General features: G+C 64.9%; 51 protein-coding genes, 1 pseudogene and 1 riboswitch (1 of these 53 cut by a window edge). Of the genes and pseudogenes, 21 read left to right on the top strand and 31 right to left on the bottom strand.

The window, feature by feature from the left end; translation table 11 throughout:
• Both D8Z78_RS19360 and D8Z78_RS19355 read right to left on the bottom strand, forming a co-directional pair.
• Positions 1-554 carry the beginning of a CheR family methyltransferase gene (locus D8Z78_RS19360; RefSeq protein ID WP_121631690.1) on the bottom strand. The gene continues 1,681 nt to the left of window position 1, outside the view, so 554 of the gene's 2,235 nt are visible here — the first part of the coding sequence; its start codon is at positions 552-554; its stop codon lies off the left edge, out of view.
• 21 nt (positions 555-575) lie between these two features.
• On the bottom strand, positions 576-2,345 hold the full coding sequence (locus tag D8Z78_RS19355; RefSeq protein WP_128910866.1) for a putative bifunctional diguanylate cyclase/phosphodiesterase: 1,770 nt from the start codon (positions 2,343-2,345) through the stop codon (positions 576-578).
• A 272-nt stretch (positions 2,346-2,617) separates the two neighbouring features.
• Between D8Z78_RS19355 and D8Z78_RS19350 the strand changes: the two genes are divergently transcribed.
• Together D8Z78_RS19350 and preA are read left to right on the top strand one after the other, a co-directional pair.
• Positions 2,618-3,943, top strand: a complete 1,326-nt coding sequence (locus tag D8Z78_RS19350) for an NAD(P)-dependent oxidoreductase (protein WP_121631692.1) — start codon at positions 2,618-2,620, stop codon at positions 3,941-3,943.
• A gap of 27 nt (positions 3,944-3,970) precedes the next feature.
• Positions 3,971-5,275 (top strand): NAD-dependent dihydropyrimidine dehydrogenase subunit PreA, encoded by a 1,305-nt coding sequence (gene preA, locus D8Z78_RS19345; protein WP_121631693.1) that lies wholly within the window; start codon positions 3,971-3,973, stop codon positions 5,273-5,275.
• 148 nt (positions 5,276-5,423) lie between these two features.
• Here preA and D8Z78_RS19340 read toward each other — a convergent pair whose 3' ends face one another.
• Positions 5,424-6,023 carry a TetR family transcriptional regulator C-terminal domain-containing protein gene (locus D8Z78_RS19340; RefSeq protein ID WP_164933016.1) on the bottom strand — a complete coding sequence of 200 codons (600 nt, stop codon included), beginning with the start codon at positions 6,021-6,023 and terminating at the stop codon, positions 5,424-5,426.
• 219 nt (positions 6,024-6,242) lie between these two features.
• Here D8Z78_RS19340 and D8Z78_RS19335 point away from each other — a divergent pair, with 219 nt between their 5' ends.
• The 10 genes from D8Z78_RS19335 to D8Z78_RS19290 all read left to right on the top strand — a co-directional run bounded on the left by D8Z78_RS19335 (position 6,243) and on the right by D8Z78_RS19290 (position 14,743).
• Positions 6,243-7,493: a Zn-dependent hydrolase gene (locus tag D8Z78_RS19335; protein ID WP_121631695.1), complete on the top strand. Its 1,251-nt coding sequence runs from the start codon at positions 6,243-6,245 to the stop codon at positions 7,491-7,493.
• Between the two features lie 476 nt (positions 7,494-7,969).
• Entirely contained in the window at positions 7,970-8,179 is a 210-nt protein-coding gene (locus D8Z78_RS24895) for a hypothetical protein (RefSeq protein WP_128910865.1), read from the top strand.
• Positions 8,176-9,630, top strand: coding sequence for a dihydropyrimidinase (gene hydA / locus D8Z78_RS19325; RefSeq protein WP_121631697.1), 1,455 nt, complete (start codon positions 8,176-8,178; stop codon positions 9,628-9,630). Before D8Z78_RS24895 ends, hydA begins: the two co-directional genes overlap by 4 nt.
• A 3-nt stretch (positions 9,631-9,633) precedes the next feature.
• Entirely contained in the window at positions 9,634-10,086 is a 453-nt protein-coding gene (locus D8Z78_RS19320) for a DUF4760 domain-containing protein (RefSeq protein WP_121631698.1), read from the top strand.
• 148 nt (positions 10,087-10,234) lie between these two features.
• Entirely contained in the window at positions 10,235-10,651 is a 417-nt protein-coding gene (locus D8Z78_RS19315; protein WP_121631699.1) for a VOC family protein, read from the top strand.
• Complete coding sequence (locus tag D8Z78_RS19310; RefSeq protein WP_121631700.1) at positions 10,648-11,427, top strand: ABC transporter ATP-binding protein; 780 nt, start codon at positions 10,648-10,650, stop codon at positions 11,425-11,427. The genes D8Z78_RS19315 and D8Z78_RS19310 overlap by 4 nt, the downstream gene beginning before the upstream one ends.
• Positions 11,424-11,846, top strand: a complete 423-nt coding sequence (locus D8Z78_RS19305; protein WP_121631701.1) for a GNAT family N-acetyltransferase — start codon at positions 11,424-11,426, stop codon at positions 11,844-11,846. Before D8Z78_RS19310 ends, D8Z78_RS19305 begins: the two co-directional genes overlap by 4 nt.
• Positions 11,843-12,799, top strand: a complete 957-nt coding sequence (locus D8Z78_RS19300) for an ABC transporter permease (RefSeq protein WP_121631702.1) — start codon at positions 11,843-11,845, stop codon at positions 12,797-12,799. Before D8Z78_RS19305 ends, D8Z78_RS19300 begins: the two co-directional genes overlap by 4 nt.
• A gap of 85 nt (positions 12,800-12,884) precedes the next feature.
• A complete protein-coding gene (locus tag D8Z78_RS19295) occupies positions 12,885-13,730 on the top strand; it encodes an ABC transporter permease (protein ID WP_121631703.1) in 846 nt (281 codons plus the stop codon).
• 26 nt (positions 13,731-13,756) lie between these two features.
• A complete protein-coding gene (locus tag D8Z78_RS19290; protein ID WP_121631704.1) occupies positions 13,757-14,743 on the top strand; it encodes an ABC transporter substrate-binding protein in 987 nt (328 codons plus the stop codon).
• Positions 14,744-14,771: 28 nt separating this feature from the next.
• Here D8Z78_RS19290 and tkt read toward each other — a convergent pair whose 3' ends face one another.
• From tkt to D8Z78_RS19255, 7 genes are all read right to left on the bottom strand, one after another.
• Positions 14,772-16,733, bottom strand: a complete 1,962-nt coding sequence (gene tkt, locus D8Z78_RS19285) for a transketolase (protein WP_128910864.1) — start codon at positions 16,731-16,733, stop codon at positions 14,772-14,774.
• An 85-nt stretch (positions 16,734-16,818) separates the two neighbouring features.
• Complete coding sequence (locus D8Z78_RS19280; RefSeq protein WP_121631706.1) at positions 16,819-18,381, bottom strand: zinc-binding metallopeptidase family protein; 1,563 nt, start codon at positions 18,379-18,381, stop codon at positions 16,819-16,821.
• Between the two features lie 61 nt (positions 18,382-18,442).
• The gene (gene mprF, locus D8Z78_RS19275; RefSeq protein ID WP_121631707.1) at positions 18,443-21,037 is read right to left on the bottom strand and encodes a bifunctional lysylphosphatidylglycerol flippase/synthetase MprF; all 2,595 of its coding nucleotides are present in this window, start codon (positions 21,035-21,037) and stop codon (positions 18,443-18,445) included.
• A gap of 151 nt (positions 21,038-21,188) precedes the next feature.
• Positions 21,189-21,986, bottom strand: a complete 798-nt coding sequence (locus D8Z78_RS19270; protein WP_121631708.1) for an SDR family NAD(P)-dependent oxidoreductase — start codon at positions 21,984-21,986, stop codon at positions 21,189-21,191.
• A 10-nt stretch (positions 21,987-21,996) separates the two neighbouring features.
• Positions 21,997-23,361, bottom strand: a complete 1,365-nt coding sequence (locus D8Z78_RS19265) for a TRAP transporter large permease (RefSeq protein WP_121631709.1) — start codon at positions 23,359-23,361, stop codon at positions 21,997-21,999.
• Positions 23,361-23,897, bottom strand: a complete 537-nt coding sequence (locus D8Z78_RS19260) for a TRAP transporter small permease subunit (RefSeq protein WP_121631710.1) — start codon at positions 23,895-23,897, stop codon at positions 23,361-23,363. The genes D8Z78_RS19265 and D8Z78_RS19260 overlap by 1 nt, the downstream gene beginning before the upstream one ends.
• 50 nt (positions 23,898-23,947) lie before the next feature.
• Complete coding sequence (locus tag D8Z78_RS19255) at positions 23,948-24,973, bottom strand: TRAP transporter substrate-binding protein (RefSeq protein ID WP_240672190.1); 1,026 nt, start codon at positions 24,971-24,973, stop codon at positions 23,948-23,950.
• Between the two features lie 235 nt (positions 24,974-25,208).
• Here D8Z78_RS19255 and D8Z78_RS19250 point away from each other — a divergent pair, with 235 nt between their 5' ends.
• Genes D8Z78_RS19250 through D8Z78_RS19235 form a run of 4 tightly spaced genes read left to right on the top strand, consistent with a single transcriptional unit; the run spans position 25,209 to position 29,673 of the window.
• Positions 25,209-25,997 (top strand): IclR family transcriptional regulator, encoded by a 789-nt coding sequence (locus D8Z78_RS19250; RefSeq protein ID WP_121631711.1) that lies wholly within the window; start codon positions 25,209-25,211, stop codon positions 25,995-25,997.
• Positions 25,998-26,008: 11 nt separating this feature from the next.
• Positions 26,009-27,187 carry an acetyl-CoA acetyltransferase gene (locus D8Z78_RS19245; protein WP_121631712.1) on the top strand — a complete coding sequence of 393 codons (1,179 nt, stop codon included), beginning with the start codon at positions 26,009-26,011 and terminating at the stop codon, positions 27,185-27,187.
• Positions 27,184-28,782 carry an acyl-CoA synthetase gene (locus D8Z78_RS19240; protein ID WP_121631713.1) on the top strand — a complete coding sequence of 533 codons (1,599 nt, stop codon included), beginning with the start codon at positions 27,184-27,186 and terminating at the stop codon, positions 28,780-28,782. Before D8Z78_RS19245 ends, D8Z78_RS19240 begins: the two co-directional genes overlap by 4 nt.
• A gap of 3 nt (positions 28,783-28,785) precedes the next feature.
• A complete protein-coding gene (locus tag D8Z78_RS19235) occupies positions 28,786-29,673 on the top strand; it encodes a PPC domain-containing DNA-binding protein (protein WP_128910863.1) in 888 nt (295 codons plus the stop codon).
• A 36-nt stretch (positions 29,674-29,709) separates the two neighbouring features.
• Here the strand turns inward: D8Z78_RS19235 and D8Z78_RS25060 are convergent, their stop codons facing one another.
• A complete protein-coding gene (locus tag D8Z78_RS25060) occupies positions 29,710-30,207 on the bottom strand; it encodes an Lrp/AsnC family transcriptional regulator (RefSeq protein WP_121631715.1) in 498 nt (165 codons plus the stop codon).
• A 594-nt stretch (positions 30,208-30,801) separates the two neighbouring features.
• Here D8Z78_RS25060 and D8Z78_RS19225 point away from each other — a divergent pair.
• Positions 30,802-33,081, top strand: coding sequence for a methyl-accepting chemotaxis protein (locus D8Z78_RS19225; protein WP_121631716.1), 2,280 nt, complete (start codon positions 30,802-30,804; stop codon positions 33,079-33,081).
• A 255-nt stretch (positions 33,082-33,336) separates the two neighbouring features.
• The gene (locus tag D8Z78_RS19220) at positions 33,337-35,775 is read left to right on the top strand and encodes a methyl-accepting chemotaxis protein (RefSeq protein ID WP_164933015.1); all 2,439 of its coding nucleotides are present in this window, start codon (positions 33,337-33,339) and stop codon (positions 35,773-35,775) included.
• Positions 35,776-36,167: 392 nt separating this feature from the next.
• Here D8Z78_RS19220 and D8Z78_RS19215 read toward each other — a convergent pair whose 3' ends face one another.
• From D8Z78_RS19215 to D8Z78_RS19195, 5 genes are read right to left on the bottom strand one after another with little or no spacing between them, the layout of a single operon-like run.
• Entirely contained in the window at positions 36,168-36,791 is a 624-nt protein-coding gene (locus tag D8Z78_RS19215; protein ID WP_121631718.1) for a 3-oxoacid CoA-transferase subunit B, read from the bottom strand.
• Positions 36,792-36,794: 3 nt separating this feature from the next.
• Positions 36,795-37,484: a CoA transferase subunit A gene (locus tag D8Z78_RS19210; protein WP_121631719.1), complete on the bottom strand. Its 690-nt coding sequence runs from the start codon at positions 37,482-37,484 to the stop codon at positions 36,795-36,797.
• Complete coding sequence (locus tag D8Z78_RS19205; RefSeq protein WP_121631720.1) at positions 37,481-38,338, bottom strand: 3-oxoadipate:acetyl-CoA acetyltransferase; 858 nt, start codon at positions 38,336-38,338, stop codon at positions 37,481-37,483. The genes D8Z78_RS19210 and D8Z78_RS19205 overlap by 4 nt, the downstream gene beginning before the upstream one ends.
• A gap of 3 nt (positions 38,339-38,341) precedes the next feature.
• Complete coding sequence (locus D8Z78_RS19200; RefSeq protein WP_121631721.1) at positions 38,342-39,199, bottom strand: alpha/beta fold hydrolase; 858 nt, start codon at positions 39,197-39,199, stop codon at positions 38,342-38,344.
• A complete protein-coding gene (locus D8Z78_RS19195) occupies positions 39,196-39,576 on the bottom strand; it encodes a hypothetical protein (RefSeq protein ID WP_121631722.1) in 381 nt (126 codons plus the stop codon). Before D8Z78_RS19195 ends, D8Z78_RS19200 begins: the two co-directional genes overlap by 4 nt.
• Positions 39,577-39,794: 218 nt before the next feature.
• On the opposite strand from D8Z78_RS19195, the gene D8Z78_RS19190 reads away from it, so the two are divergent.
• Together D8Z78_RS19190 and D8Z78_RS19185 are read left to right on the top strand one after the other, a co-directional pair.
• A complete protein-coding gene (locus D8Z78_RS19190) occupies positions 39,795-40,670 on the top strand; it encodes a dioxygenase family protein (protein WP_121631723.1) in 876 nt (291 codons plus the stop codon).
• Between the two features lie 68 nt (positions 40,671-40,738).
• Complete coding sequence (locus D8Z78_RS19185; RefSeq protein ID WP_240672189.1) at positions 40,739-41,671, top strand: LysR family transcriptional regulator; 933 nt, start codon at positions 40,739-40,741, stop codon at positions 41,669-41,671.
• 27 nt (positions 41,672-41,698) lie between these two features.
• On the opposite strand, the gene D8Z78_RS19180 is transcribed toward D8Z78_RS19185, so the two are convergent.
• From D8Z78_RS19180 to D8Z78_RS19110, 15 genes and pseudogenes are all read right to left on the bottom strand, one after another.
• The gene (locus D8Z78_RS19180) at positions 41,699-42,397 is read right to left on the bottom strand and encodes an ABC transporter ATP-binding protein (protein WP_121631724.1); all 699 of its coding nucleotides are present in this window, start codon (positions 42,395-42,397) and stop codon (positions 41,699-41,701) included.
• Positions 42,390-43,133: an ABC transporter ATP-binding protein gene (locus D8Z78_RS19175; protein WP_121631725.1), complete on the bottom strand. Its 744-nt coding sequence runs from the start codon at positions 43,131-43,133 to the stop codon at positions 42,390-42,392. Before D8Z78_RS19175 ends, D8Z78_RS19180 begins: the two co-directional genes overlap by 8 nt.
• The gene (locus D8Z78_RS19170) at positions 43,126-44,130 is read right to left on the bottom strand and encodes a branched-chain amino acid ABC transporter permease (protein WP_121631726.1); all 1,005 of its coding nucleotides are present in this window, start codon (positions 44,128-44,130) and stop codon (positions 43,126-43,128) included. Before D8Z78_RS19170 ends, D8Z78_RS19175 begins: the two co-directional genes overlap by 8 nt.
• A gap of 4 nt (positions 44,131-44,134) precedes the next feature.
• Positions 44,135-45,004 (bottom strand): branched-chain amino acid ABC transporter permease, encoded by an 870-nt coding sequence (locus D8Z78_RS19165; protein ID WP_121631727.1) that lies wholly within the window; start codon positions 45,002-45,004, stop codon positions 44,135-44,137.
• A gap of 58 nt (positions 45,005-45,062) precedes the next feature.
• Positions 45,063-46,235 carry an ABC transporter substrate-binding protein gene (locus D8Z78_RS19160; protein ID WP_121631728.1) on the bottom strand — a complete coding sequence of 391 codons (1,173 nt, stop codon included), beginning with the start codon at positions 46,233-46,235 and terminating at the stop codon, positions 45,063-45,065.
• A gap of 41 nt (positions 46,236-46,276) precedes the next feature.
• Positions 46,277-47,053 (bottom strand): benzoate diol dehydrogenase BenD, encoded by a 777-nt coding sequence (benD, locus tag D8Z78_RS19155; protein ID WP_121631729.1) that lies wholly within the window; start codon positions 47,051-47,053, stop codon positions 46,277-46,279.
• Entirely contained in the window at positions 47,050-48,066 is a 1,017-nt protein-coding gene (benC, locus tag D8Z78_RS19150) for a benzoate 1,2-dioxygenase electron transfer component BenC (RefSeq protein ID WP_121631730.1), read from the bottom strand. Before benC ends, benD begins: the two co-directional genes overlap by 4 nt.
• A 140-nt stretch (positions 48,067-48,206) precedes the next feature.
• Positions 48,207-48,653 carry an aromatic-ring-hydroxylating dioxygenase subunit beta gene (locus D8Z78_RS19145; protein ID WP_275114980.1) on the bottom strand — a complete coding sequence of 149 codons (447 nt, stop codon included), beginning with the start codon at positions 48,651-48,653 and terminating at the stop codon, positions 48,207-48,209.
• 12 nt (positions 48,654-48,665) lie between these two features.
• On the bottom strand, positions 48,666-50,054 hold the full coding sequence (benA, locus tag D8Z78_RS19140) for a benzoate 1,2-dioxygenase large subunit (RefSeq protein ID WP_121631731.1): 1,389 nt from the start codon (positions 50,052-50,054) through the stop codon (positions 48,666-48,668).
• Positions 50,055-50,093: 39 nt separating this feature from the next.
• Complete coding sequence (locus D8Z78_RS19135) at positions 50,094-51,242, bottom strand: muconate/chloromuconate family cycloisomerase (protein WP_121631774.1); 1,149 nt, start codon at positions 51,240-51,242, stop codon at positions 50,094-50,096.
• A 182-nt stretch (positions 51,243-51,424) separates the two neighbouring features.
• Positions 51,425-52,390, bottom strand: coding sequence for an iminosuccinate reductase BhcD (gene bhcD, locus D8Z78_RS19130; RefSeq protein WP_121631732.1), 966 nt, complete (start codon positions 52,388-52,390; stop codon positions 51,425-51,427).
• A 99-nt stretch (positions 52,391-52,489) separates the two neighbouring features.
• The gene (gene bhcC, locus D8Z78_RS19125; RefSeq protein ID WP_121634596.1) at positions 52,490-53,656 is read right to left on the bottom strand and encodes a 3-hydroxy-D-aspartate aldolase BhcC; all 1,167 of its coding nucleotides are present in this window, start codon (positions 53,654-53,656) and stop codon (positions 52,490-52,492) included.
• A gap of 11 nt (positions 53,657-53,667) precedes the next feature.
• Positions 53,668-54,621 (bottom strand): annotated as a pseudogene (gene bhcB / locus D8Z78_RS19120) (beta-hydroxyaspartate dehydratase BhcB).
• Complete coding sequence (locus D8Z78_RS19115) at positions 54,621-55,892, bottom strand: D-amino acid dehydrogenase (RefSeq protein WP_121634603.1); 1,272 nt, start codon at positions 55,890-55,892, stop codon at positions 54,621-54,623. Before D8Z78_RS19115 ends, bhcB begins: the two are co-directional and overlap by 1 nt.
• A 99-nt stretch (positions 55,893-55,991) precedes the next feature.
• Positions 55,992-56,075, bottom strand: a riboswitch (glycine riboswitch).
• Positions 56,076-56,118: 43 nt separating this feature from the next.
• Positions 56,119-56,613 (bottom strand): MarR family winged helix-turn-helix transcriptional regulator, encoded by a 495-nt coding sequence (locus D8Z78_RS19110; RefSeq protein WP_164933014.1) that lies wholly within the window; start codon positions 56,611-56,613, stop codon positions 56,119-56,121.
• 147 nt (positions 56,614-56,760) lie between these two features.
• Between D8Z78_RS19110 and D8Z78_RS19105 the strand changes: the two genes are divergently transcribed.
• Positions 56,761-57,048: a hypothetical protein gene (locus D8Z78_RS19105; protein ID WP_121634599.1), complete on the top strand. Its 288-nt coding sequence runs from the start codon at positions 56,761-56,763 to the stop codon at positions 57,046-57,048.
• The last annotated feature ends 58 nt before the right edge of the window (positions 57,049-57,106 follow it).

Below are 57,106 nucleotides of genomic sequence, written 5' to 3'. Positions count from 1 at the left end.
GCGATCCGCATCGGCATCTCGGCCACGGGGCATTGCCGGGCAATGCATTCGGGCACGTGGACATCGGGTTTTGGCGGGATCAGGGCCAGTCCGCCCCGGGCCTGCAACTGCTCCAGCCCGACGATGCCCTCGCTGACGGTCGCGCAGAGGCAGACCGCAAAGGTCCGGTCCGCCGGGCGCCCGGCCAGCGATTGCAACAGCGCATCCACGCGGTAGGCCAAGGGCGCGTCTGCGCAGCGCGGGCGCATCGGGTGAAAAGCCTCGTTATGGACTTCCATCCCGCGCGTCAGCGGCAGGACATGGATCACGCCGGGCTGCACCGGGTCCCCCTCGCTGACATCGCGCAAGCGCAGGTGCGGCGCCGCGCGTGCAAGGCGCCGCAGGTTGGCCGGGGTGGCAAGCTCGGGCAGACAGGCCAGCACGAAGCTCCAGTCGCCATGAGGCGGCAGCGCATCGAGGAACTCTTCGACCGGGGCGAGATCGTTGGTGGTCATGCCGATCAGCACCAGCGGCGGCAGCGGCATGCGGATCGTTCTGGGGCGGTGTTCAGGCATGAAGCCCCCTTGCAACGGCTGTCACGAACGCGCCGCGAGGTTGCGGCGCGGTGCCTCGGCGGGCAGCGGAACGATGCAGCCTTGCGGCACCGGCTTGGCCACGGCGTCGGGCTGCTGGAACAGGTAGCCCTGCCCCATCCGGCAGCCGAGTTCCAGCAGCACGTCACGCTGTGCCTCGGATTCGATGCCCTCGGCGATCACCTCGTAGCCCAGCTCGCCCGCCATCTGGAGGATCATCCGGATGATCGCCCGGCTGCGCGGATTGGCGTCCAGCCCGTCGACGAAGTGGCGGTCGATCTTGAGGATGTCGATCGGCCAGACCGCAAGGTGGCTGAGCGCCCCGAACCCGGTGCCGAAATCGTCCAGCGCCACCTTTGCCCCGCGCTGGCGCAGTTCGGTCAGGGTGCGGAAGGACTGGTCGCGCTCGCTGGCGAGCACCGTGTTCTCGGTCACCTCGAAGACCAGCCCCTCCCAGGTCTGGCCATGCGCCCGCAGCATTGCGCAGAAATCGAAGACGAATTCCGGGTTGGCAAGGTCCATCGGCGTCAGGTTGACCGACAGCGCGACCCCTTCGGGCATCTCGCCCGCCCCGCGCATCTCCAGCGCCCGACCCAGCACCTGCCGGGTCAGCCGCTCGGCCATGCGGTAATCGGTCAACACGGCCTGAAAATCCAGCGGGCTGTGGACCGCGCCCTGCGTATCGATCCAGCGCGCCAGCACCTCCAGATGCGTGGTCTCGCGAGTGCGCAGGTCGATGATCGGCTGGAACCACGGCACGATCCGCCCCTCTTCGAGCGCGCGGTCGAAACTGCCCATCACGGCCTGGGAATCAAAGCGTTGATGGATCGCCGGGTCGAACACCGTCGAGGTGCCCCGCCGCAACCGCTTGGACGCATAAAGCGCCGCGTCCGCCAGTTCGAACAGGGTCGCATAATCCTCGCCATGGTCGGGGAACAGGCTCGCGCCCATGCTGACACGCCCCAGACCGGGCTTGCCGAACAGCGAGGCGTTCTGCATCACCGCGTTGCGGCAGCGCGACATCAGATCGCGCACCTCTTGCGGGCCGTCCTCGCGCAGGGTCACGCAGATGGCGAATTCGTCGCCCCCGATCCGGCCCAGAACCGTGTCGGCGGGGACCGTGCGCGCCAGCGCGTCGGCCACGCAGCGCAGGTAGCGGTTGCCGAACTGGTGGCCAAAGACGTCGTTGATCCGCTTGAACCCGTCGAGATCGACGATGATCAGCGCCTGCCGCACCTTGCGCGAGCGCAGGCGCCCCTCGGTCCGTTTTTCAAAGCATAGCGCGTTGCGCAGGCCGGTCAGGTGGTCGGTGTTGGCCTTGGCCTGAAGATCGCGGTTGCGTTCACGCAGCAGGCGCAGGGCCGCCGCCGCGCGCAGATTGGTCAGGGCCCCGTCCAGCAGGCGCGTCGCCAGCGGGACATAGCCCCGGACCGCGTCTGGCGACCCGGCCCCCGCGCCGGCGACGACCAGCGCCCCGAGGATGCCGCCATCGGCCCGGATCAAGGGCAAGGCCATCGCCCCCGGCACATGGACATCCCGACCCTGCAAGGCGGCCTCGGCCAGATCGGACAGGTCCGGCACCGTCTCGCCGCCCGGATCGGTCAGGATCACCGGCTCGGCCCGGCGCACCTGATCGGCGGCCAGCACGAGATTGACCACGATCGGCCCCAGCGCCGCGACCATGGCGTCCCGCAGGCCGCTCAAACCCTCGGCGAGGTCCCGGCGCAATCCGAACAGTCCATCGAGGGGCGCACCGCCCCGCACCGTGCTCATCATCGAACTCCAAGAGGTGCCATACACGCTCAGATTGGCAGAGACACCGCTGTACAACCTAACCCTAGCACCAAAAAAGGTTAACGAAACCTTAAACGCAACACGGTCAAAGCCCGCCTGCGGCGCTTTCGCCACGGCGCTTTTCCCGTGAAATGCACAGGAAACAGGCAACGCCGCGCGGCGCGCAGATTTTCACACGCCTCCTAAAATTTACCGTTTGATAAAAAATCAAACCGTGGCACAGTCTGGCCAGACAAACCCAGGGAGACGCCATGACCAGCCCCCTCACCCCCGGCCTCGCGGCCGGTCGGCTTGATACCGAAACGCTTGCACGCAACTTCGACGACCTGCACGCCCCCTATGACGCGCACGAAGCGCGGGTGGCGGCGGATCGCTGCTATTTCTGCCATGATGCGCCCTGCACCATCGCCTGCCCGACAGAGATCGACATCCCCCTGTTCATCCGGCAGATCGCGACCGGTCAGCCCGAGGCGGCAGGCCGGACGATCTTCGAGCAGAACATCCTTGGCGGCATCTGCGCCCGCGTCTGCCCGACCGAGACCCTGTGCGAAGAGGCCTGCGTGCGCATGACCGCCGAGGAAAAGCCGGTCGAGATCGGCAGGCTTCAACGCTATGCCACCGACAGCGTGATGGCGCGGCAGGACCATCCCTTTGCCCGCGCGGCAGAGACCGGCAAGCGCATCGCCGTCGTGGGCGCGGGCCCTGCGGGCCTGTCCTGCGCGCACCGCCTTGCGATGAAGGGCCACAGCGTCGACCTGTTCGACGCCAAGCCCAAGCCCGGCGGGCTGAACGAATACGGCATCGCCACCTACAAGGCCACGAACGGCTTTGCCGGGCGCGAGGTCGACTGGCTGATGCAGATCGGCGGGATCACCCTGCACACCGGCAAGGCGCTGGGAACGGACCTGTCTCTGGACACGCTGACCGCCGAATATGACGCGGTCTTCCTTGGCATGGGTCTGGGGGCGGTGAACGCGCTGACCTGCGACGGCAATGACCGCGAGGGCGTGGCGGATGCGGTCGACTTCATCGCCGAGTTGCGGCAGGCCTCCGACCTGACCACCCTGCCCATCGGGCGCAACGTGGTGGTGATCGGCGGCGGCATGACCGCCGTGGACGCCGCCGTGCAGGCGAAACTGCTGGGCGCGCAGAATGTAACGCTGGCCTATCGCCGGTCGCGCGCGCGCATGGGCGCCTCGGAATACGAACAGGATCTGGCCGCCTCCAAGGGCGTGACGATCCTGACCAATGTCGTCCCCGTTGCCATCCACGGCAACGGCGCGGTGCGCGAGATCGAGTTGGAATACACCGTCGAGGACGGCGGCACGCTGCAAGGCACCGGCGAAACCGTGCGCCTGCCCGCCGATCAGATCTTTCGGGCCATTGGCCAGACGCTGGTCGCGCCGCAGGGCCCGGAACTGGAGCGCGGCAAGATCAAGGTCACGGAAACCGGCCGCACCTCGATGGAGGGCGTCTGGGCCGGGGGCGACTGCACGCCCGGCGAAGACCTGACCGTGGTCGCCGTCGCCGAAGGCCGCGACGCCGCCGAAGACATTCACGCCGCGCTGATGCGCTGAGCACCGACAAACGACAGGAGCCGCGACATGGCCGATCTCACCACCAATTTCCTCGGGATTTCATCGCCCAACCCGTTCTGGCTGGCCTCCGCGCCGCCCACCGACAAGGAATACAACGTCCGCCGCGCCTTTGACGCGGGCTGGGGCGGTGTCGTCTGGAAGACGCTGGGCGCCGAAGGCCCGCCCGTCGTGAACGTCAACGGCCCGCGCTATGGCGTGATCTACGGCGCCGACCGGCGCGTGCTGGGGATCAACAATATCGAGCTGATCACCGACCGCCCTTTGGAGACGAACCTCGAAGAAATGGCGCGGGTGAAGGCCGACTATCCGGATCGCGCGCTGATCGCCTCGATCATGGTGCCCTGCGACGAGGCGTCGTGGAAGGCGATCCTGCCGCGCGTGGCGGAAACGGGATGTGACGGGATCGAGCTGAACTTCGGCTGCCCGCATGGCATGTCGGAACGCGGCATGGGGGCCGCCGTGGGACAGGTGCCCGAATATATCGAGATGGTCACCCGCTGGTGCAAGCAATACTACGACAAGCCGGTGATCGTGAAGCTGACGCCCAATATCACCGACATCCGCTACCCGGCGCGTGCGGCGAAGAATGGCGGGGCCGATGCGGTCTCCCTCATCAACACGATTTCCTCGATCACCTCGGTCAATCTGGATGATTTCAGCCCCGAGCCGTCCATCGACGGCAAGGGCAGCCATGGCGGCTATTGCGGCCCGGCGGTGAAGCCCATCGCCATGAACATGGTCGCCGAGATCGCCCGCGATCCCGAAACCCACGGCCTGCCGATTTCCGGCATTGGCGGCGTGACGACGTGGCGCGACGCGGCCGAGTTCATCAGCCTTGGTTGTGGCAACGTGCAGGTCTGCACCGCCGCGATGACCTATGGCTTCAAGATCGTCGAAGAGATGAAGCGCGGCCTGTCCGAGTGGATGGACCAGAAAGGCTATGCCTCCATCGACGACTTCAAGGGGCGCGCGGTGCCCAACGTCACCGACTGGCAGTACCTGAACCTCAACTACATCACCAAGGCGCGCATCGATCAGGAGGCCTGCATCAAATGCGGGCGCTGCTATGCCGCCTGCGAGGATACTTCGCACCAAGCGATCTGGATGCATGAGGGGCGGGTCTTCGAGGTCAACGATGCGGAATGCGTGGCCTGCAACTTGTGCATCGATGTCTGCCCGGTCGAGAACTGCATCACGATGGAGCGTCTGGCCCCGGGCACGATCGACCCGCGCACCGGGCGCGAGGTGCCCGCCGAATATGGCAACTGGACGCAGCACCCCAACAACCCGATGGCGAAGGCGGCGGAGTAAGCGACGTGTTTCGCCGCGCCTTGCGCGGCGACCCGCGCGCCCCTGCGGGGCGCGCAAAAGGGGGCTCTGCCCCCGCCCGTACCGGGCTCCCCCGAGATATTTCGGGACCAAAGAAGCCTGGGAACAATGTCTCGAGGACAGGTGCCGCTCAGGCAGTGGTGTCGCCAAGCAATCGGGCGAACAGCGTTTCCAGATGCTGTTCGGCTCCGGGAAACGGGTCATCGTGGCCCAGAACGGCCCGGACCTGCACATCGAAATCGGCGTAGTGCTGGGTCAGCGCCCAGATCGAAAAGATCAGGTGGACCGGGTCACAGGGCGCAATCCGCCCCGCGTGCATCCAGTCCCGGATCACCGCCGCTTTTTCGTGCACAAGCGTCTTCAGGTCGGTTTCCAGCACCGGCCCGAGCGTCGGCGCGCCGCGCACGATCTCATTGGCGAACAGACGGCTTTCGCGGGGGAAATCGCGGCTCATTTCCAGCTTGCGACGGACATAGGCCATGATCTCGGACCTCGGGTCGCCTTTTGGGTCCATCGCCTTGAGCGGGTCGAGCCAAGTGGCCAGAAGCCCGCCCATAAGCTCTTGAAACACCGCCTCTTTCGACGGGTAGTAATATAGCAGGTTGGGTTTGGACAGGCCCGCTTCGGCGGCGATGCGATCCAGCGTGGCGCCCCGGAACCCCTCGGCAGAGAAGACTTCGAGCGCGGCATCGAGGATCGTCTCCCGCTTCTTGCGCTGGATTCGCGTCATGGGACGGTTTTCGACCGTTTCGGGTTGTGCTGCTTTTTCGCTCATTGGCCCGATGTCTCCGCTTATTTTCGCAGCATGCCCCCGCAAGGCCCGCGCGGTTCTTGACTGGTGGCCCGCCTCTGTTACGCTCCGGTTTGACCAAGTGGTCAAAAGCGATGCTCGGATCATCGGATCACAAAATGGCCTTTGTGTATAGGGCTTTGGGACAGGGGACACAACATGGCACAACCGGCAGCGAATATGGTGGTTAACGGCGACCGCCTGTGGGATAGCCTGATGGAGATGGCCAAGATCGGCCCCGGTGTGGCGGGGGGCAACAACCGCCAGACCCTGACCGATGCGGATGGCGAGGGGCGCGCGCTGTTCCAGAAATGGTGTGAGGAGGCGGGCTGTACGATGGGGCTCGACCAGATGGGCAACATGTTCGCCCGGCGCGAGGGCACGGACCCGGACGCCCTGCCCGTCTATGTGGGCAGCCATCTGGATACGCAGCCGACTGGCGGCAAGTATGACGGGGTGTTGGGCGTGCTTGGCGGGCTGGAGATCATCCGGACGCTCAATGACCTTGGCATCAAGACGAAACACCCGATCGTCGTGACCAACTGGACCAACGAGGAAGGCACGCGCTACGCGCCTGCGATGCTGTCCTCGGGCGTGTTTGCCGGGGTGCATACGCAGGATTGGGCCTATGCGCGCGAGGATGCCGAAGGCAAGAAATTCGGCGATGAGCTGGAGCGGATCGGCTGGAAGGGTGACGAGGAAGTCGGCGCGCGCAAGATGCACGCCTTCTTTGAATTGCACATCGAACAGGGGCCCATTCTGGAGGCCGAGGGCGTCGATATCGGCGTCGTGACCCACGGTCAGGGGCTGTCATGGACGCAGGTGACGGTGGTCGGCAAGGACGCGCATACCGGCTCCACCCCCATGCCGATGCGCCGCAATGCGGGCCTTGGCATGGCGCGCATTCTGGAGGCGGTGGACGAGATCGCGCTGAGCCACGCGCCGCATGCGGTGGGCGCTGCGGGCCATATCGACGTCTACCCGAACTCGCGCAACGTGATCCCCGGCAAGGTGGTGTTCACCGTCGATTTTCGCTCGCCCGAGCTGGACGTGATCCGCGACATGGAGGTGCGCCTGCGCGCGGCGGCGAAGGAGATCTGCGATACGCTGGATCTGGATGTGAGCTTCGAGAAGGTCGGGGGCTTTGACCCGGTGGCCTTTGACGCGGGCCGCGTTCAGGCAGTGCGCGGCGCGGCAGAGCGGCTGGGCTATTCGCATCGCGACATCATCTCGGGCGCGGGGCATGACGCCTGCTGGATCAATCAAGTGGCGCCGACGGCGATGGTGATGTGCCCCTGCGTGGACGGACTTTCGCACAACGAGGCCGAGGAGATTTCCAAGGACTGGGCCAAGGCCGGGGCGGACGTGCTGTTCCACGCGGTCGTCGAGACGGCGGAGATTGTGGAGTGAGGGGGCGCTCCCCCACCCCTGCGGGGCTCCCCCGGCGTATTTTCGCACCAGAAAAGCCAATCCGCCGGGTCGGTGGCGATAGGACATCTAAATGAAGACACTTCCATGCTTCAGCTTGGTCCCAACACCAGCAGACGAGGCTGCGCGCGCTTCAAAGGGCTTCGCATGGGCTGATCAATCGGTTGGTCGACGCCATCAATTGGGTGGCACGCCAACGCATATCCAAGGGGAGTACGTGCCCAACTGTGCCGCCTGCGAAACACCGATGACATTTTACGCTCAACTGGACTCGATCGACGATGAGCATTGTGTGGCCGATGTCGGCTTGATCCACGTTTGGCTGTGCTTTGCGTGTTTCGAAGCCAAGGCCGTCGTGGACACATGAACAAAGGTATCAGATGCGCCTGTCACATATGCACTCCGACTTCGCCACCCTTACCGGTTCACACGTCTTGAGCGGTGCACAGGTGACGTGGATGACACTGGACGAAAACGGTGAGCTACAATGTCTATGCGGAGCCGAGGGGCACACTGTCCCAGAGGGGCGCATTATCGGCTTGCAGGAACTTCGCGACCTCGACCCCACCCTTCCCGATCTAGACCTTGCGCCGGGCCAGTCGGCGGCGCTCAATGAAAATGGCCAGTGGCAAATAGAACCGCTAGCGACAACAGGAGGTATGACATGACCACCATCATCAAGAACGGCACCATCGTCACCCATGACCGGACCTACAAGGCCGATGTCGCCATCGACGGCGGCGTGATCACGGAAATCGGCCCGGACCTGAAGGGCGATGAAACCCTCGACGCGACCGGGTGCTATGTCATGCCCGGCGGCATCGACCCGCATACGCATCTGGAAATGCCCTTCATGGGCACCTATTCCAGCGACGATTTCGACTCTGGCACGCAGGCGGCGTTGTCGGGCGGCACCACGATGGTGGTCGATTTCGCCCTGCCCTCCCCCGGTCAAGGGCTGCTGGATGCGCTCAAGATGTGGGACAACAAATCCACCCGCGCGCATTGCGACTATTCCTTCCACATGGCGGTCACGTGGTGGTCTGAGCAGGTCTTCAACGAGATGGAGACCGTGGTGAAGGAACGCGGCATCAACACCTTCAAGCACTTCATGGCCTATAAGGGCGCGCTGATGGTGAATGATGACGAGATGTATGCGTCCTTCCAGCGGCTTGCCGAACTGGGCGCCATCGCCATGGTCCATGCCGAAAACGGCGACGTTGTTGCGGAACTGTCGGCCAAGCTGCTGGCGGCGGGCAATACCGGCCCCGAGGCCCACGCCTATTCCCGCCCCCCGCAGGTCGAGGGCGAGGCAACCAACCGCGCGATCATGATCGCCGACATGGCAGGGGTGCCTTTGTACGTGGTGCATACCTCCTGCGAGGAGTCCCACGAGGCCATCCGCCGCGCCCGCCAGCAGGGCAAGCGCGTCTGGGGCGAGCCGCTGATCCAGCACCTGACGCTGGACGAGAGCGAGTATTTCAACCCCGATTGGGACCACGCCGCGCGCCGGGTCATGTCGCCCCCCTTCCGCAACAAGCAGCATCAGGACAGCCTGTGGGCGGGGCTTCAGGCCGGGTCGCTGAGCGTCGTGGCCACCGATCACTGCGCCTTTACCACCGATCAAAAGCGCTTTGGCGTGGGCGATTTCACCAAGATCCCCAACGGCACGGGCGGGCTTGAGGACCGGATGCCGATGCTTTGGACCTATGGGGTCGGCACGGGCCGCCTGACGCCCGAGGAATTCGTTGCCGTCACCTCGACCAACATCGCCAAGATCCTGAATTGTTACCCGAAAAAGGGCGCGATCCTGCCCGGCGCCGATGCCGATATCGTCGTCTGGGATCCGGAAAAGACCAAGACGATCACCGCGTCGAAACAGGTTTCGGCGATCGACTACAACGTCTTCGAGGGCAAGGAGGTCAAGGGCCTGCCGCGCTTCACCCTGACGCGCGGGCATGTGGCGGTGCATGACGGCGAGTTGCGGTCCAAGGCCGGGCATGGCGAATTCGTCAAGCGCGCGCCGAACACGGCGACGAACAAGGCGCTGTCCACATGGAAGGAACTGACCGCGCCCCGCCCGGTGGAACGCACGGGCATCCCGGCGACGGGGGTGTGACCCTTGCTGGACTGGCTGGCACTTATCATTTCGCTTTGTGCCGCAGCCTTGGCGTTATGGTCGTTGAACATCCAGCGACGCGATAGCTTGACCGAACAGAAAAGGTTCATGCGAGAAACAATCACCATCTTGCATGAGCACCTTCAAGACAGTGCGTTCAGGTCCGCGCGGCAAGCACATGGCAAAGTATTCCAAAAGGCCTATGAAGACATGGATGCTGAGCAAAAGGAGAACGCGCGCAAAATCCTTGCGCAATACGGTGTGCTAGGACGCCTGATCAAGCACGACGCCATCAGCCGAGAGCTTTTTTTGAACTTTTGGGAGTCGACCTTCCGTCGCGATTGGAGTCGGCTAGTGGCGTTCGTTGAGTCAGAGCGGCAAAGCACTGGCAACACGGAACTTTTCAGTGCGGCAGAATGGATCGCAAAGGACATTGATAGGGACGATGCACGATGAGACCGTGCGCCTACCTTTGCATCTGCTTGCAAGGCCTTTCGAAAGGCCTTGTTGGCGCTCCGCTCGGAGCGGGGCAACAAGCGCCTTCGAAGGCGCTTGTCCAAGGCGCTTCGAAGCGCCTTGCCCGCCCAGCCACGAAGGCCGTGCCATGCCCCTGCTGACCGGCATCCTCGAAGCGGCGCTCTATGTCGATGACCTCGACGCGGCGCACCGTTTCTACGGCCAGATGCTGGGCCTCGAACAGATCACCCGTGTCGATGGCCGCCATGCCTTCTACCGCGCGGGCGCAACCATCGTCCTGCTCTTCCTGCCCGACGCCACCGCCATTCCCCCGGCCAAAGATGCCCTGCCCGTGCCCCCGCACGGTGCGCATGGCCCCGGCCATCTGTGCTTTGCCTGCCCCGGAGAGGCGCTTGACCAGATGCGGGCACTTCTGGAAGATCACGGCTTGACCATCGAGTCAGATTTCAACTGGCCCCACGGCCCCCGATCCATCTATGTGCGCGATCCCGCTGGCAACAGCGTCGAATTCGCCGACCCCACGCTCTGGAGCCCCACTGCATGACGACCGACCCGGTCATTACGGCCAAACATCTCGACCTGACCTTCCAGACAAATGACGGGCCGGTGCACGCCCTCAAGGACGTCAATCTCGACATCCCGCAGGGCAGTTTCGTCAGCTTCATCGGGCCATCGGGCTGCGGCAAGACCACCTTCCTGCGCTGCGTCGCCGGGCTGGAAACGCCCACTGGCGGCACCCTGACGGTGAACGGCATGACCCCTGACGAGGCCCGCCGCAAGCGCGCCTATGGCTATGTCTTTCAGGCGGCGGGGCTGTACCCGTGGCGCACGATTGGCCGCAACGTCGCCCTGCCGCTGGAGATCATGGGCTATTCACGCAGCGAACAGGCCGAGCGCGTCGCACGCGTTCTTGAGCTGGTCGAACTGTCCGGGTTCGAAAAGAAATTCCCGTGGCAGCTGTCTGGCGGCATGCAACAGCGCGCCTCCATCGCCCGCGCCCTGTCGTTTGACGCCGATATCCTGCTGATGGACGAACCCTTTGGCGCGTTGGATGAAATCGTCCGCGACCGCCTGAACGAAGAGGTCCTGCGCCTGTGGGACAAGACCGTCAAGACCATCGCCTTCGTCACCCATTCGATCCCCGAGGCTGTCTACCTGTCCACCCATATCGTCGTCATGTCGCCCCGACCGGGCCGTATCACCGATGTGATCGAAAGCCCCCTGCCCAAGGACCGCCCGCTGGATATCCGCGACACGCCGGAATTCATCGAAATCGCCCACCGCGTCCGCGAGGGCCTGCGCGCGGGGTACGAGGAATGATCCGGCGCGCCACCCGCGACGACATCCCCGCCATGGCCCGCATCGTCTGCGACTGGGAGCGGGCGCAACCCTACATTGCCGACCCCGGCCATGAGGCGGATATCATTCCTCTCATCGAACAGGCCTTCGATGCGCGCGAGATTTACGTGACCGGCGCGCCGGTCGATGGCTACATGTCGCTCGACCCCGCACAGGGCAAGATCGGCGCGATCTACCTGACCCGTCCCGGCACCGGCCTTGGCAAGACCCTGATCGACATGGCCAAGGACGGGCGCGATTTCCTCTGGCTGACCGTCTTTCCCGAGAACACCCGCGCCTTTGCCTTTTACCGGCGCGAGGGGTTCCGGCTCGCCTCCTCCATCCCTGCCGCCGCCCCTGCGGTGATGCGCATGGAATGGCAGCGGGAGGGCGCGGCATGACCAAACGCTGGCAATTCCCCCCGGTGCTGGCCATGGTGCTGGCCCTGATCGGCTTGTGGTATCTGGCCGCGATCCCGATGAACATCAAGGAAGTCCTGACCGCCGCCGAGCGCGCGGGCGCGACGGTCCAACCCGCCTCCGCGCAGGAACGGCGCGACATGTCGAACCTGTCGCTGGTGTTCCAGAACCCCGGCCAGATCGGCGACAGCTGGTCGACCCAGCGCCCGATCCTGCCTGCGCCGCATAACGTGCTGGTCGAGCTTTACGATTCCACCATCGACGAGGAACTCAACGGCCGCCGCGGGCTGGTGCGCTCCGGCTCGCTGTCCAATCGCTCGCTGGTCTATCACGGGCTGGTCACGCTCAACGCGACTTTCCTCGGCTTTCTCATCGGGTCCTGCCTCGGCATCGCGCTGGCCGTCGGCATCGTCCACAGCCGCGTCATGGATATGAGCGTCATGCCATGGGCGATCATCAGCCAGACCATTCCCATCGTCGCGCTCGCCCCCATGATCATCGTCGTGCTCTATTCCATCGGGATACAGGGGCTGATCCCCAAGGCGGTGATCTCGGCCTACCTGTCCTTCTTCCCCGTGGTCGTCGGCATGGTCAAAGGGCTGCGCAGCCCCGATCACATGCAGATGGACCTGATGCGCACCTACAATGCGGGGCAAATGACCGTGCTGAGCAAGCTGCGCCTGCCCTCTTCCGTGCCCTATCTGTTCGCCAGCCTGAAAATCGCCATCGCCGCCAGCCTCGTCGGCGCCATCGTGGGCGAGTTGCCGGTGCAGAAAGGCGGGCTTGGCGCGCGGATGCTGGCGGGCAGCTATTACGGCCAGATGGAACAGATCTGGGCCGCGCTCTTCATGGCCGCCGCGCTGGCCGCGATCCTCGTCTGGGCCATCGGGGCCGCCGAGAAGGCCACGCTCAGGAAAATGGGAATGGCGCAATGATCCTTAAAAACGCACCCTGTTTCTTCTTGGTCCAAATACCCTCGCCGAAGGCGTCCAACCGCGCCACAAACCCCGGAGGTGATCGATGACACAGGTCCTCTCCGCCTTCGCCGTCTGGGCTGCGGGCTTTGCCCTGAACCTCTGGCTCGCCAACGGCCCGGCCCGCGACACCGCCGCCACGCGGCTGGCCGTGCCGATGATCTTTGGCGCGACGATCCTGCTGATGTGGGAGCTTCTGGTGCGCGGCCTCGGCGTGCCCACCGTCATCCTGCCGCCACCCTCGATGATCGCGCAGACCTTTGCCGCCAACTTGCCCGTGCTCTGGGCCGACTTCACCCAGACCATCCTCAAGGGCGCGCTGTCCGGTTACATCATCGGCTGCGGCGCGGCCTTCCTGACGGCGCTGCTGGTGGATCGCTACGACTACCTCAAACGCGGGCTTCTGCCGCTGGGCAACTTCATGGCGGCGCTGCCCATCGTGGGCACGGCGCCGATCCTCGTGATGTGGTTCGGCTTTGGCTGGCAGTCCAAGGCCGCCGTGGTCGTGCTGATGGTCTATTTCCCGATGCTGGTGAACACGGTGGCGGGGCTGCAAGACACGACGTCGATGCAGCGCGACCTGATGCACACCTATGCCAGCACATGGGGCCAGACCTTGCGCCTGCTGCGCCTGCCTGCCGCCTTGCCCTTCATCTTCAACGGGTTGAAAATTTCAACCACGCTGGCGCTGATCGGCGCGATCGTTGCCGAGTTCTTCGGCAGCCCGACCCAAGGCTTGGGCTTTCGCATTTCCACCAGCATTGGCGCGCTTGACCTTGGCATGGTCTGGGCCGCCATTCTCGTCTCGGCGCTGGCCGGGACAGCGTTCTACGGGGGCATGACGGCGCTGGAACGCCGTTTGACCTTCTGGCACGCGTCACAACGAAAATAACAAACCACCAACAAGGAGAAAGACACATGAAAAACCTCATCCTCGGCACCACCGCCGCTATGGCGCTGGCCGCACCGGCATGGGCGGCAGACGACGTGACCCTGCAACTGAAATGGGTCACGCAGGCGCAATTCGCGGGCTATTACGTGGCGCTGGAGAACGGCTATTACGACGAGGCCGACCTGAACGTGACCATTCTGCCCGGCGGGCCGGATATCGCACCGACGCAGGTGATCGCGGGCGGCGGGGCCGATGTGATCGTCGAATGGATGCCTGCCGCGCTGGCCGCGCGTGAAAACGGCCTGCCGCTGGTCAACATCGCCCAGCCCTTCAAGTCGTCGGGCATGATGCTGACCTGCTGGAAAGATGCCGGGATCGCCGCGCCGGAGGATCTGGACAACCGCACGCTGGGTGTCTGGTTCTTTGGCAACGAATACCCGTTCCTGTCGTGGATGTCGTCGCTGGGGATCGACACCGATGGCAAGGCCGAAGGGTCTGTCGAGGTGCTGAAACAGGGCTTCAACGTCGATCCGCTGCTGCAGCGGCAGGCGGATTGCATCTCGACCATGACCTATAACGAATACTGGCAGGTCATCGATGCGGGCGTCACCGCCGAGGAACTGGTGACCTTCAAGTATCAGGATCAGGGCGTCGCCACGATGGAAGACGGGCTGTATGTGCTGGAGGAAAACCTGTCCGACGAGGCCTTCAAGGACAAGATGGCGCGGTTTGTCGCGGCGTCGATGCAGGGCTGGAAATGGGCCGAGGAAAACCCCGAGGACGCGGCGATGATCGTGCTCGACTATGACGAGACCGGCGCCCAGACCGAGCAGCACCAGATCCGCATGATGGGAGAGGTTGCCAAGCTGACAGCCGGTTCCAACGGTGCGCTCGACCCGGCGGATTACCAGCGCACGGTCGACACGCTGTTGGCCGGTGGCTCGGATCCGGTGATCACCAAGGCCCCCGAGGGTGCCTATACGCTGGAAATCACGGATGCAGCCCTGAACTGACTTGGTGTAGGGCGGGGTTAACCCCGCCCTACTCTCGGATCATCTGCTTGGCAGCCTCGACCACGGCTTCGACCGTGATCCCGAAATGCGCGTACAGAGCCGGCCCTACGGCAGACGCCCCGAACCCCTCCATCCCGATGAAGCGATCCGTGGGGCGCAGCCAGCGCTCCCACCCGAATTGCAGCGCCGCTTCGATGGCGATGCGCGGCGCCTCGCCCAGAACGTCGGCGCGATAGGCGGCGGGCTGTTCCATGAACAGCTCCCAGCAGGGCATCGACACAACGGTCGCTGAAATCCCCTGTGCGGCCAAGACCTTGCGCGCCTCCATCGCCAGCCCGACCTCGGTCCCCGTGGCCACCAAGGTCACGTCGCGCCGCCCGTTGTCCTCCAGAATATACGCCCCGCGCGCCGTCAAGTTCTGCCCGGACCCGGCCCGCACCTGCACCGCGTCCTGCCGCGACAGCGCCAGCATGGAGGGGCCGTGACGGTGTTCCTGAGCCAGCCGCCATGCCTCGGCGGTCTCAACCGCATCGGCGGGGCGGAACACACGCATGTTCGGCATGGCGCGGAACGCCGCCAATATCTCCACCGGCTGGTGCGTCGGCCCGTTCGACCCGCAGCCGATGCTGTCATGCGAGAACACGAACAGCCCCGGCAGACCCATCAGCGCGCACATGCGCATCGCCGGGCGTTCATAATCCGCAAAGGCCAGATAGGTCACGTTCACCGGGCGCAGACCGCCATGCGCCGCGATCCCGCAGGTCATCGCGCCCATCAGGTGTTCGCGCACGCCGCAATGCACATAGGACCCGCCCCGGTCATGTCGGGTGAACGCCCGCCGCCCGCGCTTGTGGTTGGTCGGGGCCTCCAGATCGGCGCAGAGCACCATCATCTCGGGCACAGCCTCGTGCAGCGCGTCGCAAACATCGCCCGAGGATAGGATCGTCGGGCGCGCGTCGCTTTGCGCTTCGGCCTCGGCCAGAATGCGCTGCATCTCCGGCTGCCAATCGTCAGACAAGCGACCGCTGATCCACCGGTCGAACTCCGCTTGCTCGGGATGCCCGGCCAGTCGTGCGGACCACTCGTGATGCGCCTGCGTGCCGCGCGCCAGCGCGCTTTGCCAGTCGTCATACACCGCTTGCGGCACCTCGAACGGGGGGTGATCCCAGCCCAACGCCGCGCAGGCATCCACCCGGTCCTCCGGGGTCAGGGGCGCGCTGTGGCCACCGCGTTGCCCTTGCAGACGGGGGATGCCCTTGGCGATCACCGTGCGGCAGGCGATCAGCGACGGGCGCGGATCGGCGCGCGCCGCCGCCATCGCCGCGTCCAGCGCCGCGATGTCATGCCCGTCGACCGAAACCACATGCCATCCGGCGGCGGCAAAGCGCGCCGGGACGTCCTCGGAGATCGACAGCGCCGTGTCGCCATCATCGGTGATGTGGTTGTCATCCCAAAGGAATGTCAGCTTGCCCAGACCCAGATGCCCGGCGAGCGAGATCGCCTCTTGCCCCATCCCCTCTTGCAGGCAGCCATCGCCGACAAAGGCCCATGTCCGATGATCCACCAGATCGGCGCCAAAGCGCGCTTGCAGCCGCGCCTCGGCCACGGCCATGCCGACCGCGCAGGCGATGCCCTGCCCCAACAGGCCGGTGGTGATCTCGATCCCGGCATGCTGCTCGATCTCGGGATGGCCCGCGCAGACAGAGCCCAGCGTGCGGAAGGATTTCAGCGCCTCGACCGAGACCGCCTCGACCCCCGACAGGTGCAAGAGCGCATATAGCAGGGTCGAGCCATGCCCGTTCGACAAGACCACCCTGTCCCGATCCGGCCAGAGCGGGTCCTTGGCGTCGTATTTCAGGTGGTTGGCATAGAGCGTCGCCGCGATCTCTGCCATCCCCAAGGGCACGCCCTGATGCCCCTCGCGCGCGTTCAGGATCGTATCGAGCGCGGCAAAGCGGATCGCCTGCGCCATGGTCTGGATATCGCTCATCGAAGTCTCCCCCGGTTTTCCCCTTCCTAACCGGATTTCCGCATGGCCGCCGTGCAGAAATTCTAAAACCGGGGTGAAGCTGAGGTTACGATGGAATCCACCAGTCAAAGCCGCGCGGCGTGGTGACATATTCTGGCCAGCGGAAACCGATGGGCGGGTCGTAGTCACACAATGGCGCGATCCAATCCGGGCCGCCGATGCCCCCCGTCCGGTCGTGGAACTCGTGCCACATCCGGGCGCGCAAGTCGGGATCGGTCAGCACCGCCAGCCCCGACAGGGCCAGCACCCGCGCCGCCGTGTCGATCATCGGGTCGATGGTTTCCGGCATACCACCCAAAGCGTTCAGCACCCAGTTGGGATAGGCACAACCTTCGGGCGCGCGCAGGGCCGGACGCCCGATATACAGCCGCGCGGTGGGCGCGTGCCATGTCATGTCGGTATAATCGTCCGAGGTCGAATGGCGCTGGTTCGGCATCAGGGTCTCGCGCAGCTGACGCTCGGCCTCCTGCGGGTCGATCAGCTGTTCGATGCGCGGCAGGAAGGGGGACTCCATTTCCTCCAACCCGAGGTTTTTCTGGATGTCCCGGGCCTTGGCCCGCGCGGCCTCCCCCCAGTGCGGCGCGCCCACGGTCTGCAACGCGCCCCAGACCGCCTCGGCCAGCGCGTGATTGGCCAGACCGGGGCGCGACTTGCAGACCCAGTGCCGCTCCCACCGGCAGCCGGTCATGTCGGCGGCGGCCTGCGCGTTCCGATCCAGCATGGCGATGATCCGTTCGGCCTGCGCAATGGTCGGCACGCGGGTCATGTACTGGATCTCGGCCAATTCGGCGGGCAGATTGTCGGCGGTGGCCTGACCGGCGGTCAGGATCGCCTCGGAGATCGACCAGCCGCCGTCATGGGGCAAGGCACTGTCGCGCAACGCCTTGGAGCTGAGATACATCAGGTTCAGCGCATCATTTGCGCCGGGCGCGCGCACGTCGCTATGGCTTTGCGGGATCGGCGTGTCGGCGCTGCGCCCCCAGTCCTGAGGGCGGTCGCAGGTGAAACGATAGATCGCGGAATAGGCCGCGCCGCAATGCGTTTCCCACCGGACGGTGTTGCACATCGGGTCCATGTAATAGGGGTGAAAGGACAGGATCGCCGCCAAGCCGTCGTAGTAGCCTTTCGCCGCGTGGATCGGCTTTGACCCGCGCACCTTTTCCGCCGGTTCCCCGGTGAAGCGAATGCCGCCCTTGATGTCATGCGCCTGCATCGCGGCCTTCAGCGCCAAGGCCCCGCCCAAGGACCCCACCCCCAGCCCCGAATGCGGATCGGTATGGCCCCCGGCGGCGCGCGACAGCCCGTCGCGCGGGCGTTCCACCGTGTCTGCGGCCTGACAATTGCCCGGGATGCCGTCATATTCGGCATACATCCCCACCATCGGCCCGTCGCCATTGCGCCATTCGGCGCAAAAGGCGGTGGGCATCCCGGCAGAGCCCTCCTCGACGGTAAAGCCCTGTTCGCGCAGGAAATCCACGTACCACGCGGCAGAGCGGTATTCGCGCCACGCGGTCTCGCCAAAGTCAAAGATCGTCTGCGCCGCCTGTGACAGCGTCTCGCGCAGGGTGTCGACGGCGGTCAGCGCGGTCTGTCGGGCGGCGTTGGTCATGGCGGGCTCCCTTTCGTGGCCGTGGCAGGATGGGGCAAAGCCCCCCGCCCGGCAACCCGCCTCAGCTATCGGCCTGCGCCGCGGTCCTGCGTCGACCGCCGCCGATCAGCGTCACGATATCGGTGGCGATGGCGAGGATATTGGCGCGCGGCGGGATCGCCACGTAGACGGGGCGCCAATCCGGGTCGAACGTCTGCAGAAAGCGGCGCAGCGCGCCCGGATCGTCGAAATGCCGCCCGTGCTTGTAGACCAGCGGCCCCATCCGCGCGGTCAGGCGCGCGCCCCGGCGCGCCTCGGCCCCGGACAGCGGCGCGTTGCCCAGAGAGAAGGCGGCATAGCCTCCGGCGGCGCAGGACAGCAGCACTTCGGTGAAGAGGAAGCCCATGGTTCCGGCAGGTGCGTCGGCCACGTGGCGGTACAGGTCCATAGTCGCAGTCTGCTTCCCGTCCGTCACCCACAGATTGGCGAACCCCACCAACCGATCGCTGTGGCGCACCACGGCGATCGGCGCATGGGCGAGGATGTCGGGGTCGAACGTCCCCACGGCAAACCCCTGTTCGCCGCCGGGTTTGAGTGCCAGCCAGGCGTCCGAGACGGCGCGCAGCTCCTCCATCAGACCGGGCGCATGGGGCGGAAGCAACACCTCGCAGGTCAGCCCCTCGGCCAAGGCTAGCGTGCGCAGCGCCCGCAGCTCGGCCCGGCCCGGTGCGTCGAGGTCGAATCCGTCCAGAGGCACCACCGCCTCTTCGCCCATCTTGATCAGCGCCAGCCCCATATCGATCCAGAGCGGCAGATGCGCTGCCGAGACCGAGTAGAAGATCGGTCGGGCATTGGCGGCATAGGCCGCGTCGTGGAAGGTCCATGCCAGCTGCGGAACCTCCGTCGCGGCGCCAAACGGGTCATGCAGCGCGATCCAGCTGCGCCCCTGCACGCGGTACATCAGCGCCGCATGGCCCTGATCCGAGAACATCAGGCATTTGTCGCCGGTCAGGGCGATATTGGCCTCGGGTTCGGGCTGGGCCATGACCAGCGCGCGGGCGCGCTCCAAAGCCTCTGGACCGGGCAAGTCGGGGCGCAGGCGCCCGGGCCGCAGGGCGAGGATCAGCAGGGCGACCACCAGCACGAGGGTCCCCAGCAGCGCGGCGCGCAGCGCCCGAGGGGCGCTTTGGTCCGAGGCGAATTGCCACCACAGGTCATGCGCATAAGGCGTGGCGCGGTGTGCGAACAGCACCAGCACCAGCAGGCCGCCCACCAGCCCCAGCATCAACAGGCTCCAGCGCAGGCTGAGAATGTCGCGGGTCAGCCGCGTGGGGCGAAAGAACTCGGCCCGGGTCGGCAAGAGGATCAGCAGCGCCGCGACAAGGATCGCCGCGCGTTGGAAGTCGAGCCCGTTGGCGAGGCTCGCGGCGATGCCCGCCGACAAGGCCAGCGCCGCCAGCCACCATGCGCCCTGCACCCGGCGCAACAAGCCATGGGCGATGACCAGCATCGCCACCCCCAGCGCGCTCGACAGCAGCGCGCCGCCCTCCAGAAGGCTGAGCGGCAACAGCCGTTCGAGGTCTTCGGCCAGATCCGAGGTCGGCGGGATCAGGCTCGACAGCATCATGATGGCGCCTGCGGCAAAGACCATCGCGGCGATGGCCAGCGGCACGATGGCGCGCACCGAGGACAAAAGGCCCTGCATCGCGGCGGGCAGCGCGCGGCCTGTGGCCAGTCGCGCTTCGGTCAGGGCCAGCATGATCAGCGCCACGCCGAACGGCACGAGGTAGTAGATCATCCGGAACAGGATCAGCCCCGTCGCCGCCTGTTCGACCGAGACCGAGGGCGGCAGGGCAGCGATGATCACCGTCTCGAACACCCCCACCCCGCCGGGCACGTGGCTGACCACGCCCGCCATGACGCCTGCGGCAAAGACCGCGAGAAAGGTGGCATAGCCGAGTTCCGAGGGCGGCAACAGCAGGTACAGCGTCAGCGACGCCCAGAACAGGTCGAGCCCGGTGAACAGGAACTGCCCCGCCATGATGCCGGGCGACGGGGCGCGCAGGGTGATGCCGCGCACGGTGATTTCCGACTGCCGCAAGGCAATCCAGAACAGGATCGCCACCGACACGGCGACGATGGCCAGTGACAGCCAGCGGATCGCCGGTGGCGACAGCGGGATCAGATGCGCCAAGGCCCCCGGGTGATAGGCCAGCGCGCCAAAGCCGATGATCGTCGCGCCAAAGCCGAAGGCCGACGCGCTGAAGGTGGCGATGGCGGCGATGTCATAGGCCGACAGGCCCAGCGCCGAATAGATGCGATAGCGCACCGCCCCACCGGTGATCGGCCCGGCCCCGATGGTGTTGCCGAAGGCATAGCCCAGAAACGAGCCCAGCGCGATCACCGGCATCGGCAGGCTCTTGCCAAGATAGCGCAGCGCCGACCAGTCATACCCAATGAGCGAGGCATAGCTGGCCGCCGTGGTCAGCAGGGCCAGCCCGAGGATCGGCCATGGCGTGGCCCGCGCCTGCGTCATGACAGAGCGCAGGTCGACCGGTGCCAGCAGGTGATACAGCGCAAAGGCCCCGGCCCCGAACAGGCCCACCGTGATGAAATACGGCAGAAGCGGCGTCAGCCGCTGCCAGACCGTGCTGTCGTCCAGTCTCTGCCCCGGCATCCCGCTCCTCGCCCGTGTTCCGCCAGCCTGCCCGCGGTCAGGACGCCCGGCAGATCGCGGGCAGGCACGGCCTGCCCCGGACATGGCTTACCTCAACAGGACGATTTGGCAAGCTGACATATGGGCCCGCGCGCGGGAACCCTGCCCCGCCTCAGCGCGCGCGGCAGGACAGGCCGCCATCCACGGGCAAGAGCACGCCGTTGATGTATTTCGCCTCGCGCGAGGCGAGGAACACCGCCGCATGGGCCACGTCCCATGCATCGCCCATCTTGCCGGTGGGGCTCATTGCGTCGCGCTCGGCCATCTGTTTCTCGGCGTCGCCGTGATGGCCCTTGAACCCCTCGCCATGGCGCACCAGCGGCGTGTCGATCAGGCCGGGCAGGATCGCGTTGGCGCGGATGCCCTTGGGCGCGTATTGCAGGGCGATGGCGCGCGTCAGGTGGTTCACCGCCGCCTTCGACGTGGCATAGGCCGCCATGTCATAGCCCGAGATACGGATGCCCGCGACCGAGGAGATGTTGGTGATGACGCCATAGCCGCGCTCTTCCATATGCGGCAGGATGTGGCGGGTGGACAGCAGGACGCTTTTGACGTTGACGTCCATCGCGCGGTCCCAGTCCTCCAGCTTCATCGTGACCGGCCCGCCGAAGGGCGTGATGCCAGTATTGTTGTGCAGGATGTCGATCTGGCCAAAGGCGTCGCGCGTGGCGGCGATGGCGGCAGCGATGTCCTCCTCAATGGCGACGTTGCCGGTCAGGGCAATCGCCCGGTTGCCCTCGGCCTCGATGATATGGGCGGTTTCCTCGGCGGCGGCGGTGTTCAGGTCGACGCAGGCCACAGCCGCGCCCGCGCGGGCATAGGCCACGGCGGCGGCCTTGCCATTGCCCCAGCCGGGGCCAGAGGAGCCCGCGCCCAGCACCAAAGCGACGTGATCGGTCAGGTCGAACATCTTTGAACCCTCAATTGCCAAGCAGGACACCGGGCAGCCATGTCACAATCTGCGGCTGCCACAGGAACAGCCCCAACGCGCCAAGCTGCACCAGAACGAATGGAATGATCCCGCGATAGATCTGCGCCATGGTGATATGCGCGCCGCCCGCCCCCTTGAGATAGAACAGCGCAAAGCCGAAAGGCGGCGTCAGGAAGGACGTTTGCAGGTTCACCGCCACGAGGATCGCGAACCAGTAGATCATGTCGGCGCTGGCGACATGGTCGCCGAAATGCATGGTTTTGACGATCGGCGCAAAGATCGGCAGCATGATCAGCGTGATCTCGATCCAGTCGAAGAAGAATCCCATGATGAAGATCATGACCATCATCATCATGAGCAGTCCCCAGTCGCCGAATGACAGGCTGCGCGCGGTGGTGACGATGAAATGCTCGCCCCCGATCAGGCGGAAGACATAGGAAAACGCCGTCGCGCCGACGAAAATGAAGAACAGCATGGAAATCGTGCGCACCGATCCGTCCATGGCACTGCTCAGCGCCGTCCAGTTCAGCCGCCCGCGGACCAGCCCAAGGATCAGCGCCGCGACCGCGCCAACACCGGACGCCTCAGTCGGCGTGGCGATACCACCAAGGATCGAGCCGAGCACCGCAACGATCAGCAGGAAAGGCAGGCCCAGCGACAGGACGATCTCGCCCCAGCCGTCGAATTTTTCGGTCCCGTCGCGGGGGGCTTTGGGGGCCATCTCGGGGCGCAGCGCCGCGATCACGACGATATAGACCAGATACAGCCCCGCCAGCACCAGCCCCGGCAGAAGCGCGGCGACGAACAGCTTGGCAAGGTTCAGCGTCAGAAGATCTCCCATGAAGACCAGCATGACCGAAGGCGGGATCAGGATGCCCAGCGTCCCGGCGCTGGCGATGGTGCCTGCGGCGAGCGAGGGCGAATAGCCCCGCGCGATCATCGTCGGCAGCGCCAGAGCGGTCAGCATGACGACGGATGCGCCGATGATGCCGGTCGCCGCCGCCAGAATCGTACCCACCAAGGTCACCGCCAAGGCCAGACCACCCGGCACCACCCGCAGCAGCTTTTGCAGGGCGATCAGCAAGTCATCGGCGACGCGGGTCTTTTCCAGCACCAGCCCCATGAAGACGAACATGGGTGCCGCGACCAGAACCGGATTCTCGATGATGCCGCCATAGATGCGGTTGGGCAGAAGGGTGATCTGGGCGGCGCGCATTTCCCCAAGGCTCAGCGCGATCACGCCGAAGATCAGCGTCACGCCCATCAGCATGATCCCTACCGGCAGGCTGGAGAACAGGCCAAGGATCAGCGCCAGGAACATGAAGCCCGGCAAAAAGTCGATCAGGTATTCCATCAGTCGGCCTCGAATGGGGTCGGTTGCAGGTCGGGCCGGTAAAGCGTCACGATGCAGCGCAGCGCAACGGACAGGCCGCCAAGGATCGTCAGCAGGGCCGCCAGCGGGATGGTCGACTTGATGATCCAGCGATGCGACAGGCCGACGCCACCATTGGAGGTCTCGCCGCGCAGGAACGACCGCTCGGCAAAGTCATAGCCGTACCACAGCAGCAAGCCCATGAACGGCAGCAGGAAGAGAACAATCGCGACCAGCTCCCACCAGACGCGGCGACGCTCGCCGATCTTCTCGGCAAAGATGTCGATGCGCACATGCGCGTCCTTCAGATAGGCATAGCCGAAGCCCAGCACTGCAATCGCGCCATGCAGGTGCCATTCCAGCTCTTGCAGCTTGAACGACCCGGTCATGAAAAAGCGCCGTCCGATCACGTCATACAAGATCACCGCCGCGAGGATCAGCAAAAGCGCCCCGCACAGGGCGGCAAACCACCGGCATGGCAGGGCCAGCCAGCGGGACAGGGTCAGGCAGGTTTGCATGGGGGCCTCCGAGGTTGCGCGCGAGGGTTTCCCCTCGCACGCGGGTCAGGTCAGTCGACGTAGCCCAGATCTTTCCACTGGGCGTAGTCGGTGCGGAAGGCTTGGATGTGGTCCCAGACGCGCTTGAATTCGGCGCTTTCGGCGGTCTTTTCGGCCACGACCTCGTCCCAGGTGTCCGAGAAGGTCTGCAACATCTCGTCGGACCAGCGATGCACGGTCACGCCGTGATCGTTCTGCATCTTGGCCAGCGGCTCCAGTTCGATGGCCTCGCCCTGCGCGGTGGTGCGGGCAACGTTGCCGGCGCAGACTTCCTGAATGGCGGCGCGGTCGCGGTCGGACAGTGCGTTCCAGCTGTCGGTGTTCATCATGAACACGATGAGCGAGGTCTGCTGGTGCCAGCCCGGGAAATACAGGTGCTTGGCGTGCTCATACATGCCCAGCGCATAGTCGATCGCCGGGAAGGACATCTCGGCCGCGTCGATGGTGCCGAGATTCAGAGCGCTCATGGTGTCGGCGGGCGGCATGGACTGCGCGGCCACGCCCAGCTTTTCCATGACGGCGGCGCCAAGGCCGAAGATCCGCATCTTCTTGCCCTTCAGGTCTTCGGGCGAATTGATCGGCTCCTTGAACCAGCCGGACGCCTCGGGGGCGAGGATCGAGCATAGTTCCGAATGGATGTTGTAGGGGGCGGAAATCTCGTTCCACAGCTCGTAGCCGCCGCCATTGTACCACCACGCGGTATATTCGCGCACATCCGGGCCAAAGGGGAAGGCGGTGAACAGCGAGGCGCTCGGCACCACGCCTTCGGCGAAACCGGGGCTGTACCACGCCGCCTCGATGGCGCCGGTGGACAGAGCGTCCCAGATCTCGTTGCCCGCAACGATCTCGCCCGGATTGCGGAAGACGAAGTTCAGCTCGCCGCCGGTGATCGCGGACACGCGCCCGCCCAGTTCCGCGCCGGACGAGCCCAAAAGCGGCAGCGTGCCGGGATAGATCGACTGCATCTCGATGTCGCGCGCATGGGCGGGCAAGGTCAGCGTTGCGGCAGCGACGGCTGCCATCAGGGTGCGTTTCATGGTTTCTCCTCCACTCTGCGCCGGTTGCCCGGCCTTTCGTTCCCTTGCCAGAGCGGCGTGATGCGCCCCGACCGGACTCCCGATGCATCCACAATATGGATATGCGTTCTGGGTGTAGGATAGGTTTTTGATTTGCCGACTGTAAACCCAGATTCATCGCTGCGGTGCAACATGGTTTTCGCTTGAGTTTGCAACCCATGCCCGCCATAAATATTTTCAGGAGGATGTCCATAATATGGATATGCAGGGAAAATCAGCCGCAGGCAGCCAAAGCATCGACCGGGCGTTGATGCTGCTGTCGTTGATCTCGTCGCAGGGTGGCGATGAGGTGCCGATGCCTGTGCTGACCCGCGAAACCGGCCTGTCGCGCCCCACCGTGCGGCGCATTCTGCTGGCGCTGATCCGGTCGGGCTATGTCGAGCAAAGCGCCGAGGGCGGCTATTATCCCGGCCCGGAATGCCTGATCGCGGGCACCAGCGCGGCGCGGCGGCACACGCTGCTCGATGTGTCGATGGACAGCCTGCTGAGGCTGGCCGATGCCAGCGGCGACAGCAGCTTCATCTCGATCCGGCGCGGCGCGCACGCGGTCTGCCTGCACCGCGAAGAGGGCGCGTTTCCGATTCGCACCCATGTGTTGCAACCGGGCGCGCGGCATCCCTTGGGCGTCGGCGCAGGCGCAATGGCCATCCTGTCCGCCCTGCCCGAGGCCGAGGCGCAAGAGGTGCTCGACGCCACCCGCGCCGAACGCGCGACGCATTTCCCCGGCTTCGACGACGCCTTTCTGCACGGCGAACTGGCCATCGCCCGCACCCGGGGATGGAGCCTGAACCCCGGCATGTATGTCGCCAATTCATGGGCCATCGGCGTGCCGGTGCGCGGAGCTTCGGGCGCGGCGCTTGGCGCGGTGTCCATCGCCGCCATCGACAGCCGCATGACCCCGGACCGCCAACCCGAACTGGCCGACATGCTGAAGACCGAGGCCGCCCGCATAGAGGCGCGCCTGCACCCCAAACGCCCCACCTGAAGGAGACGACCATGACACACCAACCCTGCGTGATCGGCTGGGCGCATTCCAAATTCGGCAAGCTGGACGACTGTCCCGATACCGAAAGCCTGATCAAGGCCACCGTCCCCGCCGCATTGGAGGATGCCGGGATCACCGCCGCCGATATCGACGGCATCTTTGTCGGCACGTTCAACGGCGGCTTTGTCCCGCAGGCGTTCGAGGCAGGGCTGGTCGGCATGGCGGTGCCGGAACTGGCGCATGTGCCCGCGTCGAAACTGGAAAACGCCTGCGCCACCGGGTCGGCGGCGCTGTATTCCGCGCTGGATTTCGTCCAGTCTGGCCGGGGCCGGATCGCGCTGGTGGTGGGCGTCGAAAAGATGACGACGATCCCGCCTGCGGATGCGGCGGCGCTGATGCTGATGGGCAGCTACACGCCGGAAGAGGGGCACTTCACCCCCGGTTTCGCGGGCGTGTTCGGCCATATCGCTCAAAGCTATTTTCAGGCCTACGGGGATCAGTCCGACGCGCTGGCGATGATCTCGGCCAAGAACCACCACAACGCGATGAAGAACCCCGTGGCGCATATGCACAAGGATTTCGGCTTCGACTTCTGCAACACCGTCAGCGACAAGAACCCGCTGGTCGCCGGGCCTTTGCGGCGGTCCGATTGCTCGCTGATTTCCGACGGGGCGGCGGTGATGGTGGTCTGCGATGCCGAAACGGCAGAGACCATGGGCAAGGCCGTGCGTTTTCGCGCGCGCAGCCATGCCAATGACTTCATGGCGCTGTCGCGGCGGCCTGCCCCCTATTCCTTCGACGGGGCGGCGCGGGCGTGGAAAGGCGCGTTGGAGGACGCGGCGATCACGCTCGATGATCTCGATCTGGTCGAGACGCATGACTGTTTCACCATCGCCGAGATGCTGGAATACGAGGCGATGGGGCTGGCCGAACCGGGGCAAGGCCACCGGGTGATCCGCGACGGCATCACGCAAGCCGATGGCAAGCTGCCGGTGAACCTGTCGGGCGGGCTGAAGGCGCGCGGGCATCCGCTGGGCGCGACCGGCGTGTCGATGCATATCATGGCGGCGATGCAGCTGACCGAAACGGCGGGCGAGATGCAGAAGGACGGCGCAACGCTGGCTGGCGTGTTCAACATGGGCGGCGCGGCGGTGGCGAATTACACCTCGATTCTGGAGCGCGTGAAATGAGCGGCACGGCATGGCCCAGCAGCACCCGCGTCCCGAACATCGCCTATTTCCTGACGAAACAGGCGCGCAAGCAGCCCGACGCGGTGGCGACCGTTTACGATGACCAGACATGGACCTGGGCGCAGTTCGACGCGCGGGTCAGTGCCTTGGCCCATGCGCTGCGGCACGATCTGGGGCTGGCCAAGGGCGACACCGTGTTGGTGCAATCGGCCAACAACAACCAGATGCTGGAAATCATGATGGCGGTGTTCCGCGCGGGGCTGGTCTGGGCCCCCGCCAACTTCCGTCAGGGCACGGACGAGGTCGCTTACCAGTGCCAGAAATCCAAGGCGCGCGCGATCTTCGTCGAGGATGCGTTTCCCGGCCATGCCGAAGCCTGCGCCGGTCTCGTGGATCACGTCATCGCCATCGGTGACCTGCCCGGCGCGCATGGCTACGAGGATTTGGTGGACCGCCACCTTGGCACCGATTTCCCGAATGCGGATGTCAGCCGCGACGATCCCTGCTGGCTGTTCTTCACCTCTGGGTCCACTGGGCGGCCCAAGGCCGTGGTGCTGACCCACGGTCAGATGACCTTTACCATCCTCAACCACATGAACGACCTGATGCCGGGGCTGTCCGCGCGCGATGCCTCGCTGGTGGTGGCGCCCCTGTCCCATGGCGCGGCGGCCCACGCGATGGCGCAGATCGCCGCCGGGGCCAAAAGCGTGATCCTGCCGCAGGGGCGCTTTGACCCCGCGCAGGCATGGCGGATGGTGCAGGAGTGGGGCGTGAGCAACATGTTCACCGTGCCGACCATCGTCAAGATGCTGGTCGAGGACCCCTCGGTCGAGATGTTCGACCATTCCAGCCTGCGCCACGTGATCTATGCAGGCGCGCCGATGTACCGCGCCGATCAAAAGCGCGCGTTGCAAGCGCTTGGCCCGGTGCTGGTGCAATATTACGGGCTGGGCGAGGTCACCGGCGCGATCACCGTCATGCGCCCCGAGGACCACTTTCTGGAGGACACGCCCGAGGCCCGACCCGGCACCTGCGGGGTCGAGCGCACAGGCCTGATGGTGACCATTCAGGACGACAAGGGCGCGATCTGCGCGCCGCATGAAACCGGCGAGATCTGCGTGATCGGTCCGGCGGTCTTTCCCGGCTATCTCGATGACGCGGGCGCCAATGCCAAGGCCTTTCGCAATGGCTGGTTCCTGACCGGCGATCTGGGCCACATGGACGAACAGGGGTATCTGTATATCACCGGGCGGTCGTCTGACATGTATATCTCGGGCGGGTCCAACGTCTATCCGCGCGAAGTCGAGGAAATCCTGCTGACCATCGATGGCGTCAGCGAAGTCGCGATCCTCGGTGTGCCGGACCAAAGATGGGGAGAGGTCGGCCTGTGCGTCTGCGTGCCCGAACCCGGCGCCACGGTCGAAGAAGGCGCCCTGCGCGCGTGGCTCGATGGCCGCGTCGCGAAATACAAGATCCCGCGCTACTATGTCTTCCTCGATGAGATGCCCAAGACCGCCTATGGCAAGATCACCAAGAAACTGGTGCGCGAGGAACTGACCGCGCGGGGCTTGATGCCCCAGCCCGAGGGGGTCTGAGCGATGCGCCCGATTCCCGCCCCCCGCAGGCCGGACGCCGTGCCGATGCCCCAAGGCGACAGCCGCGACTGGGTCACCCATCCCGGCCCCGAACAAGCCGGGCGCCATACGCTGGCGCGCTGTCATGCGCGGCGCGCCACGCTGCAGCTTCCGGCCGGGCTGACCTTGCTGGACGCGGTGGCGCAGGCGGTCGAGGCGGAAGGTGCCGACGGCGCCTGTGCCCTGCTCGACGGGGTTCGTCTGGACCGGATGCGCTATGTGATGCCGGACGGTCCCGCCGATGACCAGCACGCGGCGTGGTACAGCGACACGCACGAGGCCACGGCGATCACGCTGGACCGGGCAACTGCCTCTGTCGGGGTCAAGGACGGCGCGTGGTTCCTGCACACCCACGCCATGTGGCATGACGGTGCCGCCGCCATGGGCCACCTGTTGAACGATCAATGCACCCTTGCCGAGGCGTGCACGATCGAGGCTTGGCTGATCTTCGGCGCGCGGCTCGAAGTGGCGCAGGACCCCGAAACGCATTTCCCGCTGTTTCGACCCGAGCCACGCACCTGCTTTGCCGAGATGAACGCCGCGCTGCTGACCGTGCGCCCCCATGCGGACCTGCACTCGACGCTGGAATCCGCCTGTGCAGAGGCCGGGCTGCCGGATGCCGACATCTACGGGCTGGGCAGCCTGATCGGGGCTGGCTTCGACGCGGGCCCGCCCATGCACAGCCCACTTTCCGAAGTGCTGCTGCATGCGGGGTGCATGGTGCGCGACGGTGTCTGCACCGCCCTGCCCCTCGCCTGTGTCGATCCTGCGGGCAACCTGTTCGACGGTTGTCTGACCCGTGGTCAGGGCCCTGTGCTTGTCACCTTCGAAATGCTGGTGGTGGGCCGCTGACACCACCGGACCCGGCCCGCGGTCAGGCGTGGGCCGTCAGGTTTGCCGGGCCGCCGCGCCGACCAGCTTGGCGATGTTGGGCTGCCCGGCCTTCACCACGCGGGTCGCGATGTAGGTCATGTAGCGGTCGACCGACAGATCGGTTTCCAGCATCTCCCGCATCAGGTCCTGAAAGGCCGACAAGGTCGGACACACCGTCTTGAGCACGTAATCCATGCCGCCGCCGGTGGCGATGCATTCGGTGATCTCGTCATGGCGGGCGACCCACGCCTCGAACCGGTCGAAATCGGCCTTTCGGTGATGGGTCAGGGACACGGTCACCATCACCAGCGTGAAGTCGCAGACCCGGTTGAGCGCGATATCGGCGTGATAGCCGCGAATGAACCCCGCCGCCTTCAGCCGATCCAGTCGCGCCCAGCAGGGCGTGGCCGAGATATTGACGATTTCCGACAGGCGGGTCTTGCTGAGTTGGCCATGCGCCTGCACCGCGCTGAGGATGCGGATATCGGTGGCGTCGAGGGCTGTCTTCTTCACCGGGACGTGGCTTTCGTTCTGGACACGGGATTGCGGCGGCCCCGGACTGCACCCGTCCGACCGCCAGAGGGTCTTACCGCATCCCGCGCCCGTGGGAAGGCACGTTTTCGACGCGCTCTCGTCCGTCAGCGGCGCAGCGCAGCAGGCGCCCGTGGCGCCGCGCGGGCGAATCGCAGCGTGGAGCAGCGTGCGACCCCGGCCCGCCGCGCTGTGGCAGCCTTCCCGAACCGACAGGCGTCCAAACGCCCCGGAGCAACAGGATGTGGACCTCCATACGGGCCGTTGGCGGGTATCCAGCTGCCCCGAAACGCGGGTTTCGACACGACCCGGCGCAACCATGGCTTGCAGGCCCATCGGCTTGATATGTCATTCGAATATCCGTCGGCAGGCTGGTGACGCGGCACGCCGCACCGGGCCGCAACGCAACGAGGACGCTTCCCCCCACCCTCACGCATCCCACTGGACAAGCCGCTGCGCCAAGCGCAGGCGCGACCGGGGATCGTTCAATGTTTAGACAAATTCAACGATTTTTCATGACTGTTCCGGGATCGTTTCCAGCAGACCAGCCTCGGTCTGGCATTCGGAGAGCCCGGTATGAGTACACCCCATCGCCCAAATCGCCGCGCGGCCTTCGGACGGATGAAGCTGAAATTCAAGGTGCCCCTGCAAATCGCGATCCCGACGGTGATCATCACGCTGGCGGTGTCCCTGTTCGGCTATTGGCAGGGCGCAACGGCGCTTGAACGGCAGCGCGCCCTCGCCTTCGCCTCCCTGCTGGCGGAGAAGTCGCTGGCCCTGAACGAATGGTTCGACGGGATCGAGCGCGACATCACCGTGCTGGCCGACAGCGCCGCGACGCAGGCGGCGGTCGTGGAATTCAGCGCGGGATGGGCAGAGCTGGGCGCGGACGCACAGGCGCAACTGCAAGAGCTGTATATTCATGCCAATCCCAACCCGACCGGCAACAAGGACGCGCTGGATGACGCGCGCGACGGGTCGGGCTGGACTGCCACCCATCTCGCCTATCACCCGGGCTTCCGATCCTTCCAGCGCAACCGCGCTTATTATGACCTGTTCCTGTTCGATCTGCAGGGCAACATCGTCTACTCGGTCTTCAAGGAACTGGACTTCGCCACGAATTTCACCAACGGCATCTATGCGCCAAGCGGGCTTGGCGCGGCGTTCCGGGGGGCGCGCGACCTCGACCACGGGGCGTTCGTCTATTCGGGCTTCGCGCCCTACGCGCCAAGTGCCGACGCACCCGCCAACTTCATCGCGGCGCCGGTCTTTGACCGGCAGGGCAACCGGATCGGGGTCGCCGCGCTCCAGATCAATATCGACCGCCCGGTCCAGATCCTGTCGAACAGCAAGGTCCTCGGACAGACGGGTGAAATTTATGCCGTCGATTCCGACGGGCGGGCGCTAAGCGCGTCGCGGCACGACGGCGGGCACAAGGTCCTGCAACAGCTTCCCGCGCTCGACCACATCGTCGCCGCGCAACAGGGCGAGGCGCATATGCGGGGCGTCATCGGGCTGTCGGGACAACCGGTCGTGACAGAAGCGCTCAGCTTCGACCGGGCGGGCGAGTCGTGGCACCTGATCGTCGAACAGGATGAGACCGAGGCACTGGCCGCGGCCCGCGATCTTCTGCTCACCACGATCCTGCAAACAATTGTTGTTATGGTGCTGGTCGTCGCCCTGTCCTTTCTGGTGGCGCGTCTGTTTACCAACCGCATCCGGCTGTTGTCCGGCAGTGTCGAGCGCATCAAGGCGGGCGATTTCCGGTCCGATGTCAGTCAGATCCGAACCGGGGACGAGGTCGGCGACATTGCCCGCTCGCTGCAATTGTTCAAGGCCGACCTCGAGGCCGGCAAGCGCGTCGAGGAAGAGATGGCGCAGCGCGCGGCGCAACAGGCGCAGGTCGTCAAGCGCCTTCAGCAGGGCTTGCAACGGCTGGCCAAGGGCGATCTCGGCAGTCGGATCGACCAGCCGTTCAGCGCCGATTACGAGCCTTTGCGGGCGGATTTCAACGCGACCGTGGCGGACCTGTCCGACATTATCACCGAACTGCGCGCCAGCGCCTCGGCCATCGATCTTGATGCAAGGCAACTGACCGACGGGGCCGATGCCCTGTCCACCCGGACCGAAAATCAGGCCGCCACGCTCGAAGAGACCGCCGCCGCGATGGAAGAGATCTCGCACAGCGTCCATTCCACCGCGCGCAGCGTCGAAGAGATCGTCGCGGCCATCGGCGCGGCGCGCAATCAGGCCGAGCATGGCGAGGACGTGCGCAGCCAAGCCGTGCAGGCCATGGGCGAGATCGAGACCTCCTCGGCACAGATCGGCAGCATCATTCAGGTGATCGAGGACCTCGCCTTTCAGACCAACCTGCTGTCCCTGAATGCAGGGGTCGAGGCCGCCCGCGCCGGAGAGGTCGGTCGCGGCTTTGCCGTCGTCGCCTCGGAAGTGCGCGCCCTTGCCCAGCGGTCCTCCGAAAGCGCGGCGGAAATTCGCGCCCTTGTCGCCAACTCGAACCGCAATGTCGAGAATGGCGTGCGGCTGGTGTCTGATCTCGGCGCCGCGACGCAAGGCATCCTGCAGGAGGTCGTCTCGGTTTCGGACCGCGTCGCCGACATTGCCGCCAGCACCAAGGAGCAAGCCCAAGGCATCGGCGAGATCAACAACGGGATCGCGGCCCTCGATCAGGTCACGCAGAGAAATGCCGCAATGGTGAACGAAAGCGCCTCGGCCGGGCGGGCGCTGCTGGACAAGGCCGCGCGCCTGCGCGGACTTGTTTCGCGGTTCCATGATGGCGGGCGCACAATCGACACCATCGCGGGGCGGACCGGCGCCGTCGGTGACAGGGCGGCGTGACCCCCGGCGGGGACCACGCTGCCCAGCGACGGGGCCGGGTCCATGTCCGGGGCTGTGCAGCGCGGTCCGGGGCCGTCAGGCCGCAGGATGCCGAACCGCGCTGAACCGGCGGCGCATCGATTAAAACTCGTGGCAAATGGAACGGATCTTTTCGCCCTGTTTGGGGTGAAACCCGGTTCCTTGCTGGGCCATTTTCACCCGATCTCAAAAATTGCGCCGGATATCTCGGGGGTGCCGTCACCGGGAGCCGATGAGATGAAGAAAATGCTCAAGTACCGCCGCAACCCCTGGAAGCGCCTGACGCTGCGTTGGAAACTGCCAATCATGATCGCCGTGCCGACCGTCACGGTCCTGCTGATCGTGGCCTTCGTCACCTATTTCCAGAGCGCCGCCGGAATGGAGGTTCAGCGGCGTGCATCGACCAGCGCCCTGCTGCACGCGAAGGCGCAGGAAATCGATGTCTGGTTCGAAACCGTGCGCACGCAGGCCCTGCAACTGGCCGGAAGCCCGGGCACCCGTGAGGCGATCGCCGCCTTCGGCTCTGGCTGGGACCGGATGGGAGCGACGGCAGAGCAAGACCTGCAACGGCTTTATGTCGAGGAGAACCCAAACCCGCCCGGCGAAAAGCTGCGTCTCGACAATGCGGGCGATTTCTCGCACTGGTCGCTGGCCCATCTGCGCTTTCATCCTTCGTTCCGCGACTACATCCGGGTGGGCGATTTCTACGACCTGTTCCTGTTCGATCTGGACGGGAACACGATCTATACCGTCTACAAGGAACCGGATTTCGCGACCAACGTCCTGTCCGGGCCCTACGCGGATAGCGGCCTTGGCCGGGTCTTTGCCGCCGCGAACACGCTTGAGGCCGGCGAGGCCGTCTTTTCCGGCTATTCCGCCTACGCGCCCAGCAACGGCCTGCCCGCGAATTTCGTCGCGGCCCCGGTCTTTGACGCGCTGGGGGGCAGGCTGGGCGTGGTGGCCTTGCAGATCAACATCGACACACCGGCGCGCAAGATGGCCGAGAACGACTTGCTGGGCGTCAGCGGCGATATGTACGCCTTCGATGAAAACGGGCGCGCGTTGTCGGCCACGCAGGGCGGCGAACTTTCTGTTCTTGACGAGGTGCCGCAACGCCCAGACATCGAGGAGGCGCGCGCAGGCGGCGACGTGGCGGCGCAGGGCGTGACAGGCCTGCGTGGCAATCTGGTGGAAATGGTCGGGCTGACGCGGCGGATCGGCGGGCAGGACTGGCATCTGGTGGCCGAACAGGACCTGTGGGAAGCACGCGCGCAGGAACGCACCCTGCTGCGGGCAACCCTCGTGCAGACGGGCATCGTGGCCGTGCTGGTGATGTTGCTGGGGGTGCTGGTGGCAGGGCTGCTGACCCGACGGATCACGGCCCTCGCCGTCAGCGTGAAGGCGGTGGCCGGTGGCGACTACGAGACCACCATCTCGCAGACGAAGACCGGCGACGAGATCGGCGACATCGCGCGGGCGCTGGATTCCTTCCGGAGCGATCTGGGCGCGGTCGCAAAGACCCGCACCCAGATGCAGGAGACGGCCGCGCAGCAGGCCCGGGTGGTCGAAACGCTTCAGGAGGCGCTGGTCAGATTGGCAGGCGGCGACCTGTCGTGCCGTGTCACCCAAGACCTTGGCGCAGAATACGAGGCGCTGCGCGGGCATTTCAACCGGACCGTGGAAGCCCTGTCCACCATCATCGGCGACTTGCGCCGCAATGCAGAGGCGATCGACGACGATGCCAAGATGCTGAACGACGCGGCCACGGCGCTGTCGGAACGGACGGAGAATCAGGCCGCGACACTGGAAGAATCCGCCGCCGCGATGGACGAGATCTCGGAAAGCGTCAACGCCACGGCCACAGGTGCCCGCGATATCGTCGCGGCGATTGGAATCGCGCGTGAAACCGCCCTCGAGGGCGAGGACGTGCGCAACCGCGCGGTCGCCGCCATGGACGCGATCGAGGGGTCTTCGAAGCAGATCGAGACGATCATCAAGGTCATCGAGGACATCTCGTTCCAGACGAACCTGCTGTCACTGAATGCCGGGGTCGAGGCCGCCCGCGCCGGGGAAGCGGGGCTTGGCTTTTCGGTTGTGGCCACCGAGGTCAGGGGATTGGCGCAGCGTTCGGCGGAAAACGCCGCCGAAATCCGGTCGCTGATCGCCGCGTCCGGCAAGAATGTCGCGCAGGGAGTCGAACTGGTTTCGGATCTTGGCAAGGCGATGGAGCGGATCCTGCGCGAGGTGATCACCGTCGCCGAGCAGATCCAGAGCATCGCTGACGGGGCTGGCGAGCAGGCGCAAGGCATCGGCGAGATCAACAACGGCATCGCCATGCTCGACCAGGTGACACAGCAGAACGCCGCCATGGTAAACGAAAGCGTCGCCGCGAGCCGGGCGCTGCGCGAAAAGGCCCTTGGCCTGCGCCAGCTCGTCGCGCGTTTCAGCGACCACCCGGCGGCGCCGTCGCATCACGAACCCCGCTCACCGGAAACAGAGGGCCAGCGCGCAAGTCCTGACGTCGTTGGGGCATCCCCCGCGGAGATGGGCCGGACCGACGCCTCCGCCCTTGCTTCGGGGGCGACTTGGGCCGAGGCCAAGACCGTCGCGGGTCCGTCCCAGCCTGTCGCGCTGGCCAAAGCCGCCGGGTCAGCAGGCCCGTGGACGGAGTTCTGAGCGCGCCCATATGCCGTGCAGCGGGCTCCGATCTGCGGCGGCGGAGGGAAGTGCGTCAAACCCGGATGGACCGGGGCCGGCACATCGACAGCCGGGCCCCGGGGAACATCGACCCAGCCAGAGTTGGAAGATGCGATGCAAGATGCTGCCTCACGGTATTGACGCCAGACCACATCACCGGTTTGGCCTGTTGCCTGGCTCGTGTTCCAAAGTCCCAGCCCCGACGACGCCGCCTGATCGCCGCGATGCAAACCTATCCGAAAGCGCGACGGCGTGATCTGGGGGCAAGCCGCTTCGAAGCGGCTTGCGACACGCGTTTTCGAAAACGCGTCCGATGCGCCTTGCAAGGCGCATGGAGGAAGGCTTTTCGAAAAGCCTTCCCCCCGCCCGGCTCAAACGATGGTCGCCTGGGTCGCGGCGCGCAGGTCGTCTTCGGTCACGCCCTCGGCGCATTCGACGATCCGCAGGCCGCCCTCGACCACGTCCAGCACGCCGAGATTGGTGATGATGCGGTCGACCACACCCTTGCCGGTCAGCGGCAGGGTACAGGCCTTCAGCACCTTGCTCTCACCGTGCTTGTTGGTGTGGTCCATCACCACGATCACCCGGCCGACACCGGCCACAAGGTCCATCGCGCCGCCCATGCCCTTGACCAGCTTGCCCGGGATCATCCAGTTCGCGAGGTCACCGTTCTCGGCCACCTCCATCGCGCCCAGGATCGCCGCCGCGATCTTGCCGCCGCGGATCATGCCGAAGGACATCGCGCTGTCGAAATACGAAGTCCGCGCCAATTCGGTGATGGTCTGCTTGCCCGCATTGATCAGATCCGGGTCTTCCTCGCCCTCGAAAGGAAAGGGGCCCATGCCCAGCATGCCGTTTTCCGACTGCAGCGTGATGTCCTTGTCGCCCACATAGTTGGCGACCAGCGTCGGGATGCCGATCCCGAGGTTCACATACATCCCGTCTTCGAGTTCCTGCGCCGCCCGTGCGGCCATCTGGTTTCTGTCCCATGCCATGGTTCAGGCCTCCTCGCGCTTGCGGACGGTGCGCTGTTCGATGCGCTTTTCGTGGCTGCCCTGGATCAGGCGATGCACGTAGATGCCCGGCAGGTGGATGTGATCGGGGTCGAGCGTGCCGGGTTCGACGATCTCCTCGACCTCCATCACGCAGACCTTGCCGCACATCGCGGCGGGCGGGTTGAAGTTGCGTGCGGTCTTGCGGAAGATGCAATTTCCGGTTGTGTCGGCCTTCCACGCCTTGACGATGGCCAGATCGGCAAAGATCCCCTCTTCGAGGATGTAATCCTCGCCGCCGAACTGCTTGACCTCCTTGCCCTCGGCGATCTGGGTGCCGACGCCGGTCTTGGTGTAGAAGCCGGGAATGCCCGCGCCACCGGCGCGCATCCGCTCGGCCAGGGTGCCCTGCGGGTTGAATTCCAGCTCCAGCTCGCCCGAGAGGTACTGGCGCATGAATTCGGCGTTCTCGCCGACATAAGACGACATCATCTTCTTGATCTGGCGGGTGTCGAGCAGCTTGCCCAAGCCGAACCCGTCGACGCCCGCATTGTTCGAGGCGACGGTCAGGTCCTTCACGCCGCTGTCGACGATGGCATCGATAAGCAATTCCGGAATACCGCAGAGGCCAAAGCCCCCGGCGGCGATCAGCAAGCCGTCCAGTGCCTCGGCAGCCGAGCCGTAGACTTTCTTCATGCCGCTTGTCCTTTCGTGATGGTCGCGGGGCGCAGGCCAAGAAGGGCGCGCGCCTGATCGGGGGTGGCAACGGGGCGGTCGTTCTTGTCGCAAATCTCGACTGCCCGGCGCACCAGCGCGGCATTCGAGGGCGCAAGCGTGTCGCGATCCAGACGCACGTTGTCTTCGAGCCCGGTGCGGGCATGGCCACCCGCCGCGATGGCCCATTCGTTCAGCGTCAACTGGTGCGGACCGATGCCCGCCGCGCACCACGGCGTATCCTTGCCGAACAGGCGGTGAACGGTGTGGATGTAGTAGTCGAACACGTCGCGATCGACCGGCATGGCGTTCCTGACCCCCATGACGAACTGGATACAGGGTGTGCCCTCCAGTTGCCCCTTGTCGGCCATCTCGCGCGCTTTCAGGATATGCGACAGGTCGAAGGCCTCGATTTCCGGTTTGACGTCGCGCACCAGCATTTCCAAGGCCAGCCAATCGACCAGATCCGGCGGGTTCTCATAGACCCGCGTCGGGAAGTTGTTCGACCCCACCGACAGCGAGGCCATGTCGGGGCGCAGGGACAGCATCCCGCCGCGCGTCTTGCCCGCGCCGGACCGCCCCCCGGTCGAGAATTGGATGATCATGCCAGGGCAATGCCGTTCGATCCCCTCTTTCAGCGCTGCAAATTTCTCGGGGTCCGATGACGGGGTTTCGTCATCGTTGCGCACATGGGCGTGGACGATGGCAGCCCCGGCCTCGAAGGCCTCATGGGTCGATTCGATCTGTTCCGACACGGTGATCGGCACGGCGGGGTTGTTGGCCTTGGTCGGCAGGCTGCCGGTGATGGCCACGCAGATGATGCAGGGTTTGGTCATGGGTCAGGCCGCCTGTGCCGTGGCGACCGGCATCTTGGCCAGCGCATCGAGGAAAAAGGGGCGGAAGCCCTCGGGGTGTTCGCTCATCGGGAAGTGGCCGAGTTCGTCCATCACCGCCAGTGTGGCACCGGGAATGGCGCGGGCGGTGCGCTCGGCGTCCTCGGGTGTGCAGGTCAGGTCGTAGGCGCCGACGATGACATGCACCGGGGTCTGGGCCGTGTCGATCTGGCCAAGCCGCGCGATCAGGCTGTCATCCTTGGTGTAAAACGACAGGTCGCCCCGGAAGACGCCCGGCCCGCTTTGCATGAACATCCACAGGGTGTTCCAGCGCTCAACCTCCGGCGCAAAGGGCGAGATATTGGCCGAGACCAGCGCCGCCCCCATCTCGCCGCCATGCGCATCGGGGCGGTGGAACCAGTCGATGTCATACCATGCGGGCTGGAAATCCGACGCTTCGATGGCGATGAAACCGCTGAATTTTTCCGGGTGCAGCGCCGCCAGTTGCAGCGCGATGCGCCCGCCCATGGAACAGCCCGCCAGAACCGGCTTGTCCAGCCCCATCCCGTCGATCACCGCCAGAACGGTGTCGATATAGGCTTCGGTGGTCAGCAGGTATTCCTGCGTCTCGAAGCCCTCGGGCGGCAGGGATTTTCCGTGCCACGGCATGTCAAACGCGATCAGGCGGTTGGACGCGGTGACGGCGGCATCGTTCATCAGGTGCCGCCACTGCCGCGTGTCGGCCCCGGCGGTGTGCAGGCACAAAACGGGGCGTCCCTGCCCGGCTTCCTCGACATAGATGCGGCGCGGCGCGCCCTCGACGGAGACGGTCAGATACCGCCCGGTGATCGGCTCAAAGCTCATGCGGCTTGCTCCTGTTTGCTGCGCGCGAGGCCGAGGACCTCCTTGAAGAAGCGCAGGTTCTTGACGAGGCACAGGATATCGCCGTCGATCCGGCCCCGGCCGATCTTGACGAAGCCGAACACGTCGTGAAAGCCGGGCGCGGGGCGCGGCTGCCAGAACTCGGACAGGGCAGCGGCATCGGTGCGCAGGGCAAAGCGCCATGGCGTCTTGCGGCTGGGGCCCTGCATGACCTGCACGATGCGCCCCTTGTCGAAGGTCAGGTAATATTCGTCCCCGTCCACTTCGATCAGCACGGTTTCGGAAAACAGCCGCCCCAGCCGCAGCAGGTGCGGGCTGGCGTCCAGTTGCGACTGGATATGGGTGAATGTCTCGATCACTTGGACCTCCCTCGAAAACTCGCCCCCTGCTGCCACGACAGGTGGCGCGCGGGCCATGCCGCGCAGGGTATGGGGCAATACTGGGCCAGATCCGCGCCATCGGTCACGGTATCACCCGATACCGCCGCAGGCATTGGGCAATGACCCGCGATCCGTCACACCAGAGCGCAACGGGACAGCCCGTCACCCCAAGCGACCGCCAAGGAGGAGGAAAACCCATGGGTATCGTCAATCAGGACAACATCACCGACGTCGTCATCGACAGCCTCGGCAAATCCGGCCCGATCACCGAGCGCCAGCGCGAGATCATGACCGGCGTCATCAAGCACATGCACGCCTTCATCAAGGACGTGAAGTTGCAGCATTCGGAATTTCTGGAGGCCTGCGCCTACCTCGAACGCGCGGGTAAACTGTGCAACGACAACCGTCAGGAATTCATCCTGCTGGCCGACATCATCGGCGTCGAGGTTCTGGTCGACATGATGACCAACCCGGTCGAGGGCAACGCGTCGGAATCCACCGTGCTGGGCCCGTTTTACCGCGAAAACCCGCCGGTCCTGCCCAAGGGCGCATCCACGATCCAAAAGCACTTCGACAACGAGGAAACCGCCTATTTCGAAGGCTATATCCGCGATGCGGATGGCAACGGCGTCGCCGGTGTGACGCTGGACGTGTGGGAAGACGCGCCGAACGGAATCTATGAAAACCTCGACCCCGACCAGCCGGAATACAACCTGCGTGGCCGCTTCGAGACCGACGAGAACGGGCATTACGCCTTTGTCGCCGTGCGCCCCGTGCCCTACCCGATCCCCGAGGATGAGACCGCAGGCGAACTGCTGCAGTTCATGGGGCACCACCCGAACCGCCCCGGCCACATGCACTTCATCATTTCCAAGGACGGCTTCCGCCCGCTGATCAGCCAGATCTACGACGCCGACAGCGCATGGCTGGACATTGACAGCGTGTTCGCCGTCAAGGAAAGCCTGATCGGCACATTCAAGCCCGCCGCCCCCGAACTAGGCACCGACCTGCATTTCGAGTTCGACTTCGTCCTGCAAGCCGCCGCCGACGCCAAGGCGCTGGCCGCCGAGTGACCTGCAACACCTCCCTGTGAACTGGCCCCCGCATGTCGGGGGCCTTTTTCGTTTGAGCAAGCCCCGCGATGGCCGATCACTGTCGAGGCGTGGAAGAGCGCGACATCATGAACTTCAAACAGTTGACCTATTTCATCGCGGTTGCCGAGGAATTGCATTTCGGGCGCGCCGCCGAACGGCTGGACATGGCCCAGCCCCCGCTGAGCCGGTCAATCAAACAGCTGGAAGAAGACTTGGGCGCGGTCCTGTTCAATCGTGGCCGCAGTGCGATCACCATGACCCAGGCCGGTCAGCGCCTGCTGGCGCGGGGCAAGTCGATCCTTGCGCAGTTGGAAGATGCCAAACTGGAGGTGCGCCGCCTTGGTCAGGGCGCGGAGGGCCGTCTGCGCATCGGCTTCGTCGGCTCGGCGACCTTTGGCATTTTGCCCAACATCATCCGGTCCTATCGGGTCAATTACCCGGACGTGAACCTGAGCCTGATCCCGATGAACAACGCCGATCTGCACCGCGCACTGGTGTCGCGCGAGCTGGGTGTGGTGTTTGCCTGGCCGACGCTGAAAAACCCCGAATTTCTGTCAAGACATCTGGTCGAGGAAAAACTGATCCTCGCCCTGCCCGACATCGTCGATACCGGCTCGCGCTCGGTGGCGCGGCTGGAAAGGTTGCAGACCCATCATTTGATCCTCTACCCGGAAAAACCGCGCCCGAGCTATGCGGATATGGTGATCAAGGCGGTGGAGGATGCGGGTTTCACCGCGCCTTTGCGCATCTGGTGCATGGATCTGCAAACCGCGCTGAGCCTCGTGGCCGTCGGCGAAGGGGTCTGCATCGTGCCGGAATCCGTTGCGAACGCACCGCGCAAGGGGATGAAATTCCTGCGCATCGAGCCGGAGATCGCGCGTACTGAACTATCGCTGAATTACCGGCTCGACGATCAGGGGGTGCATGTCAAGAATTTCGTCACCATCGCGCAAAAGGTGGCGCGCAATACATTTGGATGATGTGGCCCGATGCATCGGGCCACAGGATCAGACGCCCAGCCAAGTATGCTGGGCCTCCTCGTCTGCCTTGATCTCGTCGGCGCTGCCGGTCCAGACGATCTGGCCTTTGTCCACGACGACGACATCATCGGCCAGCGAGGTGGCAAAGCCGAAATTCTGCTCGACGATGATCATCGAAAGGCCCTCTGCCTTCAGGTCCTGAAGCTTGTCGTGGATCAGCTTGACGATGATCGGGGCCAGCCCCTCGGTCGGCTCGTCGAGGATCAGCAGTTTCGGGTTCATCAGCAGGCCGCGCGCGATGGCAAGCATCTGCTGCTCGCCGCCCGAAAGCTGCGTGCCGCCATTGTCCATGCGTTCGCCGAGACGGGGGAACAGGTCCAGCACCCGCTCCATCGTCAAGTCCGCCGCCCCGCCCCCGAACCGCTTGGCGGCGAGTTCGAGGTTTTCGCGCACCGACAGCGACGGAAAGATATCGCGCGTTTCAGGCACATAGGCGATGCCGCTCTTGGCGATGTCAAACGGCTGAGCGGCGATCGGCTTGCCGTCAAAGACGATCTCGCCCGACTTGAGCGGCAGAAGCCCCATGATCGTCTTCAGCGTCGTGGACTTGCCCGCGCCGTTTCGGCCAAGGATGGCCATGACCCTGCCCTTTTGCGCCGCAAGCGAGACACCGTACAGCACCTGCGTTTCGCCATAGCCCGACTGGACCGCGTTCAGTTCAAGCATCTTCCCAGCTCCCCAGATAGATTTCCTTGAGCAGGCGCGACCCGCGCGCCGCCTCTGGCAGCCCGTCAAAGACCACCTCGCCATAGTTCAGCACGGTGATCGTGTCGGCCACGTCAAAGGCCAGATCCATGTCATGTTCGATGAACAGCATCGTCAGGTCGCGCGGCAGATTGTTCAGCAGGTCGTGAAACCCCTTGGACATTTCCGGCCCGACGCCGCTGGTCGGCTCATCCATGAGCAGCACAAGCGGTCGCGTCGCCAGCGCCACGCCGACCTCAAGCTGGCGGCGCACGCCATAGCTGATCTCGGACACCTTGGCGTGGAGGAAGGGCATCAGGTTGACCTGCTCCGCCACCTCGTCGACGATCTCGCGCACCTCTGGCTTGGCGAGGCTGTCGGCCCAAAGCCGGGTCGCGTTGCCGGTATGGACCGCCGCCGCAAGGCCAAGGTTTTCCTCGACCGTCAGCCCGTCGAACAGCGTGTTCTTCTGGTAGCTGCGCGACAGGCCACGGCGGGCGCGTTTGGCGACCGGCAGGGCCGTGACGTCCTCGCCCGCCAGATGGACCGATCCGCTATTGGGCGTCAGTTCCCCCACCAATTGGTTGAACAGCGTGGTCTTGCCCGCGCCGTTCGGGCCAAGGATCACGCGGCGTTCGCCGCGCTCCAGTTTCAGGGACACGTCCCGCGTGACGTGGACGGCACCAAAGCTTTTGGTCAGATTGCGTGTTTCAAGCATCGCTCAGCACCTCCTCCGGTTGCTGTTTACGCGTGGCATCCGCCATGCGCCGTTCGATCCGCGCACCCCAGCGGGCCTCGACCCAGCCAAAGAGGCCGTTGGCGCGGCTCATGACGACAGCGATCAGCAGAAGGCCCACGACGAGGTGCCAATAGGTGGTCACCGCGCTCAGTTCATGTTTCAGCACGACAAAGGCCGCCGCACCGACAAGCGGGCCGACCAGCGTGCCCAAACCGCCAAGGATCACCACGACCAGCGCCTCGCCCGAGACCGTCCAGGACAGCAGAGCGGGCGAGATATAGAGGATGTGCTGGGCCGCGAGGGCACCGGCAACACCGGCGATCATGCCCGACAGGCCGAACACATCCGCCTTCACCCGCCAGACCGTCAGGCCAAGCGCGCGCATCCGCTGTTCGTTGTGCATGACGCCGGACAGGCTGCGCCCAGGGCCGGAGCGCAGGATCAGAACCGATGCGCCGTAGATCGCGCCGAGAACGGCAAGGCAGAACAGCGCAAAGCTGCGGCTGTCATTCAGGTCCACGCCGATGATGCTCAGATCCAGCCGGGAAATCCCGCCCAGCCCGTCATCGCCGCCGAAAATCGGGGCTTCGAACACGTAGGAATAGGCCATCTGGCCAAAGGCCAGCGTCGCCATGATGAAGTAGATGCCATGGCTGCGCGAGCAGATGGCCCCGATGATCCAGCCGATGCCCCCGGTCAGGGCGACGGCCCCGGCCATGGCCACCGGCGGCGCGATGCCCGCCTTGGTCGACAGGATGGCAAAGGCATAGGCCCCTACCCCCATCAACGCGCCGTGGCAGAGCGACACCATGCCGCCAAAACCTGCGACGATGTCGAGGGCCAGCACGAGCATGGCGAGGATCAGGATCTCCGTCAGGATCTCCAGCCCGAAATATTCGGCCGTGAACGCTTGGAACAGCGCGCCAGCGGCCAACAGGACGAGGGCGGTGTAGCGAAGTGCGGTATGACGGAACATGCGCTTATCCTTTCGCCGGAAAGAGGCCCACGGGCTTGATCACAAGGACCGCAGCCAGCAGGGCATAGATGAGAACGGAGGCCAGACCGGGCGCAAGCACAGCCCCGAAGGTCTGCACGAAGCCATAGATCAACGACCCGGCGACGGCGCCTTTGAGCGAGCCAAGCCCGCCGATCACGATCACGATCAGCGTCGGGATCAGGATTTGCAGCCCCATATCGGGCGCGACGCTCAGAAGCGGCGCAGCGACAGCGCCCGACAGACCGGCCAGCGCGCAGCCCACGCAGAACACGATGAAGAAAAGCCGTTCGACGTTGATCCCAAGGCAGGCCGCCATGGCGTCGTTGTCGACGCCTGCCCGGATCATCGCCCCGATCTGGGTGCGCCCCAGCACGAAGGCCAGCGCGGCGAAGATGCCCAGCCCCAGCACGATGATGAACAGCCGGTAGGTCGGGTATTCGACGCCGAGGAAACTCAGCCGCCCGGACAGCAGCGCGGGCACGTCGATGGCCAGCGCCAGTTCGCCCCAGACGATGCGCGTCACATCCAGCAGAACGAAGATCAGCCCGAAGGTCACCAGAACCTGCGCCATCGGCCCGGATTTGCGCATCCGTTTGATCAGGCCGGAATAGAGCAAGATGCCCACACCCGCGACCGCGACCGGCGCCAGAAAGAACCCCATCCAGTAGCCGCCCACGGCGGCCAGCGATGCGGCGAAATACGCGCCCAGCGCATAGAACGAACCATGCGCGAGGTTCACGAAATGCATCAGCCCGAAGATGACCGTCAGGCCGATGGAAAGCAGAAACAGAAGCATGGACAGTTGCAGCGCGTTCAGTGCCTGCAATATCCAGAAGCCAAGATCATGTGCCATGAGACGTCCTCCCCGATTGGCATGACCCGGCCACTGGCAAGCGACCGGGTCGTTTGGATCAATTGGAAAGCGGCACCATCTCGCAGCCATTGGCCGGGTCGGCCTCTGCCGGCAATTGGGCCAGCACTTTTTGCGTCAGCGCGCCCTCGCCTGCGACGGTCTCGTAGACATAGACCGGCTGGATGATGTTGTTGGTGGCCGGATCGATCGCCAGCTTGCCGCGCGGCCCTTCGAACGACACCTGCCGCAGCGCATGCGCCAGCGACGCGCGGTCGGTGGCCCCCGCCTTGGCCGCCTCGACCAGCACGCGGGCGGCGTCATAGCCCTGCACCGCGAATTCCGACGGGGCGCGCCCTGTCTCTGCGGTGAAGGCGGCGACAAAGGCGGCATTGGCCGGGTTGTCGATGGTCGGCGCATAATGCAGCGCGGTGATGACGCCCTCGGCGGCCTCACCCTGCGCATTCACATACAGCGGAGAGGTCAGGAAGCCCGAGCCATACAGCGGCAAATCCGCCTTGAGGCCAAAGCTGTCATATTGCTTGACGAAGGAAATCGCCTCGCCGCCCGCGTAGAACACGTAAACCGCATCCGCACCGCTGGCCTTGGCCTGTGCAAGATAGGGACCGAAATCCTGTGTCTTCTGGAAGGGGGTGAATTCCTGCCCGACGATCTCGCCGCCAGCGGCGGTAAAGCTTTGGCTGAAGCGGTCGATCATCTGGCGCCCAGCGGCGTAGTCGGGCGCGAGGGTAAAGACCTTTTCGATGCCCTGTTCGGCCATCCATGTGCCCATCGGGCGGTTGATCTGCCCGTTGGAAAAGGACATCCGCGTGATGTAGGGCGAGCAGGCCGCGCCGGTGGCCTCGTCGTTGCCGGCATTGGCCACGATCAGCGGCACGCCCGCGCCATGCACCATGTCGCGCACAGCCCCCAGCACGCCCGAGCTGACGACGCCGACCATGACATCGACTTTCTCTTGCAGGATCAGCTTCTTGGCCTTGCCCAAGGCGACGGGCGGCTTGACTTCGGTGTCCTCGCGGACGATCTCGAATGTGGTTTCGGTCTCACCGCCGAATGCCGCGAGGCCAAGGTTGAACCCGGTCTCGATCTCGTTGCCCAGCGACGCATAGACGCCGGAAAATGGCAGCAGCAGCCCGACCGTGAGGTCTTCGGCAGCGGCAGGCACGGCAAGGCCGGTGGCGAGCCCGAGGGCCGCCAGTAGTGAACGTTTCATGTGTGATTTCCTCCAGTTGGTGAATGACCCCTCCTCAGGGTCTATCCAAGATCGCCCCCACCGACCGGCAGCGTGACGCCGGTGATGTAAGAGGCCTCATCCGACGCCAGAAACAGGATCGGGCCTGCCTGCTCGTCGAGCGTTCCGTAGCGTTTCGTAAGCGCGGATTGGATCGTCTGGTCGACGATGGTCTTGTACCAGTCCTCGCGTTGTTCCTGTTCAGCATTGGGGTTGCGCGGCACGACGCGCGGCGGGGCCTCGGTGCCACCGGGCGCGGTGGCGACGACGCGGATGCCACGTTCGGCGACTTCCCAAGCGAGGCTTGCGGTGATCGCGTTCACCCCGCCCTTGGCCGCCGCATAAGGCACGCGGTTCAGGCCCCGCGTGGCGATGGACGAGACGTTGACAATCACCCCCGCCTCGCGCGGCAGCATGTGATCGAGCGCGGCGCGGCAGCAATAGAGCGTCGGAAACAGCGAGCGCCGCACCTCGGCGTCGATCTGGACGGGTTCGTAATGCTCGAAGGGTTTCGCCCAGATCGTGCCGCCGACATTGTTGATCAGGATGTCGATGCGGCCCCAGTGATCCACTGCGGTCTGCATCGCCTGCGCGCAGCCCTCCCACGTTTCTAGATCGACGTTCACGGCCTGAGCATCGCCGCCCGCTTCGCGGATGGCCTGCACCACCTCGTCGCGCGCGGGCGAGCGGTCGACGATCAGCACCCGCGCCCCCTCGCCTGCCGCGCGCTCCGCGACGCGGCGGCCAATGCCTTGCGCGGCACCCGTCACCACCATGATCTTGTTGGCAAATCGGGTCATGCCGCTTCGGCCGCTTCTTCGGTCGGGTTGAACTTCTCGAAGTGGAAGCTGGAGGGCTCTACCCCCAGCTTGGCGAAATGTGCGCGCACGGCGTCGACCATCGGCGGCGGCCCGCAGAGGTAGACATCGGCCTCGCCCTCGCACAGGTCCTCCGCCGTCAGGTGATCGGTGACGAAGCCGGTGCGGGCGTGTTCGCCCTCGGCCAGAACGGTCACGACGGTGACATTGCCGATGGTCTCGGCAAGGCGCATCACGCGGTCCAGTTCCACCAGATCGGCGGCACGGGTCACGGCGTAATACAGCGTGATTGGGTGATCGCTGCCCTGCTCGGCTACCTGTTCCAGCATCGACATGAAGGGCGCAAGCCCCGTGCCGCCCGCCAGCCACAGCTGCGCCCGCTCGATGGGACGCAGGTAGAAGGTGCCCATCGGCCCGGTCAGTGTCAGCGCATCGCCGGGCTGCGCGCGGTCCGACAGGTAGCTGCTCATGATGCCACCGGGCAGGTTGCGGATGAGGAACGTGGCCTCGCTCGCGCCGGGGGCAGAGGAAAAGGAATAGGACCGGTGCACGCCCGCACCCGGCACGCTGACATTGACGTATTGACCGGGCAGGAAGCCCACCGGCTTGGCCAGCTTGACCCGCAGGCCAAAGGAGGTTTCCGACAAGCGGTCCACACCCAACACCTCGGCCTCCACGCTTTCCGGCGCGGTCTTGCACAGGGCGGAGGTGGTCGGGACCCGCACGACACAATCGCTTTCGGGGATCATCTGGCAGGTGAGCGCGTAGCCCTGTTCGGCTTCCTCGTCGCTCATCGACTCGTCCATATAGAATTCCAGCTCGTACGCGCCCTTTTCGACGAAGCACTTGCAGGTGCCGCAGACGCCGTCGCGGCAATCCATCGGCAGGTTGATCTTTTGCCGGAAGGCCGCGTCGGTCACCTTTTCATCGTCATCGCACTGGATGACCCGGGTGACGCCGTCTTCGAAGTTCAGGGCGATGGAATAGGTGGTCATGGCATGCTCCTCCCTTGTCCGCGCAGCCTGCCCGGGCTGCGCGGGGGTTTGTTTCTGTCCGATTTGACGGGGTCAGATGTGGTAGACGTCGATCACGTGGTGGATGGTGTCGTTCTTCAGAACCACCTTCTTGTCGGTGATCAGCGGACGCGGCCCGCTGACATCGAGCGTGTAGAACGACGTGCCCCAATGCGTGTCGGTCTTGCCATAGCGATCTGCCAGTTGAAGCGCAGCGTCACCGTCGCCCCATCGCGGGACAGGATTTCGATCCCCGACCGGTAGTGGTTGGTGCGCGGCTCCGACAGCGAGGTGGCCGAGGAGCGATCCGTCTTGATGCGGAAGACACGGTCCTCGATCCCCTGCTTGTTGGGGTAATACATCAGGGACATTTCGTTCTGCGGGTCCTCGGTCAGCGTGTCGAGGTCGTCCCATGCGGGCATCCAGAATGGGCAATCCTTGTGGTAGAAGGTCAGCCACGTATCCCAGTCGCGGTCATCCAGCGCGCGGGCCTCGGCGAACAGAAAGGCCTGGATATCCTCGTAGCTGACGGTCTTGGGTGCGGGGCGGTCAAGCGTTGCGGTGGTCATTGTCTTTTCTCCTCACTCGGCTGCGACGGCCGCGCCGGGGGCGGTTTCGCGTTCCTTGGCGATGGCCTTGGCCATGCGATCGGACCAGTTGCTGTGCTGGATGACGAACAGGCCCTCATCCTCGGTGCGCGCGCCGGACAGGACCGGGTTGATCCCCAGCGCCTGCGCGTCCTCATCGGGCCCCTTGATCCACTGGGTCGCGCCGCGGGTCAGGTCATTCCATGGCGCATGCGCCGCGCCGGCATAGCCGCGCTGGGTTGCCCGGAATTCCTCGGTATCGTCGGGCGTCGCCATGCCGGAGGCGTTGAAGAAGTCCTCGTACTGGCGGATGCGGCGGCTGCGGGCCTCTTGGCTCTCGCCTTTCGGCGCGATGCAGTAGATCGTGACCTCGGTCTGATCGACGCTGATGGGGCGGAAGACGCGGATCTGGCTGGAAAACTGATCCATCAGGAAGACGTTCGGGTACAGGCACAGGTTGCGCAGGACGCCGACCATCCATTCGGCCTTGGTCTTGCCGTGCTTTTCCGTCCATTCCTCAAGACGCGGATAGCCGGGGCGGTTGGTCGGGTCGGCCCATTGCGTCCACAGCAGGATGTGACCGTTCTCATAGGCGTGGAAGCCGCCGCGCTGCTTGGCCCATTTCGACGCATCGGTCGCCTTGATCGCGTCTTCCTTGCCATCGTCGGTGCGGTGCGCGGTGGTGGCGACATAGTTCCAGTGCACGGCAGAGACGTGATAGCCGTCTGCGCCATTCTCGGCCTGCAGCTTCCAGTTGCCGTCATAGGTGTAGGTGGACGACCCACGCAGCACCTCCAGCCCCTCGTCGGCCTGATCGACGATCATGTCGATCATCTTGCGCGCCTCGCCCAGATAGTCCTCCAGCGGTTGCACATCGGCGTTGAGCGAGCCGAAGAGGAAACCGCGATAATTCTCGAACCGCGCGACCTTGGTCAGGTCATGGGAGCCGTCTTTGTTGAACTGCTCGGGGTAGCCTGCGCCCTTGGGGTCCTTCACCTTCAACAGCTTGCCGGTGTTGGAGAAAGTCCAGCCATGGAACGGGCAGGTGAACGTCTTTTGGTTGCGGCGCTTGAAGCGGCATAGCTGCGCGCCACGATGCGAACAGGCGTTGACCAGCGCGTGCAGCTCGCCGTCCTTGTCGCGGGTGATGACGACGGGCGTGCGGCCCATGGTCAGGGTAAAGTAATCGCCGGGGTTCGGGATCTGGCTTTCATGCGCCATATAGATCCAGTTGCCCTCGAAGATGTGCTTGATCTCAAGCTCGAACAGGTCCTCGTCGGTAAAGATGTCCCGGCGGCAGCGGAACACGCCGTTTTCCGGGTCGTCCTGAATGGCGCCGTCAAGACGGGCCTCGAAATCGGTCAGCGTGGCTTGGGTAAACATGGGTTTCCTCCTCCTGAAGCGCCGGGGCGCAAGTCGTGGTTATTCGCCGGCAATGGCGCGGGTGATCCGCGCAGAGTCGCGGCGGTAGAAAGCGATCTTGTCGGGGTCGAGCGTTGCACCGATGCCCACGCCCTGCGGGACCTCGACACAGAAATCGCGATAGGTGATCGGCTGGGTCAGAATGTCGTCGGTCAGCAGCAGCGGACCGAACAGTTCGGTGCCCCAAGCCAGGTGCTCGACGGTGGCAAACAGGTTCAGCGCGGCGGCGGTGGACAGCGCCGTTTCCAGCATCGTCCCGCCATAGAGCCCCAGCCCGGCGGCCTGCCCGATGGCGATGACCTCGGATGCGCGCTTCAGCCCGCCGGACTGGCCGATCTTGACGGCGAAGACATCCGCCGCGCGGGCCTTGGCAACCGCCAAGGCATCCTCGGGGCCGTTCAGGGCCTCATCGGCCATCACCGCGATCTGATGATCGCGGGTCAGTTCGGCCATTCCGGCGCGATCCCGCGCGGGAATCGGCTGTTCGACCAGCTCGCAGCCCGCATCCTGAAGGCCGCGCAAGCCCCAACGCGCATCCTGCAAGGACCACGCGGTGTTCACATCGACCCGCACGCTGGCGGCATCGCCCAAGGCGGCCTTGATCCGCGCCAAATGGGCCACGTCATCGCGGACGGACCGCTTGCCGATCTTCAGCTTGAAGATGTTGTGGCGGCGGGTCTCGATCATCTCCTGCGCCTCGGCGATATCCGTATCGGAATTGCCCGAGGCCAGCGTCCACGCCACCGGCAGGCGCTCATGCACCGCGCCGCCAAACAGTTGCGAGACCCGCACGCCCAGACGCTGGCCCAGCCCGTCCCAAAGCGCGATTTCAACGGCGGTCTTGGCGATGCGGTTGGCCTTGACCAGACGGTCGACCAACTGGATCGCGCCATTCACGTCATCCGCATCCCGCCCGATCAGCGCCGGTGCAATATAGGTGTCGATCGCGGATTGGATGCTTTCGGGGCTTTCCGCGCCATAGCTGAGGCCGCCGATCGTCGTCCCCTCGCCCACTCCCACCGAGCCGTCGGAAAACCGGATCGTCACCAGAACTGCGGTTTGCGTGCGCATCGTCGCCATGGACAGCACGTGCCCCCGGATGGTCGGGATATCGAGGATCACGGTCTCGATCTGGTCGATCTTGGTCACGGGGTCATTCCATCTGCATGTTTCGTTGACATCCAGATGCCCTTCCAACCCGGTTTCTGTCGATGATGGCTGGGGTCTCGGGTGATACCCTTGAGAGTCATCTTTGCCTCGGCCCCGAAACGAAAACGGGCGCCGCAGAATGCGACGCCCGGCAAGATGTTGATTTCACGCGGCTTGGCCGGTCAAATATCAAACTTCACGGCGCCCCCCTTCGCGATGGCCCGTTCGACCACGGATGCGGCGACGGCCAGATCCTGAAGCCCGACGCCGGTACCATCGAAGAGAGTGACCTGATCGTCCGCCACGCGCCCCGGATGCGTCCCGTTGATCACGGCGCCCAACGGGGTGATGTCCCCCGCGCCCAGAGCCCCCTGCGCCACCGCATGCTGCGCCTCACCCAATGTGACGCTCTGCGCGACCTCGTCGGCAAAGACCGTGGCCCGCGCCAAAAGCGCCGCCTCGACCTCCTGTTTGCCGACGGTATCGGTGCCCATGCAGGCGATATACGCGCCGGGGCGGACATGATCCGCCATCAAGGACGGCGAGAACGCCGAGGTGATGGTGATCACCACATCCGCCTGCATCATGCCAGGCAGGTCCACGGCCTCAAAGCGAATACCAGCCTCTTCGGCAATCGCCCGAAGCCCGGCAAGCCGCTCGGGGCTGCGGTTCCATCCGATGACCTTGTCGAACGAGCGCTGCTCTAGTGCCGCGCGCAGTTGAAAGCCCGCCTGATGGCCCGCACCGATCATCCCCAAGACCCGCGCATCGGCTCGCGCCAGATGCCGGATCGACACGGCCGAGGCCGCCGCCGTGCGCAGCGCCGTCAACAGGTTGCCGCCAACCATGGCCCGAGGTTGGCCGGTGTCCGGGTCGAAGAGGAACACGGTGGACTGGTGGTTGATCAGCCCGCGCCTCGCCAGATTGTTCGGCCAGTAGCCGCCCGCCTTCAGGCCCAGCGTCGACCCAGTGCGATCGAACCCGCCCTTGAAACCGTACAGCGCATCCTCGTGACCGATGGCCTCGCGCACCACGGCGAAGTTCCGGGCCTCGCCCGCCGCCATGGCCGCAAATACTTGCTCGACGGCGTCAAAGGCCGCCGCGCGCGTCATCAGACCCGCGATCTCTTTTTCGGGAACAATCCACATCAGCCTCTCAGGGAAACCCTGCCTTCTTTGGTCCAAAAATACCTCGGGGGTCCGGGGGCGGAGCCCCCGGCGGGTCGACGCGCGGAACGCGCGGCGAAATCAGTAGGCCTTGCCGCGCGCCGAGATGGGCCAGACGCAGTCCACCTTGCCATTTCGCACGCCCACGTACCAATCATGCACATTGGCCGTCGGGTCGCAGTGACCGGGCACCAGACGGAGCTTGTCCCCGACCTTCAGCACCTGCGCCGGGTCGGCGATGACCCCGTGCTCGTCCGAGCACTTGATGTATTCCACGTCATCGCGCCCAAAGATCACCGGCAGGCCGCTATCGACGGATTGCGCCTTGAGCCCCGCGTCGCAGATCGCCTTGTCGGCTTTGGCGTGGCTCATCACCGAGGTCAGCAGGAAGAAGGCGTTTTCCCATTCGCCCGCGTCGATGCGCTGGCCGTTCTGGTCCAGAATGCGCCCGTAATCCGCGTCCATGAACGCATAGGACCCGCATTGCACTTCGTTATACAGCCCGGAATTGGCCTCGAAGTAATACGAGCCGGTGCCGCCACCCGACACAAGGTCGGTGGCGATCCCTTCGGCCGTCAGCGCATCGACCGCATCTTGGACCTGCACGATGGCGGCGTCGATCTTGGCCTTGCGGTCGGCAAAGCTGTCCATGTGCTGCATCGCACCCTGATAAGCCTGAATGCCGCGATAGATGAGGTGATCAGCCTCTCGCACGGCCTTCGCGATCTCGACCACAGCCGGTGTCGTGGTCACACCGCAGCGCCCCGCGCCGCAGTCGATTTCGACAAACACGCCCAGCACGGTGCCCGCCGCGCCAGCGGCCCGGGACAAGTCCGCGACATTGGCGGGGTCATCGACGCAAACGATCACCTCGCCGCCGCTGAGCCGGGGCAGTTGTGCCAGCCGCGCGATCTTCACCGGGTCCCGGACTTGGTTCGAGACAAGGATTTCCTTGATCCCGGCGCGGGCAAAGACCTCGGCCTCGGACACCTTCTGACAGCAGACGCCCACGGCCCCGCCCAAGTCCATCTGTAGCTTCAGCACATCCACGGACTTGTGCATCTTGCCATGCGCCCGGTGGCGCATCCCGTGCGCGCGGGCATAGTCGCCCATCTTCTTGATGTTGCGTTCCAGCGCATCGAGGTCCAGCACCAGAGCCGGGGTCTGGATATCGGCCTCGTCCATGCCCGGCTTGGCCGGAATGTCATAGCCCACCTCGTAGGCGTCGAGATTGTTCGTGTCTTTCATTGGAAATCTCCTCAACCCTGCATCCAGGGCAATCTGTCCAGATCGACGTTGCCGCCGGTGATGATGACACCGACGCGCTTGCCGGGAAAGGCGTCGGGGTTCTTCAGAATGGACGCCAGCGGCACCGCGCTCGACGGCTCCATGACGATGCGCAGGTGTTTCCACGTCAGCTTCATTGCCTCGATGATCTCGGCCTCGGACGCGGTGTAGATCTCGGCCACGTGGGTCGACACGAAGTGCCATGTCAGGTCCTTGAGCGGCACCAAAAGCCCGTCCGCGATGGTCTTCGGCGCGTCATCGGCGATGATATGCCCCGCCTTGAAGCTGCGATAGGCGTCATCGGCTTGCTCTGGCTCCGCCGCGATGACGCGGGTTTCCGGCGCCAGTGTCGCCAAGGTCAGGCAGGTGCCCGAGATCATCCCGCCGCCGCAGATCGGCGCCACGACCATGTCGAGCCCGCCGGTCTGCTCCATGAATTCCTTCGAACAGGTGCCCTGCCCGGCGATCACCCTTGGATCGTTGTAGGGGTGCACGAAATCGCCCCCCGTCGCGGCCTGCACCTGCGCGAATGTGGCCTCGCGCGAAGTGGTCGAGGGGTCGCATTCGGTGATGACCCCACCATAGCGCCGCACGGTGTCCTTCTTGGCCTGAGGCGCGGTGCGTGGCATGACCACGTTGCAGGGAATGCCCCGCAACATGGCGGCGTAGCTGAGGCAGGACGCGTGGTTGCCGCTGGAATGGGTCGCTACACCCTTCGCCGCCTGCGCCTCGTCCAGTCCGAACACCGCATTGGCCGCACCGCGCACCTTGAGGGCGCCCGGCTCCTGAAAGTTCTCACATCAGAAAAACAGCTCTGCCCCGGTCATCTCGTTGAGATAATCCGACACCCGCACCGGCGTGCGCCGGATATGCGGTGCAATCCGCTCATGCGCGGCCAGCATGTCGTCATATGTCGGGATCGTCATCACGCGGCCCCCTTCCGGGCCTGTGTCAAAGGCATGTTGCGCGCGCTGCGGCCCGCGAATGAGGCAGTAACCGTGTCTGCCACCATCTCGGCGGTCACCGCCGACAATGTCCAACCCAGATGGCCGTGGCCAGTATTGTAGAACACCCGGTCACGGACCCCCTGCCCCACCTTTGGCATCATGTTCGGCATCATCGGGCGCAGCTCGGCCCATGGGATCGCATGTTCGGTGCTGACACCGGGGAAAAAGCGTTCGCACCACTTCACAAGCGGGCGGATGCGGTCGTCGCGAATATCGAGGTTGTAGCCGTTGAATTCTGCCGTGCCCGCGATGCGGAACCGATCCTTGCCAAGACGGCTGGTGACGACCTTGGCCTCATCATCCAAGAGGCTGATCCAAGGCGCCGCCTGCTGGCTGGCCTCGTCGTCGAGTTGTACGGTGATCGAATACCCTTTGACCGGATAGACGTTCACCCGGTCGCCCAACTGTGCGGCGATGCGGCGGCTGTCGACCCCCGCGCAGACAACGATCGCATCGAACTGGTCCGTCTGGCTCTCGCTGTTGCGGCTCCAGGTCAGGCGCACGCCCGTGTCATCCACCTTGATCGTCTCGACATCGGTGCCAAAGCGCAGCACGGCGCCGCCCGCCTCGATGGATTTCGCCAGCCCTGTCGTGTACCGGTGGATGTCACCCGTGAAGTCACTTTCGGTGTAGTAGCCGCCATAGAAGGCGCCGGTCAGCGCCGGTTCGATGGCGCGCACCTCGTCGGGCGCAACCGCGCGACGGTGCAAGCCCCCCTCGGCGAGCAGCTTGTTGACCTCTGTGGCGTGGTCGAATTCCGCCTTGTCGGTGTAGATGTGCAGGATGCCGCGATTTTCGCAATCGAAGTCGAACCCGTGGCGCGCGGCCTTTTCCCGCAACAGACCGCGCGCGGCGATGGCCATGCGCGTGGTCTCGACCGTATTGGCGCGGTAGTGCGGGATCGCGGCCACGAACTCGGCCATCCAGCTGTATTTGTGCCAGCTGGGTTTGGGATTGACCAACAGCGGCGCGCCCCGGCGCATCATCCATTTCAGGCCCTTGAAGATCATCGACCAGCGGTTCCACGTTTCGGCATTCGAGGCAGACAACTGCCCGCCATTGGCAAAGGACGTCTGCATCGCCGCATAGCGGTTGCGGTCGAACAAGGTCACGTCATGGCCCCGGTCCATCAGGCTCGACGCGGTGGTGACGCCGGTGATTCCGGCGCCGATAACGGCTATTCTGGTCATGGTATCCTCCCGCGACCCAAGGTTCCGTCCCGCCCGGAGGCAGGCATGATCCGCTCTGTCACGGGTGGCGGCAAAGGCGCGCCAGCGCTTCAGACGCCCGTGCCGATCATGGTCCTTTTGCCTGAGAGTTTCCGGGGGGTTGCTCCTTCGGCGCCGCGTGGCGGCCTCTCCCATGTCAGCTTGGTAGGCGGAGACTTGATTGCCGTTTTATATTCTCACGTCACGATTATTTTACGTTGTGATTATTTTTGGTCTCTTCCTGCAGAGCGCTGCGATAGTCTTCGGAGGTCACCCAAGCCCCCAGACGTTCGAGCACTTCGTTGAAAACGCGCAGCTCCTGGCGGGACAGCGGATCGGTCAGGATGACTTCCAGCCGGTCGGACAGTTGCCGCGCGACTTGGCGGACCTCCTTGCCCTTGTCGGTGGTCGACAGCAGGAAAACACGGGCATCCGCCTGTGAGTTTTCCCGCTGGATCAGCCCCGTCCCCAGCAGGGACTGGATGATTCTGGACGTCAAACTTCTTTCAAAACCAGTGGCTTTCGAGATCTCCGCAAAGGTGGTGCCGGGCGTGTCGTCGATCAGGCGCAACACGCGCAGGTCACGGATGCTGCATCCGGTCTCGCGCAGGAAAATCGCGTCATTGGCGGTGATGGCCTCTTGGGCGACGATGCTCAGACGGTAGGTCAGCCGTTCGTTTCTGAATGTCTTGTCGCGCTGCATATCTCGCCCCTCTGCCTGCGTCATACCCTGAGGGTATCACATCATACCCTGATTTCCACGCCATTTAGTCTTATAAAGCAACTATCTTATCCGACAAGTATTGGAGCGCAGAGGCCTTGATGCAAGACAAAACGGAGCCCGCGTCGCATGTTCGACACTTGGTATGATACCCACCGCGAAACGGCCCACGCTTGGCTGCGCGACCTGCACCGTCATCCCGAAACCGGGTTCGAGGTGGCGCGCACCGCACGCTTCGTGGCCGATCGCCTGCGCGATCTTGGCTATACGGTCGCAACCGGGATCGGCGGCACCGGCGTCGTCGGCACCTTGCAGGGCACCGGCCAATCGGGACGGTGCATCGCCTTTCGCGCCGAGCTTGACGCGCTGCCGATGACGGAAACGGCGCAGGTCGACTATGGACGTGTCGCGGTTTGATGCCGCTCCTTTGATAGCATTTATTGCAGCAAAGGAGACGAACCATGGGACTGAAACG

It is taken from the genome of Tropicibacter alexandrii (assembly GCF_003667315.2).
In the GTDB taxonomy this organism is placed as follows: domain Bacteria; phylum Pseudomonadota; class Alphaproteobacteria; order Rhodobacterales; family Rhodobacteraceae; genus Tropicibacter; species Tropicibacter alexandrii.
This window is presented reverse-complemented; position numbering and strand designations above follow the sequence as displayed.

Excerpts from the sequence above, each read along its gene's own strand:
- benA (WP_121631731.1), bottom strand. The coding sequence starts at position 50,054 with ATGTTTACCCAAGCCACGCTGACCGATTTCGAGGCCCGTCTTGACGGC.
- D8Z78_RS19280 (WP_121631706.1), bottom strand. The coding sequence starts at position 18,381 with ATGACCAACGCCGCCCGACAGACCGCGCTGACCGCCGTCGACACCCTG.
- D8Z78_RS19180 (WP_121631724.1), bottom strand. The coding sequence starts at position 42,397 with ATGCTTGAACTGAACGCGGTCCAGTCGGGCTATGGCGAAACGCAGGTG.
- D8Z78_RS19295 (WP_121631703.1), top strand. The coding sequence starts at position 12,885 with ATGACACAGGTCCTCTCCGCCTTCGCCGTCTGGGCTGCGGGCTTTGCC.
- preA (WP_121631693.1), top strand. The coding sequence starts at position 3,971 with ATGGCCGATCTCACCACCAATTTCCTCGGGATTTCATCGCCCAACCCG.
- D8Z78_RS19240 (WP_121631713.1), top strand. The coding sequence starts at position 27,184 with ATGAGCGGCACGGCATGGCCCAGCAGCACCCGCGTCCCGAACATCGCC.
- hydA (WP_121631697.1), top strand. The coding sequence starts at position 8,176 with ATGACCACCATCATCAAGAACGGCACCATCGTCACCCATGACCGGACC.
- D8Z78_RS19260 (WP_121631710.1), bottom strand. The coding sequence starts at position 23,897 with ATGCAAACCTGCCTGACCCTGTCCCGCTGGCTGGCCCTGCCATGCCGG.
- D8Z78_RS19110 (WP_164933014.1), bottom strand. The coding sequence starts at position 56,613 with ATGCAGCGCGACAAGACATTCAGAAACGAACGGCTGACCTACCGTCTG.
- D8Z78_RS19355 (WP_128910866.1), bottom strand. The coding sequence starts at position 2,345 with ATGAGCACGGTGCGGGGCGGTGCGCCCCTCGATGGACTGTTCGGATTG.
- D8Z78_RS19165 (WP_121631727.1), bottom strand. The coding sequence starts at position 45,004 with ATGGCACATGATCTTGGCTTCTGGATATTGCAGGCACTGAACGCGCTG.
- benC (WP_121631730.1), bottom strand. The coding sequence starts at position 48,066 with ATGACCACCTATTCCATCGCCCTGAACTTCGAAGACGGCGTCACCCGG.
- D8Z78_RS19200 (WP_121631721.1), bottom strand. The coding sequence starts at position 39,199 with ATGAGCTTTGAGCCGATCACCGGGCGGTATCTGACCGTCTCCGTCGAG.
- D8Z78_RS19170 (WP_121631726.1), bottom strand. The coding sequence starts at position 44,130 with ATGTTCCGTCATACCGCACTTCGCTACACCGCCCTCGTCCTGTTGGCC.
- D8Z78_RS19185 (WP_240672189.1), top strand. The coding sequence starts at position 40,739 with ATGGCCGATCACTGTCGAGGCGTGGAAGAGCGCGACATCATGAACTTC.
- D8Z78_RS19235 (WP_128910863.1), top strand. The coding sequence starts at position 28,786 with ATGCGCCCGATTCCCGCCCCCCGCAGGCCGGACGCCGTGCCGATGCCC.
- D8Z78_RS19340 (WP_164933016.1), bottom strand. The coding sequence starts at position 6,023 with ATGACGCGAATCCAGCGCAAGAAGCGGGAGACGATCCTCGATGCCGCG.
- D8Z78_RS19270 (WP_121631708.1), bottom strand. The coding sequence starts at position 21,986 with ATGTTCGACCTGACCGATCACGTCGCTTTGGTGCTGGGCGCGGGCTCC.
- D8Z78_RS19205 (WP_121631720.1), bottom strand. The coding sequence starts at position 38,338 with ATGACCAAACCCTGCATCATCTGCGTGGCCATCACCGGCAGCCTGCCG.
- D8Z78_RS19115 (WP_121634603.1), bottom strand. The coding sequence starts at position 55,892 with ATGACCAGAATAGCCGTTATCGGCGCCGGAATCACCGGCGTCACCACC.
- D8Z78_RS19255 (WP_240672190.1), bottom strand. The coding sequence starts at position 24,973 with ATGAAACGCACCCTGATGGCAGCCGTCGCTGCCGCAACGCTGACCTTG.
- benD (WP_121631729.1), bottom strand. The coding sequence starts at position 47,053 with ATGACCCGATTTGCCAACAAGATCATGGTGGTGACGGGTGCCGCGCAA.
- D8Z78_RS19310 (WP_121631700.1), top strand. The coding sequence starts at position 10,648 with ATGACGACCGACCCGGTCATTACGGCCAAACATCTCGACCTGACCTTC.
- D8Z78_RS19300 (WP_121631702.1), top strand. The coding sequence starts at position 11,843 with ATGACCAAACGCTGGCAATTCCCCCCGGTGCTGGCCATGGTGCTGGCC.
- D8Z78_RS19315 (WP_121631699.1), top strand. The coding sequence starts at position 10,235 with ATGCCCCTGCTGACCGGCATCCTCGAAGCGGCGCTCTATGTCGATGAC.
- D8Z78_RS19245 (WP_121631712.1), top strand. The coding sequence starts at position 26,009 with ATGACACACCAACCCTGCGTGATCGGCTGGGCGCATTCCAAATTCGGC.
- D8Z78_RS19265 (WP_121631709.1), bottom strand. The coding sequence starts at position 23,361 with ATGGAATACCTGATCGACTTTTTGCCGGGCTTCATGTTCCTGGCGCTG.
- D8Z78_RS19105 (WP_121634599.1), top strand. The coding sequence starts at position 56,761 with ATGTTCGACACTTGGTATGATACCCACCGCGAAACGGCCCACGCTTGG.
- D8Z78_RS24895 (WP_128910865.1), top strand. The coding sequence starts at position 7,970 with ATGACACTGGACGAAAACGGTGAGCTACAATGTCTATGCGGAGCCGAG.
- D8Z78_RS19145 (WP_275114980.1), bottom strand. The coding sequence starts at position 48,653 with ATGACCACCGCAACGCTTGACCGCCCCGCACCCAAGACCGTCAGCTAC.
- D8Z78_RS19220 (WP_164933015.1), top strand. The coding sequence starts at position 33,337 with ATGAAGAAAATGCTCAAGTACCGCCGCAACCCCTGGAAGCGCCTGACG.
- D8Z78_RS19160 (WP_121631728.1), bottom strand. The coding sequence starts at position 46,235 with ATGAAACGTTCACTACTGGCGGCCCTCGGGCTCGCCACCGGCCTTGCC.
- bhcC (WP_121634596.1), bottom strand. The coding sequence starts at position 53,656 with ATGAAAGACACGAACAATCTCGACGCCTACGAGGTGGGCTATGACATT.
- mprF (WP_121631707.1), bottom strand. The coding sequence starts at position 21,037 with ATGCCGGGGCAGAGACTGGACGACAGCACGGTCTGGCAGCGGCTGACG.
- tkt (WP_128910864.1), bottom strand. The coding sequence starts at position 16,733 with ATGAGCGATATCCAGACCATGGCGCAGGCGATCCGCTTTGCCGCGCTC.
- D8Z78_RS19335 (WP_121631695.1), top strand. The coding sequence starts at position 6,243 with ATGGCACAACCGGCAGCGAATATGGTGGTTAACGGCGACCGCCTGTGG.
- D8Z78_RS19175 (WP_121631725.1), bottom strand. The coding sequence starts at position 43,133 with ATGCTTGAAACACGCAATCTGACCAAAAGCTTTGGTGCCGTCCACGTC.
- D8Z78_RS19225 (WP_121631716.1), top strand. The coding sequence starts at position 30,802 with ATGAGTACACCCCATCGCCCAAATCGCCGCGCGGCCTTCGGACGGATG.
- D8Z78_RS19290 (WP_121631704.1), top strand. The coding sequence starts at position 13,757 with ATGAAAAACCTCATCCTCGGCACCACCGCCGCTATGGCGCTGGCCGCA.
- D8Z78_RS19215 (WP_121631718.1), bottom strand. The coding sequence starts at position 36,791 with ATGGCATGGGACAGAAACCAGATGGCCGCACGGGCGGCGCAGGAACTC.
- bhcD (WP_121631732.1), bottom strand. The coding sequence starts at position 52,390 with ATGTGGATTGTTCCCGAAAAAGAGATCGCGGGTCTGATGACGCGCGCG.
- D8Z78_RS19350 (WP_121631692.1), top strand. The coding sequence starts at position 2,618 with ATGACCAGCCCCCTCACCCCCGGCCTCGCGGCCGGTCGGCTTGATACC.
- D8Z78_RS19190 (WP_121631723.1), top strand. The coding sequence starts at position 39,795 with ATGGGTATCGTCAATCAGGACAACATCACCGACGTCGTCATCGACAGC.
- D8Z78_RS19305 (WP_121631701.1), top strand. The coding sequence starts at position 11,424 with ATGATCCGGCGCGCCACCCGCGACGACATCCCCGCCATGGCCCGCATC.
- D8Z78_RS19250 (WP_121631711.1), top strand. The coding sequence starts at position 25,209 with ATGGATATGCAGGGAAAATCAGCCGCAGGCAGCCAAAGCATCGACCGG.
- D8Z78_RS19210 (WP_121631719.1), bottom strand. The coding sequence starts at position 37,484 with ATGAAGAAAGTCTACGGCTCGGCTGCCGAGGCACTGGACGGCTTGCTG.